This window comes from Veillonella sp. DNF00869 (assembly GCF_001553345.1).
Taxonomy (GTDB): Bacteria; Bacillota; Negativicutes; order Veillonellales; family Veillonellaceae; genus F0422.
In genome coordinates this window covers 1-57,671 of sequence record NZ_KQ960767.1, presented here as the reverse complement: position 1 = coordinate 57,671, position 57,671 = coordinate 1, and the positions used below count along the sequence as shown (strand labels likewise).

Below are 57,671 nucleotides of genomic sequence, written 5' to 3'. Positions count from 1 at the left end.
TGACTATTTTCCTGCATCTGTCGTATCACTTCCTTTAGCTGGCTTAATAGCCTCTAAGCGGAAAATTGGCTGCCCTTTGGCACTAAATTTTTCCTCATATTCTGTGCGCACATTAGGCATATCCGTACTATGTAAATCATAACTTACATTTTTTAATGTCCAACCAGAGTTTGTAAACTCCTCCAAAGAGAACATAAACAAGCCTTCATTATCTGTTTTAAAGTGGATTTCTCCATTTTCCTTCAACAATCGTGCATATCGATCTAGGAAGGTGTGATAGGTCAATCGACGTTTCGCATGCTTAGCTTTTGGCCATGGGTCGCAGAAGTTAATATAGAACCGGTCTACCTCTCCTGGTGCTACTACTTCTTCAATCCCCGCAATATCAAATAAGCTCACTTTACCATTCTCAGCTTGTTGTTCAAATAACTTTTGAGCGGCATAGTATAGCACTCCAATTTGCACTTCAAAGCCCACAAAGTTTGCTTCTGGATGGGCTTCACACATACCAGCAATGAACTTGCCTTTTCCCGTCCCTAATTCCATATATAAAGGTTTAGATGGATCTGCAAAACTTTCACGCCATTTTCCCTTGAAAACTTCGTGATTCTCTAGTACAGTATATGTATTATATTCTAGGATTGCTTCATCAATCCATGGTTTTCTACGTAAACGCATACTATCTCCTTTTATAACAATCTTATCCTTACTATTATAGTACATCATCTGTTCTATGTCAGTACTCACTTATAATTTTTTTATTTCCATGAAAGGTTTCCTATGAAAGCATTAGTATTATCCAGTGGCGGCGTAGATTCCACTACCTGCTTAGCCATGGCCATCGATGTTCTCGGCACAGACAATGTGAGCGCCCTGTCCATTTGGTACGGGCAAAAGCACAAAAAAGAATTAGATTCCGCCAAAGCCATTGCCAACTATTATGGCATTCCTCATTATGAACTGGACCTGACTCAGGTAATGTCCTATTCCAACTCGTCCCTCTTATCTTCTTCTACTGAAAGTATCGATCACCGCACCTATGGTGAACAAATTGCAGAAACCGGTTCCGTATCTACCTATGTACCATTCCGCAATGGTCTCATCCTCTCCATGGCTGCTAGCTTAGCCCTCAGTCTATACCCAGAGGAAGAAGTGACCATCTATATCGGCGCCCATGCTGATGATGCTGCAGGCAATGCGTACCCAGACTGTCGACCTGACTTCAACCATCATATGAATGAAGCCATTTACATCGGTTCTTATAACAAAGTGCGCCTCTATGCTCCTCTCAATGATATGAACAAATCCCAAGTCATACAAGAAGGATTGCGTTTACAGGTTCCTTACCACCTTACCTGGTCTTGTTATGAAGGGGGTTCTACCCCATGCCATACATGTGGCACATGCCGTGATCGAGAACAAGCTTTCATGGATAATGATATGGTAGATCCATTATTACAACAGAAATAACACAAAAAAGCTATTCAACCTTTTTGGATTGAATAGCTTTTATCCTTCTTTAGTCACTTCGATTACCTGACTGGAATTAGCATCAATAACAACATACATAATGTCACCGTTCACATCTAATACCATATGGTATCTAGCCACATATTCTTTTGTTTCAAGTTCCCATCGTATTAGACGAGCACTACTACCTAAAATAGTAATAGCCACTTGCTTTGCCTCATCAGGATTAATTACATTTCCTAAGTCGATAGCTGTAGATTCTTTTAAATTTTCTGGTGCTGTATCTACTTCTGCACTTAGAACTTGGCCAGTGGTTGCATCAATCATCACACTATGACCAGCCTCCGAAGAAACACCTGCTACTTCGTAGCTTTTGCGTCCATCTTGTTCTGCAAAGGTTATCCCTTTAATTTGCGCCGTTGGATATTGTTTTTTATACAGATTAACTGCCCCTTTGGCATCTACCATAATAGGGTCAGGTCCATCATTAGCTTCTACCTTATCTGTTGTGGGCACAACTTTTGTTTCTGGTAAAGCCACCTTTTTTAGCTTAACAGTGTCCGCATCCATCGATGTGGACTCCATAGATATACTATTTTGCTTGGCATTATACCAATACCATGTGCCTACTGCAGCAGATATAATAGCACAAATACTCAGGATACCTATGATTATTTTTCGTCTCATATTACATCCTTTATATACACTAATTAGTCTCTGAATCAGTATACACTATAATTATGAACATAATATGAACCAAATGCTCATACTTTTACAATATATCGTAATACACCATAACTAATTTCATAGAGTAAAATCATAGGTCCCGCAATCATAGTTTGTGATAACATATCTGGGGTCGGAGAAATAGCTGCACCGATAATAAAAGCCAAGAGAATAAACATTTTCCTATATTCCCGTAATCGATCAGATGAAAGAATACCCAGTACACCCAAAGCAATCAAAATAAGCGGCAGTTCAAACGTAATTCCGAAGGGTAAAATAAAGGCAATCACAAAATCGATATATTGCCCTATAGAAAATAATGGTTGTAATTCATCTGTACCAAAGCCAATAAAAAACTGAATAGCCATAGGCAATACTAAGTAATATGAAAATAGTACACCTACCACAAATAAGACCACCGCTGTAGGCACCACCATAAAAGTGACCTTCTTCTCGCCTTTCGACAAGGCCGGTACAATGAAAGCCCAAATCTGATAAAACCATACAGGACTAGATACAATACAACCTGCTACTAAGGAAATCTTCATATATGTAAAAAAGGCTTCTGTTGGTTTTGTATAATATAATTTTCCTGCTGGTGCCACTAAAATTTGCAGAATATCTTCCACATAATAGTACGCCCCCAAGGTACCTATAATAATTGCCACTATAGCGATTACTAAACGTGTGCGAAGTTCACTTAAGTGATCCACCACAGACATGGAGGACGCCTCTTGCATAAGTTTCGCTTCTGTTTCTGTATAGGTATCCTGTTGCAACAAGGCGTCTTGCTCTACCTGTTGTTGAGCAAGACGCTTTCTTTGTTCTATGACACTATTCAAGGATGGACGTTTGGCACTCATTTCAAAGTTTTTTACTTGAAATTCTTTCATACTACACCTTACGGTTCGACAATTTCTCAAGAACAGTTTCCAAAATATCTTTTCCTTTGAAAGATGGTAGTTGTTGTAGGGCTGTCTCCGCTTGTTTACGATATGTTGCCTCAAGAGCTAAGGCTTGATCGATACCACCTTTAGCCGTCACATACTCCATCAATTCCTTTGTATCTTTTCCATTGCGAATGTCTTCAATCATATTCGTTACATGCGTTGTATTGTCAGGAGTTACGACAGACAATAAAGGATAGGTCAAAATACCTTCTTTCACATCTTTACCGACTGGCTTACCTGTAGTGACCGTTTGCTCACGATAATCCATCACATCATCAGTAATTTGGAATGCCATGCCCAAGCCATGACCATAGGTGCGCAATAATTGAATATGCTCCTCTGACCATCCACCAAGAATACCACCTAATGCTAAGCAACCTTCAATGAAATCTGCTGTTTTCTTTTGTGTTTTTAATAGGTATCGTTCTGTACCTTGATCTAATCGGTACACATCTTCCATTTGCATAAATTCGCCTTCTACCAAGGCAGAAATAATTTCAGAAAAAATGGTCAAACATGGAATGGACCCGATTTCAGCTACAATACCAAATGCTTTAGCAAATAAATAGTCTCCACTAAGGATGGCCACTTTATTGCCTTTTGTGCAATGAATGGACGTAACTCCTCGGCGTACTTCTGCTTGGTCTAACACATCATCATGAATGAGTGTAGCCAAGTGCAGCATCTCAATAGCCGCCGCCATACGCACTCTATCTTCTTGATTAGAATCTCCACTCAAAGCAATCAACAAACACAATTGCGCCCGTAATCGCTTGCCGCCCCCTGCGGAAAGAGGACGAATGAGTGCATTAAAATCTTCTGCACCAGTTTGTAGAGATTGTTGCAAATATGTTTCTACACGCTCTAAATCTTTAGATACGCGCAGTTTCATTTGTGCATCTGTAAGAATACTCATTCCTCTTCCCCCAATAAGACTGCATTAATACGTGCTAATAAACGATCACGACCTGTATGCTTTAAAGAGCTATACAAAATTGGTGGATACCCTGTTGGGTATCGCTCTTCAATAGTTTTTAACTGTTTTTGTCGCTCATTCATTTTTAACTTATCCGCTTTTGTTACCACAATTTGCAAAGGTACGCCGTGTGATTGCAACCAATCAAAGGCCTCCTGGTCAATGGGCAACTCTGGATGACGCCCATCAATAAGTAAACAAAGTAGCATCATCCGTTCGCTTTGTAAAATGTAATTAGCAATAAAAGAAGACCAAATATTGGTATTGGAGCCTCCTGTTTTAGCATATCCATACCCTGGTAAATCCACTAAGAACCAATCAAAACGACGTTCCATATCATCTGGTAAATCTTCTTTTGATTCTATACTAAAGAAGTTGATCGTTTTCGTTTTACCCGGCGTACCACTGACCAGTGCTAATCCTCTATAATTACACAAAGAGTTAATCAAAGAAGATTTTCCCACATTGGATCGTCCCAAAAAGGCGATTTCAATGGTATCACCTTCTGGGTATTGATCCGCCTTTACCGCAGACGCTATATATTTTGCTGCGATGATACGTGGACCTGTTATCTCTTTTCTAGTATACACTGGTTTTGGATGGCGTTTTACTGCTGGTTTTTTCTTCATAGTAATGCCTTTTCTAATACTTGTTCCATCGTTTTTACAGGAGTAATAAGCAATCCTTCTTTTACGATATCTGGTAAGTCTTGGATATCCTTTTTATTACCTTCAGGAATAAGTACTTCTTTCACTCCATAGCGAAGTGCAGCTAATAATTTTTCTTTCAAACCACCGATTGGCAACACTCTACCACGTAAAGTAATTTCACCTGTCATGGCAATATCAGATCGTACTTTTCTACCGGTTAAAGCAGATACAATGGCCAAGGTCATTGTAATACCTGCAGATGGACCATCTTTAGGCGTAGCCCCCTCTGGTAAGTGAACATGAATATCCAGTTCCTTATGGAATTTTTCTGGTAATTTCAACTCACTTTGGCGATGACGAATATAAGACATAGCCGCTTGACCAGATTCTTGCATCACTTTGCCTAAACTACCGGTTAAGTTTAATTTCCCTGTGCCTTGCATAGTTGTCGCTTCACATGGCAATACCACGCCACCTACAGAGGTCCAAGCAAGACCATACACAAGACCTGCTTGAGCTTGTTTTTCACGAGACTCTTCTACAAATTTAGGGGTACCTAAATAATCTTCCAAATTCTTTACCGTTACTTTTGGTGCTTTTTCATCTTCTGTAACCACAGCAAATGCCAATTTACGGCAAATTTTAGCAATTGTTTTTTCTAGGGTACGTACACCAGCTTCACGAGTGTATTCTGAAATCACACGTTTTAACACGGCATCGGATAGTTTCACTCCTTGCTCTTGTAAACCATGTTTTTCAATTTGTTTTGGCACTAAGTAGCGTTTAGCAATTTCTAGTTTTTCTTCCTCTGTATAGCTGCTGAGCTCGATGATTTCCATACGATCCAATAATGGTCTAGGAATATTCCCTGCTACATTAGCAGTAGTAATCCAAAATACATCAGAGAAATCAAATGGAATTTCAATATAATGATCACTGAAAGTACTATTTTGCTCAGGGTCCAACACCTCTAATAAGGCAGAGGATGGATCCCCTTTATAATCAGACGCTAACTTATCAATTTCATCAAGCAAGAATACAGGGTTTCGAGTACCAGCATTCTTTAGTCCTTGAATCATACGACCTGGCAAGGCTCCTACATAGGTACGACGATGCCCACGAATTTCAGCTTCATCTCGAACACCACCTAAGGAAGCACGGATAAACTTACGATTCATTGCTTTTGCAATAGAACTTGCCAAGGATGTTTTACCCACCCCTGGAGGCCCTACTAAACACAAAATAGAACCGCCTTGTTTGCCAGATAACTTGCGCACTGCCAAAAATTCTAGAATCCGTTTCTTGATTTTTTCTAAACCATAATGGTCACCATCAAGCACCTCGCTGGCTTCTTTCAATTCTAAGCGATCATCAGACAGGGTATTCCAAGGGAGCTGCAATAACCAATCAATATAATTACGCAAAATATTGGATTCTGGCATCATTTGTGGCATACGACTATAGCGCGTAATCTCTTTGTCGATACGACTATGGATATCTTCTGGCAACTCTAATTTCGCCAGCTCTTCTCGTAACTCTTCTGCCTCTTGATCAGGATCCATTTTATCACCTAATTCATCATGGATAATACGAATCTTTTCACGCAAGAAATATTCTTTTTGTGCTTTTTCCATAGATTGACGAACTTGGTTATTGATAGAGTTTTCCATATCATTGATTTGCAGTTCTGTATTTAATACACCAACTACCATATTCAATCTACGGCTAACAGATAACTCTTCTAAAATGCTTTGACGCACCTTTGTTTGGATAGGTACAAGAAAGGCTACCTGATCTGCCCATTCACTAGCATCAGCACTGCCTAATACTTGGTCCAATCCTTCATCTGTTGTTGGTTTAATAACCTCTACCCATTGAGCAAATTTAGATTGCAAAATGCGACGATATGCTTCTTCTTCCATTGGGTCTTCATGAATAACCTCTAATGGTGTTACAACAGCTTCGTAAAAAGGTTCAGTACTTAGAATAGTATCAATGTTAACACGTGTCACACCTTCTACTAAAATACGAACTACACCACCTGGCAAACGAAGCATTTGATTTATTTTAACAATTGTCCCTACACGACCTAACTCTTCTAATGTAGGACTTTCGATACTTTCATCTTTTTGAGTAGATACCACTAAATATTGATCTTTATCCATAGCTGCCTTTACAGCTTGTACAGATGTAGTACGACCAATATCTAATTGTGTTACTACTTTGGGAAATACGACCATTCCACGTAAGGGAACCATCGGTAATGTCATAGGTTTAGTTTCCATTGAACCCCCAGTACTATATGATAAAAAGAAACCCATTCCGCCTATGAAATGAGTTTCTTTGCCTTTACTATCTGATTTCTTCAGCGTGGACTCATTTATTGAGTATTGGCTCTTCTTCGCCACGAACCGCTTTATCTGTTACGATGCATTCTTTTACATCTTTCATAGATGGTACTTCATACATCACACGTTTCATAACTTTTTCGATAATGGCCCGTAATCCGCGTGCTCCCGTATTGCGTTCTAAGGCTTCTTTCGCAATCTCACGGAGTGCATCTGATTCAAAGACTAATTTTACATCATCTAAAGACAGCATTTTTTCGTATTGCTTAGTCAATGCATTTTTAGGCTCTGTCAAAATTTTAATTAATGCCTCTTCATCAAGTGGGCTGAGCGTAACCATCACTGGCAATCGTCCGATAAATTCAGGAATTAATCCGAATTTTTGTAAATCTTCTGGTACGACTTCTTTTAAAATAGAGGCTACATCTTGTTCCTCTTTCTTTTGAATGTCTGCACCAAAACCTAATGTTTTTTTCGCAGTTCGTTTCGTGATCACTTTTTCCATGCCATCGAAAGCACCACCGCAAATAAACAAGATATTTGTTGTATCTAAGTGTAACATCTCTTGATTTGGATGTTTCCGTCCCCCTTGTGGTGGCACAGAGGCTACTGTTCCTTCTAGGATTTTCAGTAATGCTTGTTGTACCCCTTCACCAGATACATCACGAGTAATAGACGGATTTTCTGATTTGCGAGCAATTTTATCGATTTCATCAATGTAGATGATACCGCGTTCAGCTAGCTCTATATCATGGTCGGCAGCTTGGATCAGTTTAAGAAGAATATTCTCTACATCTTCCCCTACATAGCCTGCCTCTGTCAAACTAGTAGCATCTGCCATGGCAAATGGTACTTGTAACATTTTTGCTAATGTTTGAGCCAATAATGTTTTACCACTACCAGTAGGTCCAATAAATAATACATTGGACTTTTGTAGTTCCACATCATCGATGACATTATCATGTTGCAAACGTTTGTAATGATTATATACGGCTACAGCCAAGGAAACTTTAGCGTCATCTTGACCAATTACGTATTGATCAAGATGAGCTTTAATCTCTTTTGGAGTCGGGATATCGTTTAAATCAAACGTCTCCGGTAGTTCTTCAATTTTGTCTTCCTCAATAATATGTTGGCATACATCAATGCATTCATTACAAATGAATACATTAGGGCCCGCTATTAATCGTTCGACTTCTGTTTCTGCTCTACCACAAAAATTACAACGTCTTTCTTTATCGTCTTTATTCAAACCCCTGTCTCCTTATTTTTCTGTTGAAGATGGACGAGTTAACACTTCATCAATTAAGCCATATCGTTTTGCATCTTCTGCAGACATGAAATTATCACGATCTGTATCTTGTGCAATCACCTCAATAGGCTGACCTGTATGATGTGCTAACACGCCATTCAATTCTTCTCGCAAACGCAATATCTCACGAGCATGAATTTCAATTTCAGAAGCTTGCCCTTGGACACCGCCCAATGGTTGGTGAATCATAATACGAGAGTGAGGCAATGCATAGCGTTTACCAGGTGCTCCCGCTGTGAGCAACAATGAACCCATACTAGCCGCTGAGCCTACACAGATTGTAGACACATCAGGTTTAATGTACTGCATAGTATCGTAAATCGCCATACCTGCTGTTACCACACCACCTGGGCTATTGATGTATAAGTGAATATCTTTATCTGGATCTTCAGATTCTAAGAACAGCAATTGCGCTACGATACTATTTGCTACCGTATCATCAATGGGGCCACTTAATAGAATAATTCGATCTTTCAATAGACGAGAATAAATATCGTAGGATCGCTCACCACGACCAGTTTGCTCTACTACGATTGGCACATACATAGACATCTAACACCTCTTATACATGTACCTGCATTAGCAATTATTCAGCTTTTTCAGCACCTTTAGCATTCTCTATGATGAAACGAGCTGCTTTTTTACGTGCTACAGAACTTGCTAACATAGATACACGGCCTTCTTTTACAATGATATCGTATACTTCTTTAGGGTCAGCACCAAATTGTTGGGACATAGCAAAGATTTCATAGTTCATATCTTCTGGAGTAACTTGAACGTTTTCTGCTTTTGCAATTTCATCTAATACTAAGTCAGCGCGAACGTTTTCTGCTGCTGCGGCTTTATTTTCTTCACGTAATGCTTCGATAGTTTTGTTAGAGAATTTTAAGTAGTCTTCCAATTTCAAACCACGGCCTTCAAGATTCATTGCTAATTCTTGAACCATTTGCTCAGCACGGTCTTCAATCATGATTTCAGGAATATCTACTGTTGCATTTTTAACAGCTAGTTCCACTAAACCTGCATTGTATGCGTCAATAGCGCGACGTGCAGCATCATCTTCCATACGTTTGCGAAGATCTGCTTTGAATTCTTCTGCTGTATTGTATGCTGGTTCAGTTTTACCTTGACCTACAGATACGGAACGTACGAATTCATCAGTGATTTCAGGCAATTCTTTACGTTTAATATCATGGATATGACATTCAAATTTTGCTTCTTTACCAGCTAATTCTGCTACGAAATAGTCTTCTGGGAAAGAAACAGTGACAGTCACATCTTCACCAGCTTTGTGACCGATTAATTGATCTTCAAAGCCTGGGATGAAGCTGCCAGATCCGATTTGTAATGGGTAGGATTTACCTTCACCACCATCAAATGCTTCGCCATCGATGAAACCTTTAAAATCAATTGTCGCAAAATCATCCTTTTGTACAGTTGCATCTGCTGGAGCTGCTACCATTTTAGCTTGTTGGCTACGGATATTGTTTAATTGTTCTTCTACTTGCTCGTCAGTAACAGTAGCATCTTGTTTTTCTACTTCTAAGCCTTTGTAGTCGCCTAATGTAACTTCTGGTTGTTTAACTACTGTAGCTTTGAAAATCAAATCTTTACCTTCTTCGAATTGTTCACGATCGATTTCTGGCTCACTAACAGGAATAATTTCATTTTCACGAAGTGCTTCTGTATAAGCACGACCTGCTAATAATTCAAACGCTTCTTCAGCGATAGCTTCTTTACCATAGTTCATTTCCAAAATTTTACGAGGTGCTTTACCTTTACGGAAGCCTGGAATATTAACTTGACCAGCGATGCGTTTTACAGCTTGTGCAAAACCTTTTTTCACATCTTCCGCTGGAATTTCGATTGTAATAGATACCTTGTGCTGATCAACAGCAGTTACAGTTGCTTTCATGAAACTATTTCCTCCTTAGGGTATAGTACACCCAAATTATAAGTTTTAATATTGCATTCTTAATATTATCATAAAGTTGTCAATAGTGCAATTATTTCCCTATTTACCTTGTTCTTCAGCAATAAGTTTCATAATATCATGACGGCTTACCATACCAACTAGATGATATGCATCATCAACAACTGGTAAGTTTTTTAAATGCTTTTCTACCATAGCTCCTACAGTCACTTCTACTTCTGCATCTGCATAGGCAGTAATCACTTCTGTAGTCATGATTTCTTCAACATGAGTAGCCATCAATTTTTTAAATTGTCCATCGTATTCACCGATGCCACCATAATAAATATTAGCACCCAAAATATTGATATAATGTGGCGCATGAGGACGAACTTTTTTATACAACAAATCCCCTTCCGACACAATACCGATTAATTTATTCTCTTCATCTACAACAGCAATGGCTGTTAAATTGTGTTTTACCATCAATTTAGCTACATTTGTAATTTGTTCATCTTTACCAACAGTAATTGGATATTTGTTCATAATCTCTTGTAATGTCATGGTTAAATCCTCCTATTTCATATATACATATGCAGCAAAGATAGCAATCACTATCGCTGTTACAACCAAAATGGCAGTCAAACTTTTACGGTTACCACCATCGCCCCCTTCTTGAGTTCCGATGTGGTTTCCTTCCTCATCATAAGCATGACGATATTGCCCTTCTAAATCCGCGTAATCTGTTACATCTTCTATTTTCGCTTGTTGACGTAATTCTTGCAATCGCTTTCTACGTTCTTCTACATCATTTGTTACAGAATGAACCTGTACTTTCATCACATCTTCTCGTAACCCTTCGAGGCGAGGTACCATTAATTGTAATCGTTCCACTAACAATTTATTGATATCCACACAAGTACTCAATGCTGTCTGATGTAGGAATAAAATATGCACTGTCTCCTCTTCAGATACAGTATGCTTGCTCTCTAGCATAGCTTTTACCACATCTGTTTCCTTTGCAAGCATATCCACCACTGTAGAAATATAATAATCTACACGGTCAAAAATTTTATTCAATTCTACATTCTGCTCTAATAATTCTTGTTTACGATGCAATAAATAGGCAGGATTACCACCAGAAGTTTCCATTTGATGAATCATATTAGCCATATCTATATAGGTATCTAAAACGGTACAAATCGTAGCTGTTACATTTTTATACTCACGTATATTATCGCTAACCATACCATGATGTTCGTCTAATGTCTCAGATTGCCCTATTTCTTTTAATTCGACAAAGAGAGCCTCATATCCTTGTACCAAATTTTGGATTTCACCTTCAATGGCAAGAATATCTTCCTTCCCTTCGGTTAATTCTGTTTTATAATGCCCAATAAATTCAGGATCCTCCAAGGGTAGTTCCTGTATATCCGCTGACACATAAGTAATTCCTTTTTCAATTGCACTTGCCATGCATATCTCCTTTCCTACCAATGATATGGTTCATTTCGATTAATCTTACAAGCTCTATATAATTGTTCTACCAGTACAAGCCGCACCATTTGATGGGTGAAAGTCATGGGGCTAATGGACAATTTCCACTGTGCCCGCTGTCGTAATTCTTCCGATACACCAAAGGCTCCTCCAATGAAAAAGATCATCTCACTATGTCCTTGTACTTCTAATTCACTAATCCGCTTTGCCAACTCCTCCGAGCTCATTTGTTTGCCGTACACATCTAGCAACACAACAAAGGCTTGGGGATTGCAATATTTCAATAACCGTTGCCCTTCATCATAGAGTGCTTTTTGCTTATCTGATGGGCTAGGTTTTTCTCCTAATTTACTTTCCGGCAGTTCTGTAATCGTCACACCCCCATAGGGTTGCAATCGTTTAACAAATTCCGCTACTCCTTCTCGCAAATAAGGCTCTTTTAACTTTCCTATACAATAGATAGAAAATTTCATACTATCATATCTCCTAAGACGTTTACTATATTTCAAACTAAGGCGTTTTATGTATGATTAGATATACCAATCGAAGTATACTCTTTGGGATCCCCATGATATGCAGTAAATCCCATTTGCCCTTGTGTTTTGCACCACTTTAACAAACGCTCTGATAATTGTTCTACTAAGTGGAGAGAATTATTCTGCTCTGAACGATGGGCAAAAATAACTTCCATATTCTTAGGTCGTCTCAAGGCTGATAATACTTTCATAGCCGTCATATTACATAGATGACCTGCATGACTCTTCACTCGACGTTTTAAATCTGGTGAGTATGGTCCATATAACAACATATGCTCATCATAGTTGGCTTCCAATACCAACAAATCTGTATCATGTAGATGCTCTAGCATCTCCTTTGATACCATGCCTGTATCCGTTAATAAAGCTGCTTTTGTCTGCCCTTTATAACAAGTGATACCAATGGGATCTACCGCATCATGACTCGTAGAAAATGGTTGCAACACCATATCTCCTATGGTTACTTCTTTCGTCCCTAACGTTTGAAAGCACTCTGCAGATACGCTAAATTTATCCATAAGACGCCGTGCTGTATTAGGTCTTGTGATAATAGGTAAACCCATTTGCTTAATCATTTGTGGTACCCCTGCAATATGGTCAGAATGTTCATGGGTAATAACAATCCCTTCTACCATATGTTTGGGTATCTCTAAATCCTGCAAAGCATTAGTAATCCTTCGGCAACTAATACCTGCATCAACAATCACTGCACTGTGAGAACTGCGAATAATGGTGCAATTCCCTTTACTACCGCTAGCCACGACATGAACTTCTAACTCTTTCTCTTTTGTTGTCATTGTTCCTAGCTTCTTTCTAATACATCTATGAAAGCTTTCATATTCTCTGTTAAATCTGGTCCTCGTCGGAACATATCGCCCCCTACAAGGAACATCGTATCTGTACCGTAAATGCTCACCAACTCTGGCAAACGTGCCTCGGTCACGCCACCACCTGGAGATGGACAAGACGATTTAATCGACGCCAATGGTCCACGATTACTATCACAAATTTGACGACACAAGTCTGGTTTAAATGTAAATCGTCCACCATAAGACACGAAAATATTCATATCCCCGCCGAAAATACGTGGCAATAAGCCCATCCAAATCGTAGCGGCAATTCCTGATGTACCGGGTAATGTGAATCCACCCATCATAGCAGGATGCACGATGAGCGGCAAGTTCAAAGAATCATCGGTAGCCAATCGATGTAGCCAGCCAAATCCGATTAAGGAAGGGGCTACCATCAGAGCTGTAGCACCTGCTTCTTTCGCATAATGGGCCCGCTCTAGCACATCTGTACCATCCCCAGATACATTGGCTGCATAGAGGGTGTGATGACCACTTTTAGCATTCGCCTCCTGTACTGCATGGGCACATCGTGACACACGATCTTTGAAGGGCGAAAAAGATTGATTCGTCAATCCATGGTCATCCTTAATCACATCGGCACCGCCCATAGTATAGGCATGACACATGCGAGCCAACTCTTCATTGGGTGTCCCCATAGGTTTAATTACGGCTTGAATCATGGGGCGAGTTGGGGTCTGGCATAATTCTCGAATGCCAGCTAAGCCGAATTTAGGGCCTTGAAATACCTCTACTAAACTTGGGCACAACTCTATATCCACCACCCAAATGTGTGGTTGCAACGACGAGTTTCCAAAGACTACATTTAAAAACTGCGTCACTTCCAATCCTGATGTCTCCACCGGGTAGGCAATCTTTGCCAAAAAACAATCTTCTTTTTCTTCCAAGGAAAGCAATTGTCCCACCATTTGACGACGTGGGTCGCTTTCCCCTAATAATTCATAAGGAAATTCAATGGTTTGCTCCACCTGTATGGACCAAGCCACTTGCTTCGCCTCTTCGTAGGTGGGAACGTGCAATGCATAGGTAACGGAAAATGTTTCCATTAGTAACTCCTTTCCCATCATTACAATATACTCTATTTTTATCTTTTTATAATCAATCTGAAAGTCTGTTACCAAAATGCTACGGCAACAGTGTTTGAGAATCTGTTATCTGATTTCTCTATCTTTATAGTATGACATAAGTTCTTATGAAATGCTATGTCATACCTACAATTATACACTATATGCAACAAAAAAGAACCTCTAATCCACTAGGTTCTTTTCTAAGAATGTGGTACACTGTTACTATTATTTATTCTATCATTCCACTAGGTGTTGTGACCGCCTGTATGCACTCTTAAGAGCGACTATCTATATCAGTTGACACAACATCCTGACATTTGACATAGAGATACATACATCATGTATCAGAAAGGACAATCTATGAACTGGAACAATTATCTTTCAACTATGACACAAACACTTCCCCCTTCTGGGATTCGTAAATTTTGGGAAAAAGCAATGGCTATGGAGGGTGTGATTTCTCTTTGCGTTGGGGAACCCGATTACATTCCGCCCCAACCTGTGCTAGATGCACTGGTAGCCAGCGTGGAACGAGGGGAAACGAATTATTCCCCCAATGCAGGCATCTTGCCATTACGCGAAGCCATTAGCAATTGGTACAACCGCCGTTACCACGTACACTACGGCACAGATGAAATGATGCTCACCATCGGTGCTAGTGAAGCCATCGATTTGTCTTTACGTGCCCTCTTGAACGAAGGAGACGAGGTGTTAATCCCAAATCCATCCTACGTAGCTCACCAAGCAGAAGTTCACATGTGTGGTGGCAAAGCAGTTCCTGTACCCACACATTTAGAAGATGGCTTTAAACTTCGTGTAGAAGAATTGGAAAAGCTTGTAACAGAAAAAACAAAAGCTATTTTAATGTGTTACCCAAGCAATCCTACAGGAGCCATCATGGACTACGAAGATTTATTGCCTATTGCAGAGTTCGCTAAAGCCCATGACCTGATCATCATCTCTGACGAAATTTACTCAGAGTTAACTTACCACAAGGACCATGTATCTATGGCGTCCTTACCGGACATGAAAGAGCGCACTATCATCTTAAACGGTTTCTCCAAGTCCTATGCTATGACAGGTCTTCGCATCGGTTTTCTTTGCGCCCCAGCACCATTCATTACAGCTTGCATTAAATTGCACCAGTACAGCATCGTTGCTCCTGCTACTCCAGTACAACACGCTGCCATCGTTGCCCTAAACGAATGTGATGACTCCGTTATCGCTATGCGCCAAGATTACCTAGAACGACGTGACATGATCGTGAAAGGATTCCAAGACATGGGGCTACCGATTGCCGTACCAGAAGGAGCTTTCTACGTGTTCCCCGACATTTCTCAAACAGGTTTATCCGATGAAAGTTTCTGCGAACAATTGCTAGAACAACAACATGTAGCCGTTGTACCAGGCTCTGCTTTCGGCACCTGCGGTGCTAACCGTATTCGCTGCTCCTATGCGTCTTCTAAAGAAACTATTCAAGAGGCATTACGAAGAATACAAATTTTCTTAACAACATTACAGAAATAAATAATCTATAACAGACCATAGGTAGGTGAATCCTAATATTCTTCCTACCTGCTGTAACATCTTATAGATTACAGCAGCTCTAGACAACTTAAAAACCATAAAAGGGTTGTACCACTGCCACTGGCAGTTCGGTACAACCCTTTTTCTATCTCTTCGATATGTAGTTAAGCACGTTCACAAGAGGCCGTCGTGATATATACAGAATTATTTTCCACTTCTAGGAATCCCCCAGGTAGTATAAATTCTTCACTCTTGCCATCATGGTCAATGCGAATCGCCCCTGGCGCCAAAGCGCTCACTAAAGGCATATGATGTGGTTGGATACCAAACTCTCCATCAAGAGCTTTTCCTACCACCATCGTTGCGTCTCCAGAAAACACTGTTTCATCAGGAGTAATAATTGTTACATGCATGGTACTCATAGATTATTCTCCTTTCCCTAACATGTCCCTTCCTTTGGCAACAGCTTCATCGATAGTTCCCACCATGTAGAACGCACTTTCAGGTAAGTCATCATGTTTACCTTCTAGGATTTCACGGAAACCACGCAATGTTTCTTTCAATGGCACATATTTACCAGGACTGCCTGTAAATACTTCAGCTACGAAGAATGGTTGACTCAAGAAACGTTGAATTTTACGAGCACGAGCTACGGTTAATTTATCCGCTTCAGACAATTCTTCCATACCTAAGATAGCAATGATATCTTGTAAATCTTTGTATTTTTGAAGTACTTCTTGTACGCCACGAGCTACGGAGTAATGTTCTTCCCCTAATACTAATGGATCCAAGATACGGCTTGTGGAATCCAATGGATCCACGGCTGGGTAAATACCAAGTTCTGCAATGGAACGAGACAATACTGTAGTAGCATCCAAGTGAGCAAATGTAGCCGCTGGTGCTGGGTCAGTCAAGTCATCGGCAGGTACATATACGGCTTGTACAGACGTAATGGAACCTTCTTTAGTAGATGTGATACGTTCTTGTAATGCCCCTACGTCATTGGCCAATGTTGGTTGGTAACCAACGGCAGATGGCATACGACCTAGCAAGGCAGATACTTCGGAACCAGCTTGGATGAAACGGAAAATATTATCTACGAATAACAACACGTCTTGTTGTTGCACATCGCGGAAATATTCCGCCATCGTCAAACCTGTTAAAGCTACACGCATACGAGCTCCAGGAGGCTCATTCATCTGTCCATAAACAAGCGCTGTTTTAGACAATACGCCAGACTCTTTCATTTCATTCCAAAGGTCATTCCCTTCACGGGTACGTTCACCAACGCCTGCGAATACGGAGTAACCACCGTGTTCTGTAGCGATGTTATGAATCAATTCCATGATTAGAACTGTTTTACCTACACCGGCACCGCCAAATAGACCGATTTTACCACCTTTTACATATGGTGCAATTAAGTCTACGACTTTAATACCAGTTTCTAAAATATTAGTTTCTGGTGCTAATTCATCAAATTTTGGAGCGGCACGGTGAATTGGCCAATGTTCATTCACTTTCACTTCTGCTGGATCGTGGTCTACTGTTTCGCCTAATACGTTGAAAATACGACCTAATACACCATCACCAACAGGAACGGAAATAGCGGCTCCTGTGTCCACTGCTTCCATACCACGAGTCAATCCATCAGTGGAACTCATAGCAACACAACGAACTGTGTCATCACCTAAATGTTGCATCACTTCTACAACAATCTTAGATGCTTGTTCGTCGCCTTTTGTAATAGTAATTGCGTTGTAAATAGCAGGCAATTCACCTTTTGGGAAGACTACGTCTACCACCGGTCCAATAACCTGAACTACTTTACCTATATTTGTACTCATATACGAGATACTCCTTTATCTATTATTGCAATGCATTTGCACCGCCTACGATTTCAGAAATTTCGTTAGTAATACCTGCTTGGCGCAACTTATTGTATTCTAAGTGCAAGGTACCAATCAATTCGCCTGCATTATCAGTAGCGGATGTCATGGCCGTCATACGGGCACCTAATTCACTAGCCGCCCCATGTAGCAATGCATTATATACAGTGCTTTCCACATAGGCTGGCAACAATTGTTCCAATACAGACCCTTGGTCCGGATAGAATAAACTTTCACCGGCCTCTGCGGTATCGGACTCTAATGAAAGAGGTAATAAGCGCTCATGAGTCACTTCTTGCAATAAGGAGTTCACAAACTTAGTGTATACCAATACCACTTCATCTACCTCACCAGACAAGAACATGGTTTTCACTTGTTCCACAATGTCTTGAGCATGATGAAAGCCTGGTTTATCAGAAAAACCTTGCAACTCAGAGACTACAGAATAGCCATGGCCTCTGAAATATTCCGTTGGCTTACGACCCACTGTGAATAAACCATAGGCATCTGTTGGCGTATCCTTGAGCAAGGATTGCACGTATTTAATGATATTACTAGTATAAGCACCAGCCAAACCTTTATCCGCACCTACCACCACATAGGCTACCTTATTCACAGGACGAACTGTGAGTAGCGGTAAATCTGCGCCCCCATCTAGAGAGGACATGCTTTGATGCAGCATGTGGCGGAGACGTTCTGTATAAGGTTCAGTACCTTTCGCTTTTTGTTGTGCACGACGTAGACGAGCAGATGCTACCATCTTCATAGCTTTTGTAATTTGCTGCGTATTAGTGACACTTTTTATACGCTTGCGTAAGTCTTGTGCACTACTCATAGATTACGCCTCCTCTGGTAATAATTCGTGAGTAGCACCAAAGACATCAATACATTCTAAAATCGCTTGTTGCAATGTTTTTTCTGTATCTTCTTCTAATTTCTTAGTATCTCTAATTGATGCTAATACATTGGCATAATTACCATGTACATAGTGTAATAAGGCATCTTGGAATGCTGGTACATCATGAACAGCTAATCGTTTGAAATAGCCATTAATACCTGCATATAAACATACCACTTGTTCTTCTACTTTTAACGGAGAGTATTGTGGTTGTTTCAACATTTCAGTTAAGCGTTCACCACGATCTAATTGTGCTTTTGTGGAGGCATCCAAATCAGAACCGAACTGCGCGAAAGCAGCCAATTCACGATATTGTGCCAATTCCAAGCGCAATTTACCAGCTACTTGTTTCATCGCTTTAATTTGCGCACTACCACCTACACGAGATACGGATAAGCCTACGTCAACTGCTGGACGAACACCAGAGTAGAACATATCTGTACCCAAGAAAATTTGTCCATCAGTGATGGAGATTACGTTCGTTGGGATATAGGCAGATACGTCACCTGCTTGTGTTTCGATAATTGGTAAAGCTGTAATAGATCCGCCACCCAATTCATCAGATACTTTTGCCGAACGTTCCAATAAACGAGAATGTAAGTAGAACACGTCACCAGGGTACGCTTCACGTCCTGGAGGACGACGTAACAACAAACTCATCGCACGATAGGCAGCAGCTTGTTTTGTTAAATCATCATATACGCAAAGTACATGTTTACCTTGGTACATGAAATGTTCACCCATAGCTACCCCAGAATATGGTGCTAAGTACTGCATAGGAGCCCCTTCAGAAGCACCAGCAGACACAACGATCGTATAGTCCATAGCCCCTGCTTCTTCTAATTTTTGTACTACACGAGCTACAGTAGATTCTTTTTGACCAATTGCTACATAGATACAAATCACATCTTGTCCTTTTTGGTTCAAGATCGTATCAATAGCAATCGCTGTTTTACCAGTACCACGGTCACCAATGATCAACTCCCGTTGACCACGACCGATTGGTACCATCGCATCAATGGCTTTCAAACCAGTTTGCATTGGCTCAAATACAGATTTACGATCTGCAATACCAGGTGCTGGGTATTCTACAGGACGATATGTTTCTGCCACAATTTCACCTTTACCATCGATAGGTTGACCAAGGGCATTCACAACACGACCAATTAAGCCATCTCCTACAGGAACCTGCATGATGCGGCCTGTACGGCGCACTTCATCGCCTTCTTTAATCAAGAAGTCATTACCTAGGAGAACGGCGCCTACATTATCTTGTTCTAAATTGAGTACCATGCCATATACGCCATGAGGTAACTCTAACAATTCGCCAGCCATGGCTTTTTCAAGACCGTAGATATGCGCAATACCATCCCCTACTTCCAGAACAGTTCCTACGTCATCTACGTTTAATTCAACATTATAGTCCTGAATCTGCTGTTTAATAATGGCAGTAATTTCTTCAGGCGTCATTTTCATAATTAACCATTCACCCCAATCTTATTGGTACTTGCATTAAGCAATGATTTTTTTAATTCTTCCAATCGTCTAGCCATACTTCCATCAATCCGAGTGTCTCCCACTTGAATGACCATACCACCTAAGATGGATGGATCCACATATTCTTCGATGACACATTCTTTGCCAGTGATCTCTTGTAACTTACGTAATACTTTTTCCCGCATTGCCTCTGAAAGTGGTTCTATAACCGTTACTTTTGCTTCCAAAATACCGCGACTTTCACGGGAGCGTTTTACGTAAGCACGAGCTGTTTCCATGATATAGGGACTGCGACGGCGGTCCACCATAACATTGAGAAAATTCATAATCAATGGATGCACTTCACTACCAAAGATTTGTTGTAAAATTTTCTTTTTTCCCGCTACTTCTAACATAGGATTGATTAAAATTTGGCGTAATTCCTCATGGGTGGAAAATAAATCTTGCACATAGGAAAGATCTGTATCAAATTGTGGTAACAAACCTGATTCCTGTCCTAATTCAAATATAGCGGAGCTATATGTTTCTGCAATTCTTTCTACACTCATCGTATCACGACCTTATGGTTGTACTATCAAGTTTTGCAATGGTATCCTCTACAAGAGCTACATTATCAGCACTGGAAAAGTCTTTTCCAATTAACTTACCAGCCACTTGTACAGACAAATTCACAACTTCTGCGCGGATTTGTTGCATTGCTTTTTCCCGTTCCCGTTCAATTTCTTGGCGGGCGATTTCTTTTTCTTTCACTAGTTGAGCTCGTAACTCTTTGATTTGTGCTTGTGATTCTACTTCTGCTTGTTGTTTTGCGGTCTCGATAATCCCTTGTGCTTCTTTACGAGCTTCTTGCAATTGCGCTGTATATTCAGCTTTCAACGCAGCCGCTTCTTCTCTATCTTGTTCTGCACTGGTAAGATCATTCTCAATGCGACGTTTCCGTTCTTCCATGGTTTGCAATAACGGTTTATACGCATACTTTGCTAAAATCAACACTAGCACAATAAAGTTCAAAATCTGAAGTACGAGTGTGCCGTTTAAATCTACCAACGGTCATACCTCCTCTTAGCTAATGTCTATTATTTAAGTAAGTCTACCAATGGGTTTGCGAACACTAATACAATCGCGATAACTGCTGCGATAATAGGCACCGCTTCGATTAAGCCTACAGAAATTAACATATTTGTAAATAATTTACCAGATTGTTCTGGTTGACGAGTCATACCTTCTAAAGCTTTACCAGATACAAGACCGTCACCAATACCTGCACCAATCGCAGCTAAACCAATTGCTAAACCAGCGCCAATGGCAGAACCAACCAATACATACGCTTTTGCTAATAATAATTCCATTATGATTTCCTCCTAAACTATTAATGTCCATCTCCAATTGTCATCCCCAAATACGAGGTAACGAGCATGGCAAAAATAAACGCTTGAATAATACCGATTGCTAGACTAAAGGCTAACCATACGATAGGAAGTACATAGGGTACCAAGGCATATAATAATTCTAAAAGAATTTCTCCCGCTAGTATGTTACCAAACAAACGGAAGGCTAATGTGACAGGTTTCGCTATTTCTTCCATTAAGTTGATGATGATAAATAATTTAAATGGCTGCACAAAATGCTTAAAATAGCCAATTCCTTTGACTTTCAAGCCTACAATCCATACAAGAATTGAGCTTGAAATGGCTAATCCCAAGGTGGTGTTAATGTCATTTGTTGGCGATGCCAAGATATGCGGACTTGGAATCAAGCCCAATTCATTACTCACCAAAATAAACAGAAAATACGTAAATAGGATGGAGCTTAAAAACTTCCACTGATTGCCTAGGTTCGTTTTAAATTGACCAGTCAATCCTTCTAGCACGCCTTCCATCACATTTTGAATCCCCTGTGGTACCATGGCCCGTGACCGTGTAGCTAATAGTGTGACTACAATAATGATTGCCATCACTAACCACGTCATGTATAGCGTATCCATATTAAAGGATATGCCCATCCATTGAACAACATGATGATGCCCTGCATGTAACTCCATATTCCCACCCCCTTTCACATAGATGATTCCCTATTACGTTGACGTACATACATACTATACTCAACATATTGCATAGGAACAAACACACAGATTCCGCCTAGTACACCTTTCATGGAAATAGAAGGGATCTGCGTGCTTATGCCTACTAACAATACGATTAAGCTAAACCGACTCATAACACCAATCCAAACTCGTCGCTTTACATCTTCTAAGGTGGCATCTTTCATCTTATAGGTTTGTAGTGCTAAATACAAGAAATATACAACATATGTCATCATGCCCCATAGCCAACCCGTGATGTGCTGAGTCCAGTCCAGTATCCATAACACGACTACACCTAGTATAGCCACTGACAGTATCCATCGGCAATGACTTTTGATATAGGTTATATATTCTTTCATACAGTCTCCTTACATACACTGACGTATGACACCGTAAAGGCCTAGAAACCCACCGAAGATACCACCTATGAGCAACCCCCATGGGTTGGTGCCCACATAGTGATCAAAGGCATAACCAAGACCCATACAGATACCGATAGAACAAAGTATGGTAAATCCCGTAGTTGATGCTTTGGAGATAGCCATCCATAGATCTGATTTTTCTTTCCCCATAGACATACCTCCTATACCTCTAACATCGTAGATTATACCACCAATGAAAACAATTTTAACAATATATAAATTTTATATCTATCAAAACTTTCCATACGATTTGATTCAAAACCGTGTACATTCCTGAATTACACAGTCAACGAAAGTAGCTATCAACTTAATTATAACTAGAATGCATACATCGACTATTATTTTCCAAAGGACGATGGTTTTTCTTGATGCTCAAAAAATTCATGCCGTAAGGCTTGTACAATTCGTTCTGATGCTAATCCATCCCCATAAGGGTTCACTGCATTTGACATAGCAGTATACATTTCTGCATTCGTAATTAACTCTTTAGCTGTGGAGTATACAGTTGCTTTATCAGTGCCCACTAATTTTACTGTACCTGCTTGGACTGCTTCAGGTCGCTCTGTCGTATCACGAAGAACTAGTACAGGTTTACCCAAAGATGGCGCTTCCTCTTGAATACCACCAGAGTCTGTCATAATAAGATAGGTCCGATCCATTATGTTTGCAAATGGTTCATATTCTAATGGCTCAATCAAATGTACACGTGGCATATCACCTAGTACCTCTTGTACAATACTGCGTACCTTTGGATTTCGGTGCATAGGGAATATAACTTCAACCTCTTCATGTTCTCCAATAATATCACGAATTGCCTCATACACATTGCGCATTGGATCGCCTAAATTCTCACGACGATGAGTGGTCACCAAAATAACCTTTTGGTTCACGTAATCAATTTTGTTCAGCAACTCTTCAGTAAATGTGTAGTCTTCCTTTACTGTAGTTTGCAGCGCATCGATAACCGTATTCCCTGTTACATACAAGTGATCTGGATTTATATTTTCTTTCAATAAGTTTGCTTCTGATGTAGTGGTAGGTGCAAAATGGTACGTCCCAATAGCACCTGTCAACTTTCGATTCATCTCCTCAGGAAATGGAGAGTAAATATTACCCGTCCGAAGACCTGCCTCCACATGCCCAACAGGAATCCCTTCATAAAATGCCGCTAGTGCCCCCACAAAAGTAGTGGTCGTGTCGCCATGAACAAGCACCACATCAGGTTTTGCTTCTTTCAATACCTCTTGTAGTCCCATTAAGGCACGACAAGTTACATCATACAAGGTCTGCCCTTGACTCATAATATTTAAATCATAATCAGGTGTTATAGAAAACAAATGCAACACCTGATCTAACATTTCTCTATGCTGTGCCGTTACCGTAACGATGGACTCCATATCAGGCGCTGCTTCCAAAGCCTTAACAACTGGTGCCATCTTTATTGCCTCAGGACGTGTCCCAAATATGGTCATGACTTTTAACATAGTACCTCCCACATATTTCGTTTACTTCCTTTACCATGAAAGCCGTCATATACAAACTTTCCTAAATCACTTTATTAAGCTTTTTCAATTATCTCTATTGTATCATGTACAAGCCTTCCATACTAGTAGAAACTGTAAAGAAGTACATCGAAATAAAACGTCACACCCCTCCCCTACAGAGTGAGCAAATACTAGGCAACACGCCATAAGCGTAAGCAACATAGCGTAATATACTTAATTCTACAAACACCAGAAAGCATGCCCCCTTCCCTACAGAGTGAGCAAACACTAGGCAAAACGCCTTCAACCGCGAAGTAGATTATCTAGGGCATATGGCATTTCATTACTACCATTAAGAAAACGCAAAAAGACCGTGGTATGTTCCCCTCCCCACTCACAGAGTGAGTAAGTACTAAGCAAAACGCCATAAGCGTAAGCGACATGGCGTCGTATGCTTAATTCTGCAATCACCAGAAAGCGTGGCATGTTCCTGAACAAACATTATGAAATACCGTTTGTTCAGGAACATGCCACGCTTTCCCTTTGCCTAAAAATAAAAAACGCCATGAAGCATGAGCTCCTGGCGTTTTGCATAGCTATTTACGAACGTCGTTGTCTTTGGATATAATCCCAATTTTTGTTGCTGTCCACACGCATGCACAAAGTATAACAAGCACTAGCAAGACTCCTATGACAAAGTTTGCTTTTGCCGCCACGATAGACACACAACCTAAAAGTGCAGTGATGGCATACATCAGCAACACAGCTTGTTTTTGTGTGAGCCCCATCGCCAGTAGACGATGATGCAAATGTCCTTTATCTGGTTGGAATACAGGGCGTCCATTAATACGTCGACGTACAATGGCAAATAAAGTATCTAAAATTGGTAATCCTAACACAATCACAGGTACCACCAATGCCACAGTCGCTGCCGTTTTTACACTGCCCATGACAGAGATAGCTGCCATGGTATAACCCAATAGCATACTGCCTGTATCACCCATAAATATTTTGGCAGGATTAAAGTTGTAGCGCAAGAATCCGCAAGCCGCCCCAGCTAATGCCAAAGTAATGCAAGCCAATTCGATTTGCCCCATTTGCAAAGTCACGATACAAATCGTAATACACGCAATGAGAGAAATCCCTGCTGCCAATCCATCTAATCCATCAATGAGATTCACAATATTCGTAAACCCTACAATCCAAAACACCGTCAACGGTATGGCAAAATATTCTAAATACAATAGATGGTCACCAATGCTTATAAAATGCACCGCATTACCAAACAGTGGCAACATAAGAGCCGCCAAAATTTGTCCCATCAATTTTGTTTTTGGACCAATTTGTTTAATATCGTCCCAAATCCCTACTGCTACTAGGATAATTGAACCTACAATCAATCCTTTGACAGAAGACACATCTTTCACGCTATATAGCAAAGATACCATATAGCCAATATAAATCGCCAATCCACCTAACCGTGGAATCGATACTTGATGCACTTTACGTGCATCTGGTTTATCAATAGCACCTACCTTAACAGCAAATTGTTTTACTAAAGGCGTGCAAATATATGTTACTACGAGAGCAATGACAAAGGCCCATAAATATACTGTCATTCCACCACCTCCATACGTGGTATTTCATGATTATAACAAGTGATTGTCAATAGTCTGTTATTCGAATACTTAGTTCATTGTATATAGACCATATTTATTAATTATATCAGTTAAACACAGGACATACAAGAACAGACTCAGTAAGTACATGGACTCCCTTCTCTTCATGGACATGTTAAAGACGGTTACCAACTAAACAGATTTTGTTACTAACCCTTCAATAATGTGTTTACCATCTTCCATCAGCTGCGCCAGCCCTTCTTCGCCTAAATAGGACTCTGCATACATTTTATATAAGTTTTCTGTACCTGATGGTCGTGCTACAAACCAACCTGTATCTGTCACAATTTTAACACCATCAATAGGTTGTTCTTCAAACAAAGAGGTCGTACGAATATCTAGAATCGGACTGCCTCCTAATTTTGTCATAGTCACATCACTAGGTTTCATACCTTTTAAAGCACTTTTTATTTCCGCTGTGCAAGGCATATCCACACGTTGGAACACCGGTGTTCCCCATTGTTCCGTCATATCTACATAGTGTTGTGCCGGAGTTTTCCCTGTAGTGGCTACCATTTCCACCGCTAAAAGTCCTAAAATGATGCCATCTTTATCAGTAGTCCATACGGTTCCATCCTGTTGCAAGAATGACGCTCCTGCACTCTCCTCTGCTCCTAGGCCAATGCGTCCATCAAATAATAATGGAGCAAAATATTTAAAACCTACTGGCACTTCATAGACTGGATGATTGGAATCTTTGCAATAGGCATCCATCAAGCTTGTCACAACAGCTGTTTTTCCAACACCTTTTCCTTCCCAAGGGCGAGTTTCATTCAAATACTTAGCAGCTACTACTAAATATTGATTGGGTGCTAACAAACCTTCTTCTGTGACGATGCCATGACGATCATAGTCTGGGTCATTGCCAATAGCTAGTTCATGATCACCTAAATTTTTTGCTACCTCTACCATAGCATATGGGGAAGAACAGTCCATACGAATAGCACCATCATGGTCATAGGACATGAAGCTAAATGTTGGATCATAGTCACTATTAATGATAGTAAAGTTTAGATTATACTCCTCAGCAATGGCATGCCAATAGGCCCCTCCACTGCCGCCTAAAGCATTAATTAACACCTTTGGATTGGCTTCTTGGATTGCTTTCATATTGATAATCTGAGGCAATTCTTTTACATAGGCCATTTTAAAGTCATATGGTTCTAAATATTGTCCCGCTTCGTCTATAGAAATCGCAGCTGGAGTTACCCGTTGCTCTTCTTCATGATGACAGCAACCACAATGAGCGCTTTCATGAGCACCCACTAGATGATGAAAGGAAAATCGTTGAATGCTATCTAACCCTTTTTGCAAATATTCATTAGCTAAGGCTTCAATCCGCTTTGTCACCGCTGTATCTGCAGGGCCCCCATGAGGTGGATTGTATTTAATACCACCATGTTCTGGCGGATTATGAGAAGGCGTAATAATAATACCATCTGCTACATTCTCTGCTGTTGTATCTGCATTGTGTCGCAAAATAGCCCGAGATACACTTGGAGTAGGCACAAATTCACGATGTGCATCCACACGTGTTTTCACACGATTTCCCAACAAGACTTCAATGGCTACTTGCAAAGCTGGTTGTGATAAGGCATGTGTATCTTGTCCAATATAGCAAGGTCCTGTAGCACCAAATTCTTGACGCACATCACAAATTGCTTGTACAATGGCTGCCACATGGAGTTCATTAAAGGTCCCTTTGGATGCAATCCCTCGATGTCCAGACGTACCAAAGCTTACTCGTTCTTCTAAAGTCTCATGATTAGGAACAATGCGAAAAAAGTCTTTCACAATTGTATCTACATTAATAATGTCTTCTTTTTTTACAGGTTGTCCTGCCAATGGATGTACCATATTATTGTTCCTCCTTATGCTCTTGGGAAGGGATTTCATGTCTTGCCATTTGCACTTCATGAATCATTTGCTCTGCTTCAGCCGCTTTCACTGGATCACAGGTTTGCAATACCCGTTCTACAGCACCATTCGTAGACCTTGCCGAGAAACCTGTGCCGATAACCTCTGCTGCATCCGTAATGACCATAAATGCTGTTGGATCTTCCGCTTCTACGGCAGCTTTCAAGCGAGCCACTTGCAATAAACTTACTACTACCATAATAACCTGTTTAGGCTGATGTGTATAGGCGCCTTCTCCATTCAAAATCGTAGCACCACGACCAATTTTATCAATAATTAAATTACAAATCGTCACTGGTTTATAGGAAATGATAAACATCGCTTTCCGTTGACTGAATCCTGTAATCACCTTATTGGTTACCATCGCAGACAAATACGTACTAATCAATGTAGTAGCTGCTGCTTCAATATTAATCACAATAGCACCAATGATTAAAATCATCATATTGATGCCAAATAAAATGCTACCGATTTGTAGACCAAAGCGATTTCGAATGATTAAAGCAATGGGATCAATGCCACCTGTATTGCCGCCCCCACGATAGACAATACCAAGTCCTAGTCCTGAAAATAAACCACCTAAAATACCACCAATAATCGGATTTTGAGTCAAACTTAACTCTGCCAATGGGGATACCACATTAATCAGAATAGACATCAACACTGTACCAAAGATAGTAATACCTAGATGCCATCCCCCTAGCCACCGCCATGCTGCATATAACACAGGTAGGTTCAATAGAAAGTTAATCATACCAAGGCTCAATGCGCCTTGGGTTACATAATAAATAATCAGAGTTAATCCACTAATACCACCGCTCAATAATTTATGGGGTACGATAAACGCTTGCATACCTACTGCGAATACTATCGCCCCCACTAAAATATGTAGGATGGCTTTCACCGTACTTAAATATTTTGGTTTACTTAACATAATTTCACCTATTCTATCACTACTTCCATCATCTGACCATAAGCAAAAAGCTGCCACATTAAGAGTCAATCATAATGTAACAGCTTTTTAGTACTCATTAAACCGCTTATGGTATAATACAATATACTATTCTGCTAGGGCAATCACTTCTACTTCTACTAAGAAGTTAGCTGGTAATGTTTTGACTGCCACACAACTACGAGCTGGTTTAGATGTAAAATACTCCGCATAAATAGCATTAAATTTGGCAAAGTCACCCATATCTGCTAAAAAGCATGTTGTTTTTACAACTTTAGAAAAATCAGTGCCTGCTTCTTTTAAGATAGCTTCGATGTTTTTCATCGCTTGCAATGTTTGTGCTTCCACGCCACCTTCTACTAGAGCGCCTTGTGCTGGATCAATACCACCTTGACCAGAAATGAACACAAAACCATTTGCTTTGTAAGCTTGAGAATATGGTCCTAATGCTGCTGGCGCTTGCTCTGTATACACTTGTTTCATAGTTGTCCCCTTTCATTACCATAAGACATTTATAATATATCACTAGTATAGCATGTAATGGTATCGAAGTGTAGCTATTTTTCATACTTCTATTGTACTTTATTTGCATACCTCTATAAGGAGTACCTATATGTCTATTATTTATACTACTTATGAAAGCCCTTTGGGCACTCTTACACTATATGCCACAGCCTCCGCCTTAGTAGGGCTTACATTTCCAACTCAATCTGTAAATTTTCAAGAACCAGTGGTCATAGACAAGACTATTTCTTCCCCCATTTTGCAACAAACTATCCAATGGCTAGATCAATACTTCGTCGGACAAGTCCCAACGATGATGATTCCCTTAGCTCCTCAAGGCACAATGTTCCAACAAAAAGTATGGTCTCAGTTACAACATATTCCCTACGGCACATCCCTTACCTATGGAGAGCTAAGCCAACGTGTATTTAACTCCCCTATTCCTAAAGGATCCCAAGCCATAGGATCTGCCGTTGGTGCTAACCCTATTTCTCTCATCATCCCTTGTCATCGTGTGTTAGGCAAAGGAAACGCCCTCACTGGTTACACAGGAGGGCTATCCATTAAGCGAGCCTTACTATCCATCGAAAATATATCTTTCGTAGACAAGTAAAATTACTTTATATGCTGTAACATTTGCAAGAAGTACGGCTTAAAGAATGTTCCTTCCACTTCGGTAGTACCCATGACAATCGTTGTTAAATACTCTGGTGTTCCCACTAGGGCTAAACGCAGATATCCAGGATATTGAATCCCTGTTATATCATAGGTCATATTTCCCGCTGTTGTCATCGTACCATATTTAGTATCTGTTAAGGTATGTAATGGTTCTACATTCCGTAATCGTATCTTTGCTGGACGTTTATTCTGAGAATAATCAATATCTCTGTCTTCTGCAATATGAATATTAAAATGGTTTAATAAGTCGTTTGCATCACGAGTAATTCTATCCATTTCTGCTGATGAAAGTCCCTCTTTTCCGTATGATAGCGATGATTGCGCATTCATTAACAACTCTTTAGGTAGTGGAAATACAAGAACCCAAGCTGTATTTAAACCATATTGATCAGCCCCTTGTAATTCATAAACATCCATATAATGTCCTAGCTTAAGTCCCTCTTTCATGTTCTTCAGTCCCGTATAGTCCTTTACCACACCAACTGTAGTGCTCACTTTACCTAGGTTGGCATACACATACCCTTTTCCTACCTCTGCTAACTTTGAAGAAGACAATTGCTTAACGGTAATCTTTGGCCCTACGGTTTGACGCAAATCAGTCAATGGATTCTGTTCTAGCATCGCATCGAACTCTGCCATGATTTCGTCACCAGTTTGACGTTTTTTCTCGGCATCTAAGATAGTACTCGAAGGAACTCCTACTTCCCCCTTTGCCATTGGCTTAGTACTAGCTATTGCACTATAAGTATCATCATGTACTTGTGCTGACACTTGTCCATAGCCCATCATAAGGCTGGTCACTATGACAGCCAGTCCCATTTGCTTCCATAATTTCATCTATTTATTCTCCCTTCACACCTAACAGACTCTTGATAACAGGTTGCCAATAGGATCTCGATGTATCAGCCGTCGTTATTAGAGTGATAGATACCCCATCTTGACCATACCGTCCTATAAAACTAATATACGCAGGTAACACAAATCCATCCACATCCAATTGCACTCTACCATGCGTATACAATCCTGTATCGCCTTGTAGGCGTACAGGTTTCATCATCTCTCCATCAAGAAATCTTACGTTCACAAGTGGTAATACGGCTTTCACAATCTCAGTACTACTGAACTCTGGATTAGTACTTGTAACAAAGGGAACTAATGCTGCGCCATTCTTTTCTATACGTTTTCCACCCATAAGATCCACATTGTAGAGTCCAATATTTTGTACTTCTTTCACTGTTTTGTTATATAATTTTTCTCCTACAGATTGTGGCACTATCGTCATTCCTTTATATCGTATCTTCCACACCTCAGCCGCTTCCTCACCTGTCATATGAAGGTGTACCAACTCTGCTGTATGTAATCCCCGTTCATCACGTCCTTGCAACTGATACCGTTGCCCCCGTTGCACCACATCTTTGACAATTTTATCTAGCAACTTAGCCTCTGTTTCATCTATATGCCAATGATTAGAACCTACCTTACGAACCGTATCTTCTTTTTTTAAACCACCATCAATGAGATCATCATGGTTAACTATCGAAACATAACTAGGTAACTCTACACTACCTTGCCCATCCAATGTAATCGATGCTGCATATCCTGAAATCATCGTCCCTGCTAATGCCACACTAGCCATCACACATTTCCAATTCATAATAACTCCTTCCTAACTAGGGTTCCCTACTTTTTCCAATAATAATTTAGATTTCAACTGATGCAATTCTTCGCTAATGTTGACTTTCACCTCCGGAGCTCTACGAAGTCGTAAAAATTCTGGCCATAGTAATTGAATTTGCTCTTCTCCGTAGACTTTCACCTGTGCCAAAGTTGGTATGTCGTATACTAATTCTCCATCTACGAAGATAGGTACCAATAGTTCTTGTACTCTGAACGTATTTGCTTTCAACACTGTTTGTTTCCATGGGTGAAGCGGATTTTTAAACACATAGTCCTGTGTGGTATCCACTGTTTCATGGTCCAAACAAATTAAATCGCCGATGAGTTTGTTATTTCGTGTATTGATGAGGCGCAATACCTTTTTCTTACCAGGATTTGTCACTTTCTCAATATTGTCAGAAAATTTCATAGCTGGCATAAAGGTGTCCCCTTCCCATTGACCGGCTAGTTTATACACCCCACCTAAGGCCGGTGTTTCATCGGCAGTAATCAATTTAGTGCCTACACCCCACGCTGTGATCTCTGCTCCTTGCTGTTTCAAGTCTGCAATTTTATATTCATCTAGATCATTGGTGGCAAAAATTAATGCCTCTTTAAATCCTGCCTCATCTAGCATCTTACGAGCCTCGATGGATAAATACGCCAAATCACCACTATCCAAGCGAATACCATAAATGGACGGCATCGTTCCTCCTCGGCGTTCACGAATCTCTTGGAATACTTGAATCGCCGCTGGCACACCTTTATGTAGTGTATTATAGGTGTCCACTAAAAACACCAAATTATTTTCGTATTGATCTGCATACGCACGGAATGCATCAATTTCAGTAGGAAAACTCATGACCCAACTGTGTGCCATAGTCCCTACAGGTCGCATGCCATACAAAGCAGCACTGTACACATCACTAGTGCTATCAAAGCCTCCTATGAAAGCTGCTCTAGCCCCTTGTACAGCTGCGCTCACCCCTTGGGCTCTTCGCATACCAAACTCTGCTACTCCATCCTTGCCAATGACAGATCGGATACGACGTGCTTTGGTCGCAATCAAGGACTCATGATTTAAAAACATAGATAATGCTGTTTCCAATAAAATGGCCTCATCCTTGGCAGATTCTACTCGAAGTAACACTTCCCCCGGGAATACCACAGATCCTTCTGGCGCCGCATAGATGGTGCCAGTAAAGCGGAATGTTGTTAAATAATCCAAAAATTCCTCTGTAAACACACCCGTTTGTCGTAAATAGATAATATCATCCTCAGAGAAACGCAAGCCTTTCACATACTCGATAACTTGTTCCAATCCAGCGACCACAGTATAGGCGCCTTGAAATGGATTGGTCCGGTAAAAGCGATCGAACACACAACGAGTACGATGTTTGTTTTGCGTAAATAAACCTTGCATCATGGTAAATTGATACATATCTGTTAATAGAGCATGTGTAATCATAAATAACTCCTATTCTTATAGGTCTACCCTATAGCATACTAAGCACTTTTCTATGACAATTTAAATACTATGCCTATCGTCTACTTCTCTCTATTATACTCTACTATTACATTTCATGTATAATTGTTTTTCCCCTTATTGTTTGTCATAATCTCCTATTTAGGTTAGAATGATACCATATATTATATAACTTCTAATGATGAAAGGATGACTATGAATCTGTCACAATTTTTTGCATTAATTCGCCCTCGTACCTTAACGGCTGCTTTCAGTCCCGTTGTCTTAGGGGCCGCAATGGGGGCTACGCAGTTTGAAACCGTACAACCTATTTGGCTATCCTTGGTGTATACCGTAGGCATTCTAATATGTGTGTTAAGCGCGCAAATCGCAGCCAATATTTGGAATGAATATTTCGATTTTAAATCTGGCCTTGACCTCACACAAGCGGCTGGAAATAGTGGCTCTATCGTCCGCGATGGAATCTCTCCAGCGATTATCAAACGTTGGGGATATATGACGACTATACTTCCACTCATCTTAGGCATTGCCCTCGCTAAGGCCGTCACATGGTGGTATATTCCTGTAGGCACGCTTTGCATACTGACTAGCATCTTATACTCTGGTGGACCTAAACCCATTTCTCGTACCCCTTTTGGTGAACTCGCCTCTGGTCTTGCCATGGGTTTTGCCATCGTAGGTATTACCCTCTTTGCTTGGACTCACACCTTGCACTGGACCTATCTAATTCCTGCCGTACCATCCACCATCTTAATCGGTGCTATTATGATGACTAACAATTTACGTGACTTTACGAACGATGCGAACCACGGTCGTCGTACCTTAGTCATTCTTCTTGGCCGTGAAAGAGGCCTCCAACTGTTACAAGGGCTCTTCCTCATTAGCTCTCTATGGATACTAATATGGACTATCTGCGGAGTTATCCCATGGCCTTCCGTAGTAGCTTTACTTTCCTTACTGCCTGCTATGAAAGTCATCCATATCTTCAACACCTATGCAGATCCAATACGATTAAACGAGGCTATGAAGTTTACTTCTATATCTTGTACACTGTATCACTTCTTATGGGCTATAGGACTCCTATGTAATACAATCATATAAAACTAGCATTCTTTATGAGGGGGGTCTTTATTACTTTCACAGTAATAGCCATCTAATTCATAGTCAATAACTATAACGCCTTAGATATATAACATATTTTACTTATAACAAAACTCTTGTTATACTAAGCAAGTAGAAATTCACTATGTAAGTACACAAAGAAAAGGAGATAACAAATGAAAAAATTATTTAGTTTAGCCGCTACGGCTGTATTAGGCGCTGCCTTATTGTTAGGTGGCTGTGGTTCCACTGGCACTAGCTCCACTGGTTCCGATGCAGGTAAAACATTAAAAATTGGTGCTTCCCCAGTACCTCACGCTGAAATCCTAGAGCAAGTAAAACCAATCCTTGCTAAAGAAGGCATTAAATTAGAAATCATCGAGTTCAGCGACTATGTACAACCAAATGTATCCTTGAATGACAAAGAAATTGATGCAAACTTCTTCGCTCACATTCCTTACCAAGAAAACTTCAACAAAGAAAAAGGTACTCACATTGCAACAGCAGGTGCCGTACATATCGAGCCAATGGGCATTTACTCTAAAAAAGTAAAAGATTTGAAAGAAGTACAAGATGGCGCTCAAGTAGCAATCCCATCTGATGCGACAAATGGTGGTCGTGCATTACTATTGCTTTCCAAAGCTGGTTTAATCACTTTGAACGATCCTAACAGCATTTCTGCTACAGTACAAGATATCAAAGATAACCCTAAAAACTTAAAATTCGTTGAATTAGAGGCGGCTCAATTACCTCGTACATTAGATGATTCCACAATTTCTGTAATCAACACAAACTTTGCATTAGGTGCTAACTTGAACCCAACAAAAGATGCATTGTTCTTAGAATCTAAAGATTCTCCATATGTAAACATCGTATCCGTTCGTGAAGGCGATGAAAAACGTGAAGATATTCAAAAATTGATCAAAGCTTTACAAAGCCCTGAAATCAAAAAATTCATCGAAGACAAATACAAAGGTGCTATTCTTCCAGCATTCTAATGGAATCGCTTAGAATAGCCTCCTCCAAATAAAAAAACACTAACAACTATCATACATACTTAACTATACAACAATAGAGGCAAGTTGATTCGCTCAACTTGCCTCTGTTGTTTTTGCATATACCCTTGTTCTTCTATACAAGCTCACAAACCATCATACTCATTTCTAGTATACAAAAAAGGGTCCCGAAGGACCCCTTTTATTATTTACGAATCATAGCTCGTAATTCTTGCATTTCTTGTTGCAATGTCACAATATCTTGACGTAAGTTATCATTTTCTGCTGTCAGAACTGTAAGTTCACGACCATAGGCTTCTTTCATAGCTACCATTTCATCATGCAATACTAGCACAGAAGAAATTGGGCCATTACGATAACGTTCTGGTATAGCTTTTTTCTCTGGACTATTACCAAATTTAAAAGTTGCACCGCCATTAACCATAGTGCCACCACGTACCATAGATACACCAGCATGGAACATAGTAGATTCTTTAGTATAATGAGCCACTCCTAATGCTACGGCATTCACATTTTTATAATGTCCAACGCCAGCCATAATTTGTGTTGGTTCTAATGGATCATATTGAATTGGTTTTAATGCAGATAATGCAGCGCCTAGGGCATCACCTCTACGGCTTTCCTTGCGTAATTCTTGTAAATCACTACCAAGTTCACCAATTTGGCGCTCCAATTTTTCATAGTTATGATTATCTCCTTTAGAACCGCCTTCTAAAGATTTACGGAAATCATCTTCTGTTTTATTTTCATTACCTTTGATTTCTTTCCAGTATTCATAAGCAGATTTGCCTTTAGCGCCATCTTTACCGGCTTTCCCAGCATCACCTTTGTCGCCTTTAGGGCCTACTACGCCAGTTTCACCTTTATCGCCTTTAGGTCCTACTGCACCTGTTGCGCCGGCTTCACCTTTTTCACCTTTAGGACCTACTGCACCATCTTTACCTTTTTCACCTGTAATGGCTTTGATAAAATCATCTTTTGTCTTGCTTTCGTTACCTGGCAACTCTTTCCACACTTCGAAAGCAGACTTACCTTCAGCTCCATCTTTACCAGCTGTGCCAACATCACCTTTAGGTCCTACTGCGCCTGTTGCTCCGGTTTCACCTTTTTCGCCTTTAGGACCTACTTCACCGTCTTTACCTTTTTCACCTGTAATGGCCTTGATAAAATCATCTTCTGTCTTGCTTCCATTACCTGGTAGGTCTTTCCATACTTCGAAGGCAGATTTCCCATTTTTACCAGTTTCACCTTTAGGACCTACTTCACCTTGTATACCTTGATCACCTTTAGGACCTACGGCACCTGTATCACCCTTATCGCCTTTAGGACCCTGAATACCTTGTGGGCCTTGTGGACCTACTCCGCCAGTACCACCACCAGTACCACCTGGTCCCTGTGGTCCCTGTGGCCCTTGTGGACCTTGAGGACCTTGTGGGCCTACTGCACCGGCTTCACCTTGCGGACCAGTAATAGCTTTGATAAAGTCATCTTTTGTCTTGCTTTCATTACCTGGTATTTCTTTCCATACTTCAAAAGCAGATTTTCCATCAGCCCCAGTATCACCTTTAGCTCCAGTTTCACCTTTTTCACCTTGAATGCCTTGGTCACCTTTAGCACCTGGATCGCCTTTATCACCTTTGTCCCCTTTAAAGTCTGGATCACCTTTTAACTCATCCTTATTTAAGCTGAAAGTATATGTTTTGCCATATTCTCCTTCATCTTTTTCAGTGATTTTAATACCCTTTTCAGCTTTTAATACATCCTTCAAAGAAGCTGCTGTCAATACAGGGCTTGTAGAAGATGTAGCCCCATCTTTACCGCCTGTAGTCAAAGTTAACTGACCTTTATCATTTCCACCTAAGGTAATATTCATTGTAGGATGAGCAAAGTTAACACCTGTAAACGTTGGCGTGTTAAGCATACCAATACGCAAGATAGAGTCTGTTGGGTCTTTATAAGTAATTAGATTATCAGAACTATATAATGTTGGTGCCGCATACTCACTTTTACCATCAGGAGCTTTTGCACCAGCTTGTGGCGCCACTCCATACACAGTATTTGCCTTGCCTTGGATCTTAATTTCTTTATCCCCTGGTGTGTACACACGTGTATCAGGTGTTGTAGTAGCTACAGTTCCATCTGCATTGAATGGCACATCATTACCTGCCAAAATTGTATTACGTTTTTCTAAGGCTTTTAATTGCGCTACATTGACAGCATCAGTATCTTCTCCACCGGCTGCTACATTAATAATTTGGCGTGTGACACGATAACCTGAACGATTACTACCTACAGATACAGCGGCACGATTGGCCTTCCATGTTGTAGCCTCTGCTCCAGCAGCTGTAGCAGTTGCATCATCTGCAAAGTGAGGTTTATGTAAGGCAGCATCATAACCATTATTAGAAGGTGAATTCACATCACGGCCTGCATAAGATTCTCTACCTAATGCCACACCTGCGCTTACATCAGTATAGGCTCTTTCACCGATACTAATACCACCATTGGGCGATATATTATTTTTGTTATCGCCTACTTTGCTACCAAAACCAATAGCAATACTATTATCGCCATTTACGAAACCATTAGATCCTACAACAATAGATCCTGTACCTTTTGCTTCCGAGACCCTACCAATGGCCACACTTTGTTTAAAAATAGTTTTTGCATTATCACCCACAGCCACACTCTCAAGAGATGCCTCTGCAGTACGTCCAACAGCTACACTATTGGCACCTGTCGTATTAGAAGATCCCCCAACAGCAACAGAGTCTTCTAAAGCAGTCGCACTATACCCTACAGCAGTACCATACTGTTTATCAGTAGAAGTGCCATATCCTATATTAACACTAAATGCACCAGTTCTTTGAATACCATAACCAATAGCTACCGTATTTTCAGACTTATCGCCAATTTGCACATTACGGCCAATCGCAATGGCATTTTCACTCTTAGAATACGCTCTCGGACCAATGGCAATAGCCCCTTCTTTGGTAGCACCATCATTGATCTCATTGCTATCTCTACCTAGATCACGGCTTTTAATGGAAATGTACCGCGGTTTTTGACGTTCTAAGCGATTGCGAAGTACACGTAATTGTCCTACTGTGGCAGCATCTGTATCTTCAAAGCCTGCTGCTACATTGGTAATTTGACGAGTATGTTGCACTCCAGCTGTCGTACTACCTACCGATACAGCTCCATCTGTAGCATTCCAAGCACTACTAATAGCAGCATTACCGGCTTCATTGGCTTTTTTTATAGCATCTGCATAGGCCTTTTCTGCATCTACTAGTGCTTGATCTGCTTCTGCTTTTTTAAGATTTGCTTTGGCTAGTTCAGTTGTATTAGTTCCAGCTCTTTTAACATCTTCTTCTGCTTGTAGCACTTTATAATTCGCTTGACGAATATCTTCATATAAAGCTTCTAGCTCTGGATTATCTGCTCCCGCTTCGCCTACTTTATAATGTGTGTTACTCATTGGATTATATCCAATGTAAGCATCACTTTTGCCAACACGATCTGCAATAGAACCACTACCTAATGCTACACCACTTGCTGCACTAGTAGTTGCCTCATATCCTATGGCCAATCCATCCACTGCATTCACATTAGAACTAGCACCTACAGCAATGGCATTCGCACCATCGACCTGACCACCAGTTACTGTATACTCTGTACTAGCTGCATAGCCTGCTATATGGCCTCCCAAGATTAATACACTTGCTGCATATACTGCGGCATTATTTTTTCTCATACTACACCCCTTATAGTTTGATAAAATCCTTAATTCATGCTAACAAATCGCTATGAATTAAGTTGAAACATTTCTTATTAATATTGATTATATACCACTTTTGTATACTATTCAAATCGAATTTTTTAAACATTATCGATGACTTTTGACATATAAAAAGCCTCTGACTTTTACAAGTATGCAAAAGCCAGAGACTAATACCTTACTGCTCTAAATTATTTACGAGCCATAGATTTACGTACGTCGAAAGCAACCGCTACGACAATGATCAAACCTTTAATAATCAACTGCCAGTATGGTCCCATTCCAACGAATGTTAAACCATAGTTAATAACTGTAAAGATTAACACACCAGCAATGATACCAGGTACAGTACCGATACCACCAGTTATGGATACACCACCTACAACAGATGCTGCGATAGCATCTAACTCGTACATATTGCCATAGTTGTTAGTAGCACCACCAGTACGAGCTGCTTCCAAAATACCACCTACGCCATACAAAGCGCCAGCAATAACGTAGATTATCACTAACGTTACTGCTACATTGATACCAGATACTACAGCTGCTTGTGGGTTACCACCAATGGCAAACATATTTTTACCAAGAATTGTTTTGTTATATACCACATACATGATTAAAGAAATCACAGCAGCGATAATAACAATGTATGGAATCGTCATAAATCCTAGGTCTAAAGAACCTGTACCAATTTGCGTAAACTCTGGACGCAAACCACCGATTGGTTGGGAGTTATTTGGTTCCATATCAAAATACAAGGAACAAATACCGTAAGTAATAACCATAGTACCTAGTGTGGAAATAAATGGTACGATTTTTAAATACGCTACGATCACACCAGAAACTAAACCGATGATAGCACCCACCACGATAGCAATCACGATTGGTAGAATCAAAGGTAATTCTGGTAAATGTTCAAAGAACGGACGTGGATAATCTGGCAACTGAGTTAAGGACGCAGATACCACTGCCGTCAAACCAACCACACGACCTGCAGATAAGTCACACCCTGCGGTGATCAAGATCATAGCAGAACCTAATGCAATGATAATACGTGGGGAAGACTGAATTAAAATATCACGAAAACTTGTGACGGATAAAAAGTTCGGGCTATACATAGAAATAGCCGCTACTAGTACTACTAGTACTAAATAGATAATATTCTGGGAAAGAAACTTTCCTAATTTACCTTGGCTCATACGATACCTCCTAGACTAAACCAGCTGTCGCTAGTTCCATTATTTTTTCTTCTGTCGCTTCATGTGCATCCAAGATGCCACTCATATATCCATTACTCATAACCATAATGCGATCACTCATACCCAATAACTCAGGCATTTCTGAGGAAATCATAATGATACTTTTACCAGCACTAGCTAGTTCATTAATAATGGAATAAATTTCATATTTCGCTCCTACATCGATGCCCCGTGTCGGTTCATCCAAGAGTAGGATTTCTGGATTCGTATTTAACCAACGGGCAATGAGTACCTTTTGTTGGTTACCACCAGAAAGACTTTGAATTTTCGTTTCTGTAGATGGTGTTTTTACTCGCAAGGAAGTCACACCTTCTTTTGTATCGTCTAGTCGTTTTTCGTCATTTAATAATTTAAACTTATTTTCATATTTCGGTAGCGCTGCCATGGTTGTATTGTCTACAATAGTAAGCATTGGAAAAATACCTGTGGTACGGCGTTCTTCTGTAAGCAATGCCATACCCAGTTTTTTCGCATCTCGAGGGTGACGAATGCGCACTTCTTTGTCGTGCAAATAAATCTTTCCAGATTCAATACCACGAAGACCAAATAAGGCTTCGATAACCTCTGTTCGCTGCGCCCCTACCAGACCACCTACACCAAGAACTTCACCTTTACGAAGAGAGAAGCTTACATCTTTAAAAGAATGTGGATGAATAGATGTTAATTTTTCTACACGTAATACTTCTTCACTTGGAGTATTTGTTTTTTCAGGGAATAACTGAGTCATTTCACGACCTACCATTCGTTGAATGATAAGATCTGTCGTTAATTCATCAGCATGCCAAGTACCTATATATTGACCATCACGCATGATCGTTACTTCATCAGATATGCGTAGGATTTCTTCCATTTTATGAGAAATATATATAATTGCAACCCCTTTTTTACGTAAGGAGTTAATGATTTTGAAAAGATGTTCTACTTCATCACTAGTTAGAGAAGAGGTAGGTTCATCCATAACAATAATTCTAGATTGGTGGGAAACTGCTTTTGCAATCTCAATATTTTGTAGCTTAGAAACAGATAAATCACCAGCTAATTGTTCTGGGTCGATATCTACATCGATTTCATTAAACAAGGCTAGTGTATCTTCTTTCATTTTTTTATGGTCCACAAATGTAAAAGGACCAATTTTTTTGGTTGGGAATCGACCTAACCATAGATTTTCCATAACATTACGCTGTAATACAGGGTATAACTCTTGATGGATCATGGAAATTCCCATTCCAAGAGCTTTTCGGGAATCTGTCATTTCTACTACTTCGCCGTCAATGACCACGTCCCCTTGATCAGGCTTATAAATACCGAACAGGCATTTCATAAGAGTAGACTTTCCCGCGCCATTCTCTCCCATTAGAGCATGTACGGTGCCTGGTCGGACTTTGAAAGTGACATTATCCAAGGCCTTTACGCCAGGAAATTCCTTCGTAATTTGGCGCATTTCTAATATGTACTCGCCCATACATTTTCCTCCTACTAATCAGATAATAAAGGGGGCAAAATGCCCCCTTACTGCATTTTCTTATTTGTCACCTAAAATCTTATCCGCATTTTCTTTTGTTACGATTTCGTAAGGTACCCAAATATATTTACCATCAACAATATCAAAACCTGTATTGTCTTTATTTGGTGTTTCGCCTTTAGCTAACACATAGGAAAGATTAAATACAGCTTGACCTTGTTTTTTAGCATTGTTTAATACTGTACCCAATAATGTGCCGTCTTTCAACGCTTGTACTGCTGGAGTTGTAGCGTCAACGCCTACTACTGGAATGTATTTGCCATTTGTGAAGTAGCCTGCTGCTTTCAACGCTTCAATAGCACCTAATGCCATGTCGTCATTGTTACAGATAACAGCATCAATTTTATCGCCGTAACGGCTCAAGAACGCTGCCATTTTTTCTTGACCTTTAACGCGGTCCCACATACCTGTATCGCTAGCTAACTCTTCTACTTTCATGCCTTCTGCTTTAAGAGCTTTAACGGAGTGTTCTGTACGAAGTACTGCGTCTTGGTGACCTGGTTCACCAGTAATCATAACATAGTGGATAACACCATCATTGCTATGGTATGCTTCAGGGTGTTTTTTGAAGTAATCTGCTAAGATTTTACCTTGCATTTCACCACTTTGTTCAGCTTTCGCACCTACATAGTATACTTTATCCCATTTAGCCATATCTTCTTTCAATGGTTCACGGTTCAAGAATACCAATGGAATGTTAGCTGCTTTCGCTTTATCAATGATAACGCCTGCTGCTGTGCGGTCTACCACGTTAACGCCGATTGCTTTGTACTTCTTATTGATGAATAAGTCAATCTTTTCGTTTTGTGTTGGTTGAGAGTTTTGGCTATCTACGATATCCACTTTAGCTTTGTCTTTAGCAGCTTTATCAATTTCTGCACGAACGCCACTCATGAAAGTGTCATCAAATTTGTAAATAGCAACCCCAATTTGAGGTTTGTCACCGCTTGCTCCTTGATCGCTTCCGCAACCACCTAACACAAGTGCACCTACTGCTGCAGATGCAAGCATCGCTGCTTTCCAAGATCGTTTCATAATAATATCCTCCTTTTAGATATCCTATATACCTATAAGACTAGTGTATCTAGTCGTGGTACCTACCGTAACCAAGCTTCTTCAGCTCGTTTTGCACTGACAATATCAATCATACCTAACAATGTATAATAAGAGCCATTGCCGGAATATTCTAAATTAATCGTATGTGCTTTGTATGAATTGCGTTCTAATACACCTCGCAAAATAGGGTCCATTACTCCTACTGCATTACCCATAGCACTGCTCAAAATAATCCGCTCTGGATTAAATAAGTTCGCTATATTGGCTAAAGCAATTCCTAAATAATGCCCTACTCGTGAAAGAGCCTCTAAACACACTTCATCACCTTCTACTGCGGCCTCATAAATAGGCTCTACACGAAATGCTTTGCTCACAACCAATGGGTTATCTTGTACCGACGTATATCGGCCTTTTTCCATTTGTTCCACTACATAGGAATGAATCGATGTTTCCGATGCGATATCTTCCAAGCGCACTTCATTGCCCTCTTCATCTAATCGAATCACACCATATCCAATTTCCCCAGCACTATCGTTAAAACCGCGGTAAAGTTCACCATGATAAATCAAGGATATACCGAGGCCATAACTAAATTTAAGGACAATGAGATTATCCATTTCTTTACCATTGCCATAGTAATATTCGCCCGTCGATAAACAACGAACATCATTTTCTACATATACAGGCACATGGAATCGCTCTTCTAAGATATACTTGAAAGGAATATTATTCCATTTTCCATTAGGGGAGTAAATAGAAATCCCTTTTCCTGAATCTACAGGTCCACGCAAAACGAGGCCTATACTTTTAATTTTATAGTCTTCTTTAAAGATATCCTGTATGCCACGATACATATGTTGCATGATTTCATCAGCACTACAACCAATAATAGATGTTTCTAATTGCTGTAAAATTTGACGTCCTACTGTAGCCACATAAAAGACAATCGTATGTGTTCTTATATGAACAATCAAATAGGTTTCAATATCATGATTAAAGTCTAACAACATTGATGGGCGTCCCAATGCAGACCGTTCTTGACGATCTTCATAGACCAATCCTTTCCGAATTAAATTCGTACAAATATTAGTCACTGTGGGAGGCGTTATTTTGGTCTGTCTTGCAATCAAGGCCTTTGATACGGGGCCATGACGCCTGATGTAATTCAAAATAATTTCATCATTGCTTATTTGTGGCTTTATCATGATTCTATCTCCTTTACAGTGAATACACCCCATCACCAATTTCAGCAATATATAGACTAGGGGTAACACCTATTTGTTTCTCGTACTCTTCTGGAATAGCTCTCATAAAAGCCTCAATATGCTCATCTTTTACAAGGGCAATGGCACAACCACCGAAACCTGCACCTGTCATACGAGATGCAATACAGCCTTCTTGAGATCGTGCTAACTCAACAATCGTATCCAATTCTTTACCTGTCACTTCAAAGTCAACTTGTAAAGATCTATGAGATTCATTCAAGCAATGTGCAATCCCTGTTAAATCAGCGGCTTCCAAAGCTTTCATGAAATCTAATACACGTAAATTTTCAGTGATGACGTGACGAGCTCTACGCATCAACACATCATCAGAAATAGATTCTAAATCATCCAATGTAGCCAATGCCAAGCCAGAGATATCTTTATGCTTGCGGATAATTTCAAGAGCTGCATCGCACTCACCTTTGCGCTCATTAAATTTGGAGTCCACAAGACCTCTTTGTTTATTTGTATTCATGATGACAAGAGTATGTCCATGCCAGTTCAAAGGAACTAGTTTTCGTTCCATATGCGTGCAATCTAACAAGACACCATGGCCTTCTTTACCGTGTGCGATAGCATACATATCCATAATGCCCACTTTTACACCTACGAAATGGTATTCTACATGCATGGCCATTTTTGCCAGTTCCGTGCGATCAATTGGAGTTAGACCCAACTCTGAAAGCAACATATAACCAGTTAAATCTAGCATACATGCAGAAGAAGACAAGCCTGCACCAGCTGGCAAATTACCATTAAAATAAATGTCCATACCTGGTACCTTGTGACCCTTATCTTTTAAGAATTGAATCACACCTAATGGATAATTAGCCCAATCGTGTTCAATATTATATTGGAAATGTTCATTTACATCAACCACTACTGTCTTTTCCATATTATCAGAGTGTAAACGTACCTTGCTATCTTCACGTAAACGGATGGCTCCATAAATACCTACTTTAAGTGCCGCTGGGAATACATGACCACCATTATAGTCTTGATGCTCACCAATAACATTCACGCGACCTGGAGCAAAATAACAATGCACCTCTCCTGAACCTTCGCCAAAGAAGGACAGAAAACGCTGTTGTAATTCTTCTTTATTCATTTGCTTGTTCAACCTCACTATATAGTTTGCGCAATTCCGGTGCTGTTTCTTCTACGGCACTTGTATTCGCTGCTGCCCATGCTCCCATTTCAGAGGATGCATAGTATTTAATTTTATTGGCTTCTCTGAAAGGAGGATAGAATTGAATATTAAAGTGATAATATTCTTCATGTCCTGCATATTCAGGACTATTTACAGGATTTTGATGATATACCATCATGTATGGGAATGGCATATTAAATAAACGATCGAAGGCTTCCGTTAATGTTTTTAACATATGCGCCAAATCTTTGGTTTCTTTTTCAGTACAATCTGTGATGTAATTCATGTGACGTTTTGGCACGACAAATACACCATAGGGATAATCTGTAAAGAACGGAATATAGGCTAAGAAAGAGTCATTTTCTCCCACAATGCGAGCATCTTTTTCTTTCTCAACTTGATTCATTTTACAGAATAAGCATTCACCATGTTCATGATGATGATCTTTCGCACTATCTAGTTCCACTTGTAGCTTCTGCGGTACAAAGGAATAGCCATATAATTGACCATGTGGATGTGGCATTGTCACACCTACAGCTTCCCCTTTATTTTCAAAAGGATAAATATATTTAATTTTTTCATCTTTTGCTAATTCACTATGACGCTCTTTAATAAGGTTTAGTAATTTAACAATATGATCTTCGGATAATTCGTAAAATTTAGCAGTATGCTCCGGAGAATATAAGATAACTTCACATTTCCCATAGTTTTCTTGACTTTTGTAAAAGTCATTACCATCTTCATAAGGAGCCTCTGGCGTTTGCGTTAAGGCTGGAAAGTCGTTATCATATTTCAACACATCATAATCTGCAGGGACTTTTTTATTAATACCTGGGCAGAATGGGCACCAATCCTTTGGCATCGTTGGGCGTGCTTTACGGTTTGAAGCGACCATTGTCCAAGTCCGCAATAAAGGATTCCATCGTAATTCCGACATGGAATACCTCCAATCTATAGTTATATGCTTTAAAAAATGAAAGATAATTTTTATACATACCTATTCTTTCATATTTTAACATTTTTTTCAATACTTAATTAAATAATAAGTTATATGATTTACTCATAATTTAATCTTTTTTCATGTTTTTCCACTTTTTTGATATCTTATGATACAAAACAATGCCACATCCCCCTTCTCTCACTGCATTCTGAATGTTCGTTCAGGGGAATATGGCATTGTTTTTTCTTTATTTGGGGATATCAATATATATTGAAACTCCTGTAATACGCACAAATTATGAGTAAATCATATGGGGGCTTATTCGGAGGGAGAATGGGATAATGTAGTATATTTACTATTATCTTTTCTTCCAAAGATAATTAGTAGTTAACTCCCCTCTATTTTTCTTATATCATAGGCATGTATCGTTTCGATATCTGTAGGACTCCTATCCATATCATACAAAATATTTTTTAAATATTTTTCTTACTTTTATATATACAAATACAATTTACTAGTAGTATGACTAAATGTAATAGATACTAAAGTTCACTAGAAGAAGGTATCTTGTGTGCCGCTTTGTTTGACTTCCATTTGGGCCCGTCGTTCATCGGTGATAAAGGAGTCTGTTTTCATGTTAATGACATGCAACAAGCCTCGCATAGAATCTACACCTTTTTCTTTCGCTGCTGCAATGGCTACTTTAGCACATACTTCAGAGTCGTCCAAGGCATTGTGATGATTAAATGTAATTCCTAAAAATCCACCTAATGTATTTAATTTATGATTCACCAAATCAGGCCATACTTTTCGTGTTATGCGGACGGTGCAAGTATATTCTAAATCAGGCCATTCAATATTGTAGTGGTCCAAGGTGGCACGTAACACGTCGATGTCGAACTTCGCATTGTGTGCTACTAACAGTTTACCTTTTAAATGGTTATTATAAATCGCCGGCCACAACTGATCAAAGGTAGGCTTATTCAACACTTCTTCCGGTTGGATACCATGGATACCAATGAACTCTTGGTTGAACTGCATCACTGGGGGCTTGATTAAACTATAGCCACGTTTTGTGATCCGTCCATCTTCCACAGTCACCACAGCTAAGGAAATAGCACTATTCTTACTTTCATTAGCCGTTTCAAAGTCTAAGGCCACAAAATTTAACATATATCCTCCTCACGCAAGATTTTGAAATCTGCGATTACATCAAGAAAAAGCAGATGCATCATAGCATCTGCTTTTATTATATAGTATTTTTAATGAAAGTAAAATCGATTATTGAATCGCTTTCTCAAACACTGCTTTGATTAAAGATTTTGTTTGTTCGTAGCTTTCACCAGGTTGTGCTTCATATTGTTTGTCCAAATCAAACCACAAATTTGGATAGTATTCGTATGGATGTGTTTTGAACAATTCTACAGCATCTTGATCTTCTACCCAGTTAATTTTGATTTCTTTGAACGCAGGGTTTTCTGCTTGCAATTCTTCGATAGCGCGGAATGCGTTAGCGCAATATGGACAATGATGTAAATGGAAGCCTAAAATTTCTTTCATAGTATACTCCTTTCATCGAATCGATATATTATATCGAATTTATTCAATTATAAGATTAGTATACCACAAGAAAATTCATGTTGCAACTAAAACAGTGCAATCTATCATTCCCTCTACAATGCGTCAGCTTTTTTATACTATAAACCTGCTTGGTATTGCAATACTGTAATCCATGATGTGTGAACCCAACTAGGTACATCAAATGTAGTGTGTAACACAATAGCTAAAAACATAGCTCCTGTAATAATTGTCGTAGCAGTACTGCTTAACATTGCATCAATTCGTTCTAACATAAGAACACATCCTCTCTTATTTCTAATCTATATACAACTGATAGATTCCATAGCTATACAAGCTAACAATGGAATCTTTCAATGTACCATTCTATAATATATCCACATATACAAAGATATGAAACACTTTGTCACTTATGATATACTATTAGTATAGTGAAATAAAAAGATTTGACAAGAATCACTTTTTCTACTTTGTTATTTACGAAACATATATAGAAAAGTATCCTATATTGAACAAGTATCTCATTTTGTTTGATTCATATATGTAAGGAGGAATTATGGATAAACGACAAATGAAAACTAGAAAAGCTATTTTCGACGCCTTTGTTAGGCTTTTAGAACATAAAAATTATAATGCTATCATCGTGCAAGACATTATCGATGAAGCCCTCATTGGCCGTAGTACATTTTACGCACACTTTGAAACAAAAGAAGATCTATTAGAGGCCTTGTGCCAAGAACTATTCTCCCATATTATCGACACTGCATCAGACTTCTCCCATGCTCATGGCTTATATAAAAACAGCCACATCAAGGAAGCTATCTTCCTCCATATCTTGCAGCATTTAGAGGACAACGATAATAATATTTTAGGTCTTCTTTCCTGTGAAAGTAACGAACTCTTCCTACGTCATTTCAAGAGCAGTCTGAAAGAACTCATCCAAAGTCATTTCTTAAACAATCAAACTTGTCCACACAACAATATCCCTCATGATTTTATCTCTAATCACATTGCAGGATCTTTTGTAGAAATGGTTCTTTGGTGGCTGGAAACTGGTCGAGAGTATTCCATTGAAGACATGTCACGATACTTTTACCATATTACAGAACCATTGATTTTGGAACATCAACATTAATACCATAAACAAACGCAACAAGGCGCTACCTTAAGCAAATTCGCTCATCGGTAACGCCTTTTTGTAGTAATATCAACTGTATATGTTTTTAATTGTCATTAAGATATTCTTTATGGCATATTGTTGTGCCGACTAGAATGTAAAACATCCATCTACTATCGATTACGCTATTTTGTAAAACAACAATTTTCATTAGAAACATATTAGACCGCTAAGGAAAACCGTTTTTTTGCCAATGGCAGGAACAGCACTAAAATGATAGATTCTAATAGGTACGTGAGCACATAGGTCATCCATATGCCGTCATTACCGAATGGAGGGATAAGCAATTCTTGCATGCCTACAAAGAAGACCACTGCAATGAACATCATATTCCGGATAGATGCAGTCTGACCGATGCCATTGTACATACCATATAATAATAATCCTACTGCCGCACAGATAGGATAGAGCAATAGATAATGGGAATATTCCAAGGCCATCGTGTAAATCTCTGGTACTGAGGTCATAACCATAATGACATCATTACGGAATAATCCCAGCACGATTTCTACAATAACCACATATACCGCTAAGCATTGCAGGGAAATCTTCAACGTATCTTTCCAAAGCACCAAGTCACGTTTTCCAAATGCTTTTCCAGTAAATACGCTGACTCCGTTCGCCTGTCCATCTGTGAAGTATGCCATGATAAAGATAATCTCCAAAATCACCGCATTCGTCGCTAATACATCACTGCCCATAGCACTGCCTGCTTTGGCAAACAAATTGTTGATGGTCAACAAACAAAATGTACGAAGCATAAGGTCTGTGTTTACTTTCATGATAGATAGGAATGGTTTCACCCGTTTTAAGGTATTCCATATATGGGACGTTAGGTCTAACCGTTCACGAACTAAGTACATAGCACCTAGGCCTACTAAGAACGCATAGATTTGGGAAATCAAAGATGCCCAAGCCACCCCCTTTACTCCAAAGTCAAAGCCAAATACGAAAAGGAAGGACAAACCAATATTCAACACATTCATGGAGATTTGCATAATCATAGTGGCGCGAATCATCATCTGTCCCATAAGCCAGCCTAACGTAACATAATTGACCAATACGAAAGGAGTTCCCCAGATTAAAATATCTGTATATTCCGACATCAAAGCGATTACCTCTGGGTCGGGATGCATAAAACTTGCATAGTAATCAAATATCCAAGGATATCCCACGATAAAAGCGGCACTGATAAGTAAAGCAATGATGAGAGGCCGAAAAAAACTTAAGGATGCACTTTCCTTCGATTGTTCTCCCAAAGCCTGTGCAGAAAAAACTGTTGTGGCCACCCGCAAAAATCCAAAGAGCCAGTACATATTATTAAATAAGATAACTCCTAATGCTACCGCAGCGATGTACATAGCATTATCCATATGCCCCATAATCGCCGTATTCACGGCCCCTAATAAAGGTTGTGTCACAGTAGAAATCATAAATGGAACTGTCACTTGTAAATACTCTTTGTAGGTCAATCGTTCTTCCATCTTACCCTCACAAAAAAAGAGGAACACCTAGGTGTTCCTCTTGAAACATTTTCATACACCATTTGATACATTTATTATATCAAAGTATGTTCATATAATACAAATATATCTTATTCATACAATTTATGTTATATTACAAAACAATCTATTCATCTAATGAAAAATAATGTTAGCCATAGATTACCGCTCTAAATTATAAACCGCGCTTAATAATTGTTTTGTATACGGATGTTGCGCCTCTGCTAAGGCATCTCCATTCAGGCGTTCTACCACTTCCCCTTTATACATAACCACAACTTTGTGGCAGAATAAATGGACTAATGCCAAATCATGGCAAATAAATAGATAGGTAATGCCTTTTTCTTTTTGTAACCGTACCAATAGCTCGATGATTGTATCTTGTACAGATACATCTAGAGCACTCGTGGCTTCATCGCAAACGATAATTTCTGGTTCTAATGCTAAGGCTCTAGCAATAGCCACACGTTGCCGTTGTCCGCCACTCATATTATTCGGATATCGGCCTGCAAAATCTTCTGGTAAATCTACCATTTTCAACAATTCTCTAGCTTTCGCATCTACATCTGCTTTGCTAATGAGATCAAAGTTGCGCAATGGTTCACAAATGATGTCACGCACTTTCATCTTCGGATTGAAAGCGGCTGTTGGATCTTGGAATACCATTTGAATATGACGATAATTTTGGCGTTTTTCTTCACCTGTCAACTTCGTAATATCTTTACCTCGGAAAATAACAGAGCCAGATGTAGGCGCATGCATATTCATAATAGTCTTCACCAAGGTAGACTTACCGCACCCAGACTCACCTACAATGGCTAAGGTTTCTCCCCGCTCTACATCGATGGAGATTCCATTACAAGCACGCAAAGTAGAACCATCAGCTAAAGGGAATTCTTTCACAATATCTTGAATTTGCATAATAATATCAGACATAGCGTTTCCCTCCGATTTCTGGCACTGCATTGAGTAATTGTTTCGTATACTCCGCTTGTGGATTACGAATCACTTCCTCAGCTGTTCCATATTCCACGACAGCCCCTTGCTTCATAACCACAATTTTATCAGACATATGAGCCGCCACACCGATATTATGAGTTACAATAATCATCGATGTTTTATTTTCACGGTTAATGCGCAATAATTCTTCTACAATTTGCGCTTGTGTTGTTACATCTAGGGCCGATGTAGGTTCATCCCCCAATAATAACTTAGGAGAGAATGTGATGGCCATAGCAATCCCTACACGTTGGCGCATACCGCCACTGAGCTCAAATGGATAGGCCTTCATGATGGCCTCAGGATGTGGCAAATTGGTAAGAGCCAACATTTCGATAGCTTTTGCCTCTGCCTCTTGTTTAGACATGGTGCTATGTAATTGAATAAACTCTACAAATTGTTTGCCAATCGTTTGGATAGGATTCATCATATTGCCACTATCTTGGAAAATCATAGCAATGTGATTGCCCCGTAAGTCTAACCAGTCTTTTGTGGAAAAAGATAGTAAATCTTGACCGTCAAAGGTAATGCTGCCTTCAGACACACGACCTGTATTGGGCAATACCCCTAATAGGGCACGGATGACCGTAGTCTTGCCGCTGCCAGATTCGCCTACAATAGAAACTATCTCCCCTTCAGCTAGGTCTAAGTTAACTCCTGCAATCGTAGGATTCGGATTATTTCCATAGGTAACAGCTAAATTTTTAATACTAAGTAACATATAGATCCTTTCTGACTATTTCGTGAGTATGGTACTGAAAGTTACTGCTACATGCAACAAGGGGAGGCAAACCTGCCTCCCGATTGTTGCGGACATCTACAAAGGATTATTTTGCTGGTTTAATATCTTTAGTCAACCAGTAGTAGTCTGTTGGGTACATCACTACATTTGTTAACCAAGCTTTATTGACAATATTTGTTTTAGGGTAACCTAAGAACAATGCCGCACCATCATCCAATAAGATTTGTTGTGCTTCGATAACTAAGCTTCGACGTTTAGATTTGTCGAATTCAACTGCTAATTGATCCAAGATGGCATCAAATTTAGGATTACTGTAACCAGAACCATTTTGAGGGTTTTCACCATTCAAGTTAGTTTTCCAGTACCATTTCAAGAAGATTTCTGGGTCACCAGTGTTCGCTGTTACGGTGTTGGAGATCAACAAGTCATAATCGCCATCGATACCCATTTTATCGAGTAAATTATAGTCAACAGTTTCAATATTTACTTTAATACCGATTTTTTTCATATCGGATTGAACGCCTTCTGCATAGATTGGAAGTTCTTGACGGCTGTTGTATACTACGAAACGTACTTCTAAGTTTTTACCGTCTTTATCTACATAACCGTCTCCATCAGTATCTTTCCATCCAGCTTCTGCCAACAACTGCTTGGAACGTTCAGGATTGTATGCATTAGGGTCTTTCAAACTATCGAAACCATAATCCAAGCTTGGTGGAATCGGAGCTTTACCAGGAATGAACGTACCTTTCAACAATACTTCGTTGTAGGATTTACGGTCAGTACCACTGATGAAGGCAGCACGAACTTTTGGATCACCTAATACACCTTTTTGGTTAATACGAGCTAATACTGTACGCAAGGATGCGATTTCTTCTACGTTGAATTTGCTGTCATTACGCATAGTTTCAATGTCGCCAGCGCCGATGTTAACTGCCACATCTACGTCGCCGTTTTGCAATGCTAAGGCACGAGTTGTAGGGTCATCGATGGATGGAATTTCTACTGTTTTGAAAGGAACTTCCCCATCCCAATAATTTTCGTTAGCTTCTACCACTGCTTTTTCTTTAGTGAAAGATTTCACTTTGTACGGACCAGTACCGATAGGACCTTCTTTCGCGAAGTCACGACCAGCTTTTTCAGCGGACACATCTACGATGATAAATAATGGGTCAGCCAAGAACCCAGGTATATTTGGATACGCTTTATCAGTAGTGATAATCAAGTTTTGACCTTCTGCTTTGATATCTGTGTATTTAAAGAATGTAGTAGCACGTTTATTTTTCTCGTAAGCACGCTCAATGGATTCTTTTACCGCTTCAGCAGTCACTTTATTGCCATTGGAGAATTTAGCTTTGTCGTTGATTTTAAAAGTCCAAGTCATTTTATCGTCAGATACAGACCAACTTTCAGCCAACCAAGGTTGTGTATTCATTTTATCATCAAATTTAGCTAATGTTTCGCCAACACCGTAACGCATAACTACCCAACCAAAGTAGTTTTGTGTTGGTTCCAATGTGTCTGCGAAGTTTGTAACCCCAATTTTTAATACACTTTTGTCAGCTGGTGCCGCATTGTCGTTACCGCAACCTGCCATCACACCTAATGCCGCTACTGCCATAACGCCAAATGTAGCATTACGAAGCCATTTTTTCCAACTTTGTTTCATCTTAAGTTCCTTTCTATAAAACTTATCTACTAACACATTAATGTGAATCTTTACTACGTGGATCTAAGATATCCCGCAGCGAATCGCCCCATAAATTGAAGATGGAAACCACAATGAAAATGGCCAACCCTGGATATAACATCAATTCTGGTGACGATAAAATATATTGGCGGTTCTCATTGAGCATTAACCCCCATTCTGGCGTCGGAGGCTGTGCCCCAAAGCCCAAGAAGGAAAGTCCCGCAACTTCCATCATCATAGTCCCAATATCCATAGCCCCTGTGATAACAATCAGAGGCAGAACATTCGGTAAAATATGGCGCCATAAAATGGTCATTTGTTTTGTTCCATTTACTCTGGCTGCCGCAATAAAATCGTTATGGCGAAGTTTGATCACTGCAGAACGGGTCATTCGTGCATATTTCGCCCAGCTCACCACAACAAGAGCCAAGATAGCATTGATGGCACTACCACCCATAATGCCGGCAATGGCAATGGCCAATACCACTCCTGGGAAGGATAACATAATATCCGTAAATCGCATCAATACAAGCTCTATTTTACCTCTAAAGAAACCTGACAAAATCCCTATTACTGTACCAACAGTCGCTGTTAGAATCACTAGAATAATTGTCATGGACAAGGAAGTTTGTGTACCATAAATGATACGGGAGAACGTGTCACGTCCTAATTTATCTGTCCCCATCAGATGTTCTGCAGAGGGCTTTAAGAAAGCTTTTGACATATCTGCATGAAAAGCATCATGTGGTGTGATATAGGGAGCAAATATAGCAATTCCTACTACGATAGCCACTAAGAGGGAGTAGAAAGAAAAGCGTTTGTGTTGCAAAATAAATTCTTTCATCTTATCCCCTCCCTTTCAACCGTGGATCTAATATAGAGTAGGACATATCTACTAAGAAGTTGATGGCTGTATAAATGAGAGCTACCCATAATACGAAGCCTTCAATCAACGGATAGTCACGCATGCCAATGGAATAGACTGCCATTTTACCCATCCCTGGCCAAGAGAATACGATTTCAATCACCGCAGCCCCTGCCAAGAGCCAACCGACATGCATACCCATGATTGTTATCAATGGTAATATAGCATTTGGCAATACATGTTTCCACAAAATTTGAGATTCACTCATACCACGTGCACGAGCTCCCATCACATAATCTTGATGCAATTCTTCAATGATGACAGTCCGCACTTGGCGCGTAAACTTTGCAGACATAACGCAAGCCAATGTGACAGCCGGTAAAATCAAAGCTTTAAAACTAATCACCGACGTAGCAATTGGCACCAAGTGCAATTTAAAACCGAAGATGTACAGCAGAATCATGCCTAACCAGAAACTAGGCATTGATACATTCACAAAGGCAAAGAATCGAATCACAAAGTCTGGCAGTTTATTCGCTTTCACGGCCGAATAAATCCCCAGTGGTATGGAAACGAGTACATTTAGTGCAAAGGCTGACACTGCTAATAAAGCCGTACCACCCAAGCCTTCTAATAATTTGTCGGTCACTGGTTTTTTCCCTGAATAGGAAGTCCCCAAGTCACCTTGTACGGCACCTGCTACCCATCGTACATACTGTTCCATAAATGGCCGATCTAAGCCCATCTCTTTTCGTGTAGCATCAATCATTTCTTGTGACACAATAGTGTCCCCTGCTTCCAACACCATCATGGCTGGATCCCCAGGAGCAATGTAGGTCAAGCAAAATGTCAGAAACGTAACACCAATCAACGTTATTAGCAATTGTGACATTTTACTCAGTATGGTTTTCAATCATCCACATCCTTTCCTTAATATTGATGAGCATACATTGATGTAATTAATACTAGCAAAAAAAGAAAAACCACCCTTCGGGGTGGATACATACAGAAAGTTAGCAAGGGCTACAGCTTAGACAATCTTGCTCCATCTTGCCCATAACCCTATACAACTTTTAGTAATATCTTCCCCAAATTATTCTTCCCTTATACTCGGTATTCAAAGTCAATGTCTACGCCCAAATTCTAAATATAGATATTACATAAATATGTTAAATTCTTTTATCAAAATTGTCAAATGACAAATGCGAATATCGCAAGACATGGAATACATGCTTGTTTGAAAGTGTACATTTCTAGGTATTTATCTGTGATTTATATCATTTTAAATCATTGCATTTACACAAATTGAAAAATATCTATATAGCAATTTTATTCATTTTGTATAATATTCACGACTTTTAAAGATAGATATAAGAAACTTTCATAATTAACCTGAATCGTGACATAAGAAAACACACCCCAGGGAGCCCCCTTAGGTGTGTTCCATTTTACTATGCAATTAAAAGAAATCGTTTTTCCAAAGCCAATAGCCTGCCAGGGCTGCAAAGCTTATACCAATACCAATCACATACTCAAAGCCATATTCCATATCAGCAAATGGCACCGGTACATTGATACCCCACAAGCTAAAGATGGCCGTTGGTACAGCTAACATAATTGTCATGGCTGCCAATAATTTCATAACTAAGTTTAAATTGTTAGAAATAATGGATGTAAAGGCATTCATCATATTCATCAAAATATTAGAATACATTTCAACCATTTCCACAGCCTGCTTGTTCTCAATGATCACATCTTCTAATAGATCTTCATCTTCTTCATAGATTTTTAATAAGTATCGCACATCATCATGACGACGAATACGTAAAATCCGTTCCATTACCGTACCATTACCACGCAGTGCAGAGGTAAAATAGGTCATGGATTTTTGTAATTCCAACAATTGGAACAAATCTTTATTCCGTGTCGTATGTCGTAATGTTTTTTCAATGTCATCCGTACGGCGGTCAATTTGTTGTAAGTATCGCAAATATAGTACCGCTGTGCGATACATGATTTGGAACAGAAATCTTGTCTTTTTAAAAGTATAGAAGGTTGGCATTTGATTGCTCAAGAACGGATATAGCACTTCTGCTTCTTCTAAACAGATGGTAATAAAGAAATCTTCTGTCACAAATACACCCAAAGGTACTGCATCATATACATCAGAACCACGCAGTACTGGAATGTTAATAACGACGAAAATGTATTCATCTTCAATTTCTACGTGAGACCGTTCTTCCGTATCCAAAGCTGCTTTCAGTACGTCCGTTGGAATCTGTGTCATCATATTGACGATAGCCAACTCATCGGGGTCTGGGTTCACCAAATTTATCCATGAACCTTTTGTAGCATCTTGTACAGTGGAATCTGTAAATAATTCCCCCTCTACGTGTTTGTGTACCGTTAACATGTGACACCTCCTTAACGTCTTAATAACCCTACCCTTTATCTTAATCAATCGAGGCCGATTCGTCAATTTTTTTATGATTTCTTATGAAAGTTTCTAACAACCTTTCACTATTTCCACTCAATCAATGTATAGGAGTAAATACGATACCCATGTACAACAAAAAGGACCTGGCCTAATACCAAGTCCTTTTTGCTGTATAGTTGTTATGTAGTGATATATGCCTTGTATAACTACAAGGAGGGAAGATATCACAATGCCTCCTGCTACATAGTTGGGCGTACATGCTAGCAGGAGGACGTATGTTATTTGCTGTAGAATATACGGATAGAGTTCAAAATACAAAGAATGGATACCCCTGTATCTGCAAAGATAGCTACCCACATATTAGCAAAACCAAATACACCTGCTACCATAACGATGATTTTTACAGCAATAGCGAAGAAAATATTTTGCCATGCAATGGACAAAGTACGATCCGCAATGCTCAAGGAGCGCCATACAGAATCTAAGTTAGAGTTCATGTACACCACGTCTGCCGCTTCAATGGCAGAATCTGCACCACTACCCATAGCACCGCCTACGTCAGCACCTGTCAATACAGGCGCATCGTTGATGCCATCACCTACGAACATA

General features: G+C 39.7%; 57 protein-coding genes (1 of these 57 running past the window's edge). 6 read left to right on the top strand and 51 right to left on the bottom strand.

Annotated elements, in window-relative coordinates:
• Both HMPREF3032_RS02565 and trmB read right to left on the bottom strand, forming a co-directional pair.
• A protein-coding gene (locus HMPREF3032_RS02565) for an FtsW/RodA/SpoVE family cell cycle protein (RefSeq protein ID WP_062401526.1) crosses the window boundary here: on the bottom strand, positions 1-17 show its beginning. Its footprint begins 1,387 nt before the window's first position; only the first 17 of its 1,404 coding nucleotides appear in the window; the start codon lies at positions 15-17; its stop codon lies beyond the left edge, outside the window.
• Entirely contained in the window at positions 4-678 is a 675-nt protein-coding gene (trmB, locus tag HMPREF3032_RS02560; protein WP_009353360.1) for a tRNA (guanosine(46)-N7)-methyltransferase TrmB, read from the bottom strand. The genes HMPREF3032_RS02565 and trmB overlap by 14 nt, the downstream gene beginning before the upstream one ends.
• A gap of 102 nt (positions 679-780) precedes the next feature.
• On the opposite strand from trmB, the gene queC reads away from it, so the two are divergent.
• On the top strand, positions 781-1,470 hold the full coding sequence (queC, locus tag HMPREF3032_RS02555; protein WP_062401524.1) for a 7-cyano-7-deazaguanine synthase QueC: 690 nt from the start codon (positions 781-783) through the stop codon (positions 1,468-1,470).
• 39 nt (positions 1,471-1,509) lie between these two features.
• On the opposite strand, the gene HMPREF3032_RS02550 is transcribed toward queC, so the two are convergent.
• The 13 genes from HMPREF3032_RS02550 to HMPREF3032_RS02490 all read right to left on the bottom strand — a co-directional run bounded on the left by HMPREF3032_RS02550 (position 1,510) and on the right by HMPREF3032_RS02490 (position 14,292).
• Positions 1,510-2,157: a PepSY domain-containing protein gene (locus HMPREF3032_RS02550; protein ID WP_062401522.1), complete on the bottom strand. Its 648-nt coding sequence runs from the start codon at positions 2,155-2,157 to the stop codon at positions 1,510-1,512.
• A 77-nt stretch (positions 2,158-2,234) separates the two neighbouring features.
• Complete coding sequence (gene tatC, locus HMPREF3032_RS02545) at positions 2,235-3,089, bottom strand: twin-arginine translocase subunit TatC (protein ID WP_062401520.1); 855 nt, start codon at positions 3,087-3,089, stop codon at positions 2,235-2,237.
• Between the two features lies 1 nt (position 3,090).
• Positions 3,091-4,062, bottom strand: a complete 972-nt coding sequence (locus HMPREF3032_RS02540) for a polyprenyl synthetase family protein (protein WP_062401518.1) — start codon at positions 4,060-4,062, stop codon at positions 3,091-3,093.
• Positions 4,059-4,751, bottom strand: a complete 693-nt coding sequence (gene yihA / locus HMPREF3032_RS02535; protein ID WP_009353280.1) for a ribosome biogenesis GTP-binding protein YihA/YsxC — start codon at positions 4,749-4,751, stop codon at positions 4,059-4,061. The genes HMPREF3032_RS02540 and yihA overlap by 4 nt, the downstream gene beginning before the upstream one ends.
• Positions 4,748-7,057: an endopeptidase La gene (gene lon / locus HMPREF3032_RS02530; protein ID WP_062401516.1), complete on the bottom strand. Its 2,310-nt coding sequence runs from the start codon at positions 7,055-7,057 to the stop codon at positions 4,748-4,750. The genes yihA and lon overlap by 4 nt, the downstream gene beginning before the upstream one ends.
• Before the next feature lie 91 nt (positions 7,058-7,148).
• Positions 7,149-8,372, bottom strand: coding sequence for an ATP-dependent Clp protease ATP-binding subunit ClpX (gene clpX, locus HMPREF3032_RS02525; RefSeq protein WP_009353388.1), 1,224 nt, complete (start codon positions 8,370-8,372; stop codon positions 7,149-7,151).
• Between the two features lie 12 nt (positions 8,373-8,384).
• A complete protein-coding gene (gene clpP / locus HMPREF3032_RS02520; protein WP_197413483.1) occupies positions 8,385-8,978 on the bottom strand; it encodes an ATP-dependent Clp endopeptidase proteolytic subunit ClpP in 594 nt (197 codons plus the stop codon).
• Positions 8,979-9,018: 40 nt separating this feature from the next.
• Complete coding sequence (tig, locus tag HMPREF3032_RS02515) at positions 9,019-10,347, bottom strand: trigger factor (protein WP_009353430.1); 1,329 nt, start codon at positions 10,345-10,347, stop codon at positions 9,019-9,021.
• Between the two features lie 99 nt (positions 10,348-10,446).
• Positions 10,447-10,908, bottom strand: a complete 462-nt coding sequence (locus tag HMPREF3032_RS02510; protein ID WP_009353341.1) for a CBS domain-containing protein — start codon at positions 10,906-10,908, stop codon at positions 10,447-10,449.
• A gap of 12 nt (positions 10,909-10,920) precedes the next feature.
• Positions 10,921-11,820, bottom strand: a complete 900-nt coding sequence (locus HMPREF3032_RS02505) for a hypothetical protein (protein ID WP_062401513.1) — start codon at positions 11,818-11,820, stop codon at positions 10,921-10,923.
• Between the two features lie 14 nt (positions 11,821-11,834).
• Positions 11,835-12,314 (bottom strand): 23S rRNA (pseudouridine(1915)-N(3))-methyltransferase RlmH, encoded by a 480-nt coding sequence (gene rlmH, locus HMPREF3032_RS02500; protein WP_062401511.1) that lies wholly within the window; start codon positions 12,312-12,314, stop codon positions 11,835-11,837.
• A 47-nt stretch (positions 12,315-12,361) separates the two neighbouring features.
• A complete protein-coding gene (locus HMPREF3032_RS02495) occupies positions 12,362-13,174 on the bottom strand; it encodes an MBL fold metallo-hydrolase (RefSeq protein ID WP_062401509.1) in 813 nt (270 codons plus the stop codon).
• Between the two features lie 5 nt (positions 13,175-13,179).
• Positions 13,180-14,292 (bottom strand): RuBisCO large subunit C-terminal-like domain-containing protein, encoded by a 1,113-nt coding sequence (locus HMPREF3032_RS02490; protein ID WP_062401507.1) that lies wholly within the window; start codon positions 14,290-14,292, stop codon positions 13,180-13,182.
• Between the two features lie 381 nt (positions 14,293-14,673).
• On the opposite strand from HMPREF3032_RS02490, the gene HMPREF3032_RS02485 reads away from it, so the two are divergent.
• Positions 14,674-15,840 carry a pyridoxal phosphate-dependent aminotransferase gene (locus tag HMPREF3032_RS02485; RefSeq protein WP_062401505.1) on the top strand — a complete coding sequence of 389 codons (1,167 nt, stop codon included), beginning with the start codon at positions 14,674-14,676 and terminating at the stop codon, positions 15,838-15,840.
• Positions 15,841-16,004: 164 nt separating this feature from the next.
• Here HMPREF3032_RS02485 and atpC read toward each other — a convergent pair whose 3' ends face one another.
• The 15 genes from atpC to HMPREF3032_RS02410 all read right to left on the bottom strand — a co-directional run bounded on the left by atpC (position 16,005) and on the right by HMPREF3032_RS02410 (position 29,141).
• Entirely contained in the window at positions 16,005-16,262 is a 258-nt protein-coding gene (gene atpC / locus HMPREF3032_RS02480) for an ATP synthase F1 subunit epsilon (protein WP_062401503.1), read from the bottom strand.
• A 3-nt stretch (positions 16,263-16,265) separates the two neighbouring features.
• Positions 16,266-17,684 (bottom strand): F0F1 ATP synthase subunit beta, encoded by a 1,419-nt coding sequence (gene atpD, locus HMPREF3032_RS02475; protein ID WP_009353331.1) that lies wholly within the window; start codon positions 17,682-17,684, stop codon positions 16,266-16,268.
• Between the two features lie 22 nt (positions 17,685-17,706).
• On the bottom strand, positions 17,707-18,561 hold the full coding sequence (gene atpG, locus HMPREF3032_RS02470; protein ID WP_062401502.1) for an ATP synthase F1 subunit gamma: 855 nt from the start codon (positions 18,559-18,561) through the stop codon (positions 17,707-17,709).
• A 3-nt stretch (positions 18,562-18,564) separates the two neighbouring features.
• Positions 18,565-20,100, bottom strand: coding sequence for a F0F1 ATP synthase subunit alpha (atpA, locus tag HMPREF3032_RS02465; RefSeq protein WP_009353315.1), 1,536 nt, complete (start codon positions 20,098-20,100; stop codon positions 18,565-18,567).
• A gap of 2 nt (positions 20,101-20,102) precedes the next feature.
• A complete protein-coding gene (atpH, locus tag HMPREF3032_RS02460; RefSeq protein ID WP_062401500.1) occupies positions 20,103-20,669 on the bottom strand; it encodes an ATP synthase F1 subunit delta in 567 nt (188 codons plus the stop codon).
• A 4-nt stretch (positions 20,670-20,673) separates the two neighbouring features.
• Positions 20,674-21,168, bottom strand: coding sequence for a F0F1 ATP synthase subunit B (gene atpF / locus HMPREF3032_RS02455; protein WP_062401497.1), 495 nt, complete (start codon positions 21,166-21,168; stop codon positions 20,674-20,676).
• A gap of 29 nt (positions 21,169-21,197) precedes the next feature.
• Entirely contained in the window at positions 21,198-21,470 is a 273-nt protein-coding gene (atpE, locus tag HMPREF3032_RS02450; protein ID WP_009353316.1) for a F0F1 ATP synthase subunit C, read from the bottom strand.
• Positions 21,471-21,490: 20 nt separating this feature from the next.
• Complete coding sequence (gene atpB, locus HMPREF3032_RS02445; RefSeq protein ID WP_009353413.1) at positions 21,491-22,162, bottom strand: F0F1 ATP synthase subunit A; 672 nt, start codon at positions 22,160-22,162, stop codon at positions 21,491-21,493.
• Between the two features lie 14 nt (positions 22,163-22,176).
• A complete protein-coding gene (locus HMPREF3032_RS02440) occupies positions 22,177-22,563 on the bottom strand; it encodes an ATP synthase subunit I (protein WP_062401495.1) in 387 nt (128 codons plus the stop codon).
• A gap of 9 nt (positions 22,564-22,572) precedes the next feature.
• Positions 22,573-22,776 carry an AtpZ/AtpI family protein gene (locus HMPREF3032_RS02435; protein ID WP_009353299.1) on the bottom strand — a complete coding sequence of 68 codons (204 nt, stop codon included), beginning with the start codon at positions 22,774-22,776 and terminating at the stop codon, positions 22,573-22,575.
• Positions 22,777-22,964: 188 nt separating this feature from the next.
• A complete protein-coding gene (gene wecB / locus HMPREF3032_RS02430; RefSeq protein ID WP_062401492.1) occupies positions 22,965-24,110 on the bottom strand; it encodes a non-hydrolyzing UDP-N-acetylglucosamine 2-epimerase in 1,146 nt (381 codons plus the stop codon).
• 596 nt (positions 24,111-24,706) lie between these two features.
• Entirely contained in the window at positions 24,707-25,729 is a 1,023-nt protein-coding gene (locus HMPREF3032_RS02425) for a glycosyltransferase family 4 protein (protein WP_062401490.1), read from the bottom strand.
• A 192-nt stretch (positions 25,730-25,921) separates the two neighbouring features.
• Positions 25,922-27,646, bottom strand: coding sequence for a phosphoglucomutase (locus HMPREF3032_RS02420; RefSeq protein WP_062401488.1), 1,725 nt, complete (start codon positions 27,644-27,646; stop codon positions 25,922-25,924).
• 1 nt (position 27,647) lies between these two features.
• The gene (locus HMPREF3032_RS02415; protein ID WP_062401486.1) at positions 27,648-28,640 is read right to left on the bottom strand and encodes a YitT family protein; all 993 of its coding nucleotides are present in this window, start codon (positions 28,638-28,640) and stop codon (positions 27,648-27,650) included.
• Between the two features lie 126 nt (positions 28,641-28,766).
• Positions 28,767-29,141 (bottom strand): RidA family protein, encoded by a 375-nt coding sequence (locus tag HMPREF3032_RS02410; RefSeq protein ID WP_009353332.1) that lies wholly within the window; start codon positions 29,139-29,141, stop codon positions 28,767-28,769.
• Between the two features lie 130 nt (positions 29,142-29,271).
• Between HMPREF3032_RS02410 and HMPREF3032_RS02405 the strand changes: the two genes are divergently transcribed.
• Entirely contained in the window at positions 29,272-29,775 is a 504-nt protein-coding gene (locus tag HMPREF3032_RS02405) for a methylated-DNA--[protein]-cysteine S-methyltransferase (protein ID WP_072270747.1), read from the top strand.
• Between the two features lie 2 nt (positions 29,776-29,777).
• Here HMPREF3032_RS02405 and HMPREF3032_RS02400 read toward each other — a convergent pair whose 3' ends face one another.
• The 3 genes from HMPREF3032_RS02400 to HMPREF3032_RS02390 are packed head-to-tail and all read right to left on the bottom strand — an operon-like array spanning position 29,778 to position 32,964.
• Entirely contained in the window at positions 29,778-30,677 is a 900-nt protein-coding gene (locus tag HMPREF3032_RS02400; RefSeq protein WP_062401485.1) for a hypothetical protein, read from the bottom strand.
• Positions 30,678-30,681: 4 nt separating this feature from the next.
• Positions 30,682-31,494, bottom strand: coding sequence for a hypothetical protein (locus tag HMPREF3032_RS02395; RefSeq protein ID WP_062401484.1), 813 nt, complete (start codon positions 31,492-31,494; stop codon positions 30,682-30,684).
• A gap of 12 nt (positions 31,495-31,506) precedes the next feature.
• Positions 31,507-32,964: a nicotinate phosphoribosyltransferase gene (locus HMPREF3032_RS02390; protein ID WP_062401483.1), complete on the bottom strand. Its 1,458-nt coding sequence runs from the start codon at positions 32,962-32,964 to the stop codon at positions 31,507-31,509.
• Positions 32,965-33,177: 213 nt separating this feature from the next.
• On the opposite strand from HMPREF3032_RS02390, the gene menA reads away from it, so the two are divergent.
• Both menA and HMPREF3032_RS02380 read left to right on the top strand, forming a co-directional pair.
• Positions 33,178-34,083, top strand: a complete 906-nt coding sequence (gene menA, locus HMPREF3032_RS02385) for a 1,4-dihydroxy-2-naphthoate octaprenyltransferase (protein WP_062401482.1) — start codon at positions 33,178-33,180, stop codon at positions 34,081-34,083.
• A 176-nt stretch (positions 34,084-34,259) separates the two neighbouring features.
• The gene (locus HMPREF3032_RS02380; protein WP_009353368.1) at positions 34,260-35,081 is read left to right on the top strand and encodes a MetQ/NlpA family ABC transporter substrate-binding protein; all 822 of its coding nucleotides are present in this window, start codon (positions 34,260-34,262) and stop codon (positions 35,079-35,081) included.
• Positions 35,082-35,283: 202 nt separating this feature from the next.
• Here the strand turns inward: HMPREF3032_RS02380 and HMPREF3032_RS07725 are convergent, their stop codons facing one another.
• The 10 genes from HMPREF3032_RS07725 to HMPREF3032_RS07560 form a co-directional block, all read right to left on the bottom strand.
• Positions 35,284-38,856: a YadA-like family protein gene (locus tag HMPREF3032_RS07725; RefSeq protein ID WP_062401481.1), complete on the bottom strand. Its 3,573-nt coding sequence runs from the start codon at positions 38,854-38,856 to the stop codon at positions 35,284-35,286.
• Between the two features lie 215 nt (positions 38,857-39,071).
• Positions 39,072-40,079, bottom strand: a complete 1,008-nt coding sequence (gene mglC / locus HMPREF3032_RS02370; RefSeq protein ID WP_009353422.1) for a galactose/methyl galactoside ABC transporter permease MglC — start codon at positions 40,077-40,079, stop codon at positions 39,072-39,074.
• Between the two features lie 10 nt (positions 40,080-40,089).
• Positions 40,090-41,601: a sugar ABC transporter ATP-binding protein gene (locus HMPREF3032_RS02365; protein ID WP_062401480.1), complete on the bottom strand. Its 1,512-nt coding sequence runs from the start codon at positions 41,599-41,601 to the stop codon at positions 40,090-40,092.
• A gap of 60 nt (positions 41,602-41,661) precedes the next feature.
• Complete coding sequence (locus HMPREF3032_RS02360) at positions 41,662-42,696, bottom strand: galactose ABC transporter substrate-binding protein (RefSeq protein WP_009353273.1); 1,035 nt, start codon at positions 42,694-42,696, stop codon at positions 41,662-41,664.
• Between the two features lie 62 nt (positions 42,697-42,758).
• Positions 42,759-43,922 (bottom strand): ROK family transcriptional regulator, encoded by a 1,164-nt coding sequence (locus HMPREF3032_RS02355; RefSeq protein ID WP_231723399.1) that lies wholly within the window; start codon positions 43,920-43,922, stop codon positions 42,759-42,761.
• Between the two features lie 13 nt (positions 43,923-43,935).
• Positions 43,936-45,090, bottom strand: coding sequence for a galactokinase (locus HMPREF3032_RS02350; RefSeq protein ID WP_072270746.1), 1,155 nt, complete (start codon positions 45,088-45,090; stop codon positions 43,936-43,938).
• Complete coding sequence (gene galT / locus HMPREF3032_RS02345) at positions 45,083-46,069, bottom strand: galactose-1-phosphate uridylyltransferase (RefSeq protein ID WP_009353392.1); 987 nt, start codon at positions 46,067-46,069, stop codon at positions 45,083-45,085. Before galT ends, HMPREF3032_RS02350 begins: the two co-directional genes overlap by 8 nt.
• A gap of 555 nt (positions 46,070-46,624) precedes the next feature.
• Entirely contained in the window at positions 46,625-47,245 is a 621-nt protein-coding gene (locus tag HMPREF3032_RS02340; RefSeq protein ID WP_009353263.1) for a 3'-5' exonuclease, read from the bottom strand.
• Positions 47,246-47,353: 108 nt separating this feature from the next.
• Positions 47,354-47,632 (bottom strand): hypothetical protein, encoded by a 279-nt coding sequence (locus HMPREF3032_RS02335; protein WP_009353288.1) that lies wholly within the window; start codon positions 47,630-47,632, stop codon positions 47,354-47,356.
• 137 nt (positions 47,633-47,769) lie between these two features.
• Positions 47,770-47,925 (bottom strand): hypothetical protein, encoded by a 156-nt coding sequence (locus HMPREF3032_RS07560; RefSeq protein WP_156439333.1) that lies wholly within the window; start codon positions 47,923-47,925, stop codon positions 47,770-47,772.
• A 281-nt stretch (positions 47,926-48,206) separates the two neighbouring features.
• On the opposite strand from HMPREF3032_RS07560, the gene HMPREF3032_RS02330 reads away from it, so the two are divergent.
• Positions 48,207-48,785, top strand: a complete 579-nt coding sequence (locus HMPREF3032_RS02330; RefSeq protein WP_062401476.1) for a TetR/AcrR family transcriptional regulator — start codon at positions 48,207-48,209, stop codon at positions 48,783-48,785.
• 203 nt (positions 48,786-48,988) lie between these two features.
• Here HMPREF3032_RS02330 and HMPREF3032_RS02325 read toward each other — a convergent pair whose 3' ends face one another.
• From HMPREF3032_RS02325 to HMPREF3032_RS02290, 8 genes are all read right to left on the bottom strand, one after another.
• Complete coding sequence (locus HMPREF3032_RS02325; protein WP_062401475.1) at positions 48,989-50,311, bottom strand: MATE family efflux transporter; 1,323 nt, start codon at positions 50,309-50,311, stop codon at positions 48,989-48,991.
• A 180-nt stretch (positions 50,312-50,491) separates the two neighbouring features.
• The gene (locus HMPREF3032_RS02320) at positions 50,492-51,265 is read right to left on the bottom strand and encodes an ABC transporter ATP-binding protein (protein WP_062401474.1); all 774 of its coding nucleotides are present in this window, start codon (positions 51,263-51,265) and stop codon (positions 50,492-50,494) included.
• Entirely contained in the window at positions 51,258-52,049 is a 792-nt protein-coding gene (locus HMPREF3032_RS02315; RefSeq protein ID WP_062401473.1) for an ABC transporter ATP-binding protein, read from the bottom strand. The genes HMPREF3032_RS02320 and HMPREF3032_RS02315 overlap by 8 nt, the downstream gene beginning before the upstream one ends.
• Positions 52,050-52,155: 106 nt before the next feature.
• Positions 52,156-53,739: an ABC transporter substrate-binding protein gene (locus HMPREF3032_RS02310; protein ID WP_197413480.1), complete on the bottom strand. Its 1,584-nt coding sequence runs from the start codon at positions 53,737-53,739 to the stop codon at positions 52,156-52,158.
• A 37-nt stretch (positions 53,740-53,776) separates the two neighbouring features.
• Positions 53,777-54,604 (bottom strand): nickel transporter permease, encoded by an 828-nt coding sequence (gene nikC / locus HMPREF3032_RS02305; protein ID WP_062401472.1) that lies wholly within the window; start codon positions 54,602-54,604, stop codon positions 53,777-53,779.
• Between the two features lies 1 nt (position 54,605).
• A complete protein-coding gene (nikB, locus tag HMPREF3032_RS02300) occupies positions 54,606-55,538 on the bottom strand; it encodes a nickel ABC transporter permease (RefSeq protein ID WP_231723398.1) in 933 nt (310 codons plus the stop codon).
• Between the two features lie 546 nt (positions 55,539-56,084).
• Positions 56,085-57,038: a magnesium transporter CorA family protein gene (locus tag HMPREF3032_RS02295; protein ID WP_009353462.1), complete on the bottom strand. Its 954-nt coding sequence runs from the start codon at positions 57,036-57,038 to the stop codon at positions 56,085-56,087.
• A 302-nt stretch (positions 57,039-57,340) separates the two neighbouring features.
• On the bottom strand, positions 57,341-57,671 hold a 331-nt coding region (locus HMPREF3032_RS02290), incomplete at its 5' end, for an HAD hydrolase family protein (protein ID WP_156439332.1).

Coding starts and splice junctions, on each gene's coding strand:
- clpP (WP_197413483.1), bottom strand. CDS start 8,978: ATGTATGTGCCAATCGTAGTAGAGCAAACTGGTCGTGGTGAGCGATCC.
- HMPREF3032_RS02405 (WP_072270747.1), top strand. CDS start 29,272: ATGTCTATTATTTATACTACTTATGAAAGCCCTTTGGGCACTCTTACA.
- HMPREF3032_RS02310 (WP_197413480.1), bottom strand. CDS start 53,739: ATGAAACAAAGTTGGAAAAAATGGCTTCGTAATGCTACATTTGGCGTT.
- HMPREF3032_RS07725 (WP_062401481.1), bottom strand. CDS start 38,856: ATGAGAAAAAATAATGCCGCAGTATATGCAGCAAGTGTATTAATCTTG.
- atpB (WP_009353413.1), bottom strand. CDS start 22,162: ATGGAGTTACATGCAGGGCATCATCATGTTGTTCAATGGATGGGCATA.
- tig (WP_009353430.1), bottom strand. CDS start 10,347: ATGAAAGCAACTGTAACTGCTGTTGATCAGCACAAGGTATCTATTACA.
- atpA (WP_009353315.1), bottom strand. CDS start 20,100: ATGAAAATGACGCCTGAAGAAATTACTGCCATTATTAAACAGCAGATT.
- atpG (WP_062401502.1), bottom strand. CDS start 18,561: ATGAGTAGTGCACAAGACTTACGCAAGCGTATAAAAAGTGTCACTAAT.
- HMPREF3032_RS02390 (WP_062401483.1), bottom strand. CDS start 32,964: ATGATTACACATGCTCTATTAACAGATATGTATCAATTTACCATGATG.
- HMPREF3032_RS02505 (WP_062401513.1), bottom strand. CDS start 11,820: ATGGCAAGTGCAATTGAAAAAGGAATTACTTATGTGTCAGCGGATATA.
- HMPREF3032_RS02335 (WP_009353288.1), bottom strand. CDS start 47,632: ATGAAAGAAATTTTAGGCTTCCATTTACATCATTGTCCATATTGCGCT.
- HMPREF3032_RS02350 (WP_072270746.1), bottom strand. CDS start 45,090: ATGAATAAAGAAGAATTACAACAGCGTTTTCTGTCCTTCTTTGGCGAA.
- HMPREF3032_RS02340 (WP_009353263.1), bottom strand. CDS start 47,245: ATGTTAAATTTTGTGGCCTTAGACTTTGAAACGGCTAATGAAAGTAAG.
- menA (WP_062401482.1), top strand. CDS start 33,178: ATGAATCTGTCACAATTTTTTGCATTAATTCGCCCTCGTACCTTAACG.
- HMPREF3032_RS02420 (WP_062401488.1), bottom strand. CDS start 27,646: ATGGTACATCCATTGGCAGGACAACCTGTAAAAAAAGAAGACATTATT.
- HMPREF3032_RS02365 (WP_062401480.1), bottom strand. CDS start 41,601: ATGGGCGAGTACATATTAGAAATGCGCCAAATTACGAAGGAATTTCCT.
- galT (WP_009353392.1), bottom strand. CDS start 46,069: ATGTCGGAATTACGATGGAATCCTTTATTGCGGACTTGGACAATGGTC.
- HMPREF3032_RS07560 (WP_156439333.1), bottom strand. CDS start 47,925: ATGTTAGAACGAATTGATGCAATGTTAAGCAGTACTGCTACGACAATT.
- HMPREF3032_RS02355 (WP_231723399.1), bottom strand. CDS start 43,922: ATGATAAAGCCACAAATAAGCAATGATGAAATTATTTTGAATTACATC.
- HMPREF3032_RS02330 (WP_062401476.1), top strand. CDS start 48,207: ATGGATAAACGACAAATGAAAACTAGAAAAGCTATTTTCGACGCCTTT.
- HMPREF3032_RS02540 (WP_062401518.1), bottom strand. CDS start 4,062: ATGAGTATTCTTACAGATGCACAAATGAAACTGCGCGTATCTAAAGAT.
- HMPREF3032_RS02325 (WP_062401475.1), bottom strand. CDS start 50,311: ATGGAAGAACGATTGACCTACAAAGAGTATTTACAAGTGACAGTTCCA.
- HMPREF3032_RS02435 (WP_009353299.1), bottom strand. CDS start 22,776: ATGGGGAAAGAAAAATCAGATCTATGGATGGCTATCTCCAAAGCATCA.
- atpH (WP_062401500.1), bottom strand. CDS start 20,669: ATGAGTGTAGAAAGAATTGCAGAAACATATAGCTCCGCTATATTTGAA.
- lon (WP_062401516.1), bottom strand. CDS start 7,057: ATGGAAACTAAACCTATGACATTACCGATGGTTCCCTTACGTGGAATG.
- HMPREF3032_RS02425 (WP_062401490.1), bottom strand. CDS start 25,729: ATGACAGTATATTTATGGGCCTTTGTCATTGCTCTCGTAGTAACATAT.
- mglC (WP_009353422.1), bottom strand. CDS start 40,079: ATGAGCCAAGGTAAATTAGGAAAGTTTCTTTCCCAGAATATTATCTAT.
- tatC (WP_062401520.1), bottom strand. CDS start 3,089: ATGAAAGAATTTCAAGTAAAAAACTTTGAAATGAGTGCCAAACGTCCA.
- HMPREF3032_RS02415 (WP_062401486.1), bottom strand. CDS start 28,640: ATGTTAAGTAAACCAAAATATTTAAGTACGGTGAAAGCCATCCTACAT.
- HMPREF3032_RS02295 (WP_009353462.1), bottom strand. CDS start 57,038: ATGTTAACGGTACACAAACACGTAGAGGGGGAATTATTTACAGATTCC.
- HMPREF3032_RS02320 (WP_062401474.1), bottom strand. CDS start 51,265: ATGTCTGATATTATTATGCAAATTCAAGATATTGTGAAAGAATTCCCT.
- HMPREF3032_RS02395 (WP_062401484.1), bottom strand. CDS start 31,494: ATGAATTGGAAATGTGTGATGGCTAGTGTGGCATTAGCAGGGACGATG.
- nikC (WP_062401472.1), bottom strand. CDS start 54,604: ATGAAAGAATTTATTTTGCAACACAAACGCTTTTCTTTCTACTCCCTC.
- HMPREF3032_RS02380 (WP_009353368.1), top strand. CDS start 34,260: ATGAAAAAATTATTTAGTTTAGCCGCTACGGCTGTATTAGGCGCTGCC.
- HMPREF3032_RS02360 (WP_009353273.1), bottom strand. CDS start 42,696: ATGAAACGATCTTGGAAAGCAGCGATGCTTGCATCTGCAGCAGTAGGT.
- HMPREF3032_RS02490 (WP_062401507.1), bottom strand. CDS start 14,292: ATGGAAACATTTTCCGTTACCTATGCATTGCACGTTCCCACCTACGAA.
- HMPREF3032_RS02315 (WP_062401473.1), bottom strand. CDS start 52,049: ATGTTACTTAGTATTAAAAATTTAGCTGTTACCTATGGAAATAATCCG.
- queC (WP_062401524.1), top strand. CDS start 781: ATGAAAGCATTAGTATTATCCAGTGGCGGCGTAGATTCCACTACCTGC.
- HMPREF3032_RS02440 (WP_062401495.1), bottom strand. CDS start 22,563: ATGAAAGAATATATAACCTATATCAAAAGTCATTGCCGATGGATACTG.
- yihA (WP_009353280.1), bottom strand. CDS start 4,751: ATGAAGAAAAAACCAGCAGTAAAACGCCATCCAAAACCAGTGTATACT.
- HMPREF3032_RS02410 (WP_009353332.1), bottom strand. CDS start 29,141: ATGAAACAAGTGTATACAGAGCAAGCGCCAGCAGCATTAGGACCATAT.
- HMPREF3032_RS02510 (WP_009353341.1), bottom strand. CDS start 10,908: ATGACATTACAAGAGATTATGAACAAATATCCAATTACTGTTGGTAAA.
- rlmH (WP_062401511.1), bottom strand. CDS start 12,314: ATGAAATTTTCTATCTATTGTATAGGAAAGTTAAAAGAGCCTTATTTG.
- atpD (WP_009353331.1), bottom strand. CDS start 17,684: ATGAGTACAAATATAGGTAAAGTAGTTCAGGTTATTGGACCGGTGGTA.
- atpE (WP_009353316.1), bottom strand. CDS start 21,470: ATGGAATTATTATTAGCAAAAGCGTATGTATTGGTTGGTTCTGCCATT.
- wecB (WP_062401492.1), bottom strand. CDS start 24,110: ATGTTAAAAGTCATGACCATATTTGGGACACGTCCTGAGGCAATAAAG.
- HMPREF3032_RS02400 (WP_062401485.1), bottom strand. CDS start 30,677: ATGAAATTATGGAAGCAAATGGGACTGGCTGTCATAGTGACCAGCCTT.
- trmB (WP_009353360.1), bottom strand. CDS start 678: ATGCGTTTACGTAGAAAACCATGGATTGATGAAGCAATCCTAGAATAT.
- HMPREF3032_RS02495 (WP_062401509.1), bottom strand. CDS start 13,174: ATGACAACAAAAGAGAAAGAGTTAGAAGTTCATGTCGTGGCTAGCGGT.
- HMPREF3032_RS02485 (WP_062401505.1), top strand. CDS start 14,674: ATGAACTGGAACAATTATCTTTCAACTATGACACAAACACTTCCCCCT.
- atpC (WP_062401503.1), bottom strand. CDS start 16,262: ATGAGTACCATGCATGTAACAATTATTACTCCTGATGAAACAGTGTTT.
- HMPREF3032_RS02550 (WP_062401522.1), bottom strand. CDS start 2,157: ATGAGACGAAAAATAATCATAGGTATCCTGAGTATTTGTGCTATTATA.